This is a genomic window from Streptococcus sp. 1621, from assembly GCF_013276615.1.
GTDB lineage: Bacteria > Bacillota > Bacilli > Lactobacillales > Streptococcaceae > Streptococcus.
Map to the genome: position 1 here is coordinate 1 of NZ_VMLJ01000012.1, position 54660 is coordinate 54660.

The following is a 54660-nucleotide window of genomic DNA, read 5'->3' on the forward strand; positions in this document are numbered from 1 at the left end:
AAATCATGAAAAATTTGAAGATTAATCTTTGGATAACGGCGGATTCCTGACCCTCAAGTAGTAGAGATAGAGAATCTGCCTTTTCATTTTGGACAGCAAAAAGACTGCACGGTTGATGCAGCCTTTTCTTTTTATTTGATACTCTTCGAAAATCAAATTCAAACCACGTCAGCTTAACCTTGCCGTACTCAAGTACAGCCTGCGGCTAGCTTCCTAGTTTGCTCTTTGATTTTCATTGAGTATGAGATAGCGTTGAAGGAACTCTTTTGTACGGTCTTCTTTAGGATTGGTGAAGAGGTCTTCTGGTTTGCCTTCTTCAGCGATTACACCCTTATCCATGAAGATAACACGGTGAGAGACATCACGGGCGAATTCCATTTCGTGAGTTACAACAATCATGGTCAAGCCTTCTTGAGCCAGGTCCTGCATGATTTTGAGGACTTCTCCAACCATTTCTGGATCGAGAGCTGATGTTGGTTCATCAAAGAGAATAGCGTCAGGATTCATTGAAAGGGCGCGAGCGATGGCCACACGTTGTTTTTGACCACCTGAGAGTTGTTTTGGTTTGGCTTGCCAGTAGCGTTCTCCCATGCCGACTTTTTCTAGGTTTTCTTTGGCAATTTTTTCAGCTTCTGTGCGTTCGCGTTTAAGGACTGTTGTCTGAGCGACGATTGTGTTTTCGAGAACGTTAAGATTTTCAAAGAGGTTAAAGGATTGGAACACCATCCCTAGTTTTTCACGGTATTGCGTGAGGTCATAGCCTTTTTCGAGGACGTTTTGTCCATGATAAAGGATTTGTCCATCAGTTGGCGTTTCAAGTAGGTTAATGGAGCGTAGGAAGGTTGATTTTCCGCTTCCAGAGCTTCCGATGATAGAGATGACTTCTCCCTTGTGGACAGTCAGAGAAATGTCTTTTAGCACTTCGTTTTGTCCATAGGATTTTTTGAGGTGTTTAATTTCAAGGATTGCTTGTGTCATTATTTTAAATCCTCCGTTTGCATTTGGTTAGCACCTGTAGTATAGGTATCCATGTCCATTCGGCGCTCGATGAAGCGTAGGATACGTGTTACGGTGAAGGTGAGGACAAAGTAAATCACGGCGATGATTGTAAATGTCTGGAAGTATTGATAGGTTTGTGTTGCCACGGTATTTCCTGAGAAATAAAGTTCGACAACCGAGATAACGTTCAATACAGATGTATCTTTGATATTGATGACAAATTCATTACCAGTTGCTGGTAGGATGTTACGGACCACTTGAGGTAGGACAATCTTACGCATGGTTTGGTTATGAGTCATACCGAGTGCAGTTGCGGCTTCAAATTGTCCCTTGTCAACTGCCAGGATACCACCACGGACGATTTCAGTCATGTAGGCACCGGTATTGATTGAAACGATGAAGATAGCAGCTAGTGTACGGTCAAGGTTGATCCCGAAAGCTTGGGCAGTTCCATAGTAGATAACCATCGATTGAACGATCATTGGGGTACCACGGAAAATTTCAATGTAGACATTGAGGATCCAGCCGATTAGTTTTTGTAGGCCGTAAATGGCTTTATTTTCAGAGAGAGGAGCAGTACGGAAAACACCAATGGCAAGACCGATGATGAGACCGATGATGGTTCCGACGATAGAGATTAAAAGAGTGATACCAGCACCACGCAAGAGTTGTTGCCAGTTTTCAGAAAGAATTTTAGTGACTTGGCTAAAGAAACTACTGCTAGTCTCTTCAGTTGTTGTAGCTTCGGCAGGTTGTTCCTTGATCATACGATCCATCAAGGCAACTTGGTCGTCTTTTGAAATGGTTTCAATGCTGGCATTGATTTGGCTAATACGATTGTCATCTTTACGAAGTCCAATAGCGATAGCTGTATCTTCTTCCCCAGTTTTGAAACCAGGTTCTACTTGGACCATCTTAAACTTAGAGTTCGCAGCTTCAGCGGTCAGAGCTTCTGGGCGTTCAGAAACATAAGCATCGATAACACCAGCCTCAAGAGCTTGGCGCATTTGAGCGAAGTCTCCCATGGCTGTTTCTTTTTTAGCACCTGGGATTTGTGCAATCAAGTCATAAAGGTAGACACCTTGTTGAGAAGTGATTTTCGCACCATTAAAGTTATCTAAAGATTTAGCATTTGCGTAGGCAGAATCTTTTTTGACTAGTAGAACTGGTTCGCTAGTGTAGTAACTGCTTGAAAAGGCAATTTCTTGTTTACGCTCGGCAGTAGGACTCATACCTGCGATAATCATGTCAATCTTACCAGAAGTAAGGGCAGGAACTAGACCCTCCCACTTGGTTTTAACAACCAAAGGTTCTTTACCTAAGTCCTTAGCGATTTTCTTGGCGATTTGAACATCGTATCCGTTAGCATACTGGTTAGTCCCATCGATTTTGACAGCTCCATTGCTATCATCGTCCTGAGTCCAGTTAAAGGGAGCATATGCTGCTTCCATCCCGATGCGTAAATATTCATCGGCTTGGGCAACATTGACAAGTCCCAGCATCAGTAAGAGACTTGTGAAAATAGATAAGTATATTTTTCTCATGATTTCTCCTATTTCTAATCTATTAAAAAATAACTGTCTCCTATTTTATCGAAAAATGCGTAATTTTTCAACATAAGTAAGCCTTTACTTACGAAAAAATGCTATAATGATAAGAAAGATAAAAAGGGGGCTTAATTGATGAAAAAAACTTTTTTCTTATTTGTTTTAGGCTTGTTTTGCCTTCTGCCATTCTCTGTTTTTGCCATTGATTTCAAGATAAACTCTTATCAAGGTGATTTGTATATTCATGCAGATAATACGGCAGAATTTAGACAGAAGATAGTTTACCAGTTTGAGGAGGACTTTAAGGGCCAAATCGTGGGACTTGGACGTGCAGGCAAGATGCCTAGTGGATTTGACATTGATCCTCATCCAAAGGTTCAGGCTGCGAAAAATGGTGCTGAACTGACAGATGTTACGAGCGAAGTGATAGAAGGAGCAGATGGTTATACTGTTAAAGTTTATAATCCAGGTCAAGAAGGCGACACAGTTGAAGTTGACCTCGTTTGGAACTTGAAAAATTTGCTTTTTCTATATGATGACATTGCTGAATTAAATTGGCAACCTTTAACAGATAGTTCAGGGGCTATTGGCAAGTTTGAATTTCATGTAAGGGGAGAAAAGGGGGCTGAAAAACTCTTTTTCCATACAGGGAAACTTTTTAGAGAGGGAATGGTTGAAAAGAGTAGCCTTGATTATACTATTCGTTTAGACAATCTTCCGGCTAAGCGTGGGGTTGAATTGCATGCCTACTGGCCTCGAACTGATTTTGCTAGCGCTAGGGATCAGGGTTTGAAAGGGAATCGTTTAGAAGAGTTTAATAAAATAGAGGACTCGATTGTTAAAGAAAAAGAGCAAAGTAAACAACTCCTTACTTGGGTATTTCCTTCGATACTTTCTATCTCCTTGTTATTGAGTGTCTGCTTTTATTTTATCTATAGAAGAAAGACCACTCCTTCAGTCAAATATGCCAAAAATCATCGTCTCTATGAACCACCAATGGAATTAGAGCCTATGGTTTTATCAGAGGCTGTCTACTCGACCTCTTTGGAGGAAGTGAGTCCCTTGGTCAAGGGAGCTGGAAAATTCACCTTTGATCAACTTATTCAAGCTACCTTGCTAGATGTGATAGACCGTGGGAATGTCTCTATCATTTCAGAAGGAGATGCAGTTGGCTTGAGGCTGGTCAAAGAAGATGGTTTGTCAAGCTTTGAGAAAGACTGTCTAAATCTGGCTTTTTCAGGCAAAAAAGAAGAAACTCTTTCCAATTTGTTTGCGGATTACAAGGTATCTGATAGTCTTTATCGTAGAGCAAAAGTCTCTGATGAAAAACGGATTCAAGCAAAGGGACGTCAGCTCAAATCCTCTTTTGAAGAAGTATTGAAAGAGATGCAAGAAGGGGTGAGAAATCGGGTTATCTTCTGGGGACTTCCAGATTATTATCGTCCTTTAACTGGTGGGGAAAAGGCCTTGCAAGTAGGTATGGGTGCCTTGACTATCCTGCCCCTATTTATTGGATTTGGTTTGTTCTTGTACAGTTTGGATGTTTATGGCTATCTTTACCTCCTCTTGCCAATACTTGGTTTTCTAGGTTTGGTTTTGGCTGTTTTCTATTATTGGAAGCTTCGATTAGATAATCGTGATGGTGTCCTAAATGAAGCAGGAGCAGAAGTCTACTATCTCTGGACCAGTTTTGAAAATATGTTGCGTGAGATTGCACGATTGGATCAGGCTGAATTGGAAAGTATTGTAGTCTGGAATCGCCTCTTGGTCTATGCTACCTTATTTGGCTATGCAGACAAGGTCAGCCATTTGATGAAGGTTCATCAGATTAAAGTGGAAAATCCAGATATCAATCTCTATGTAGCCTATGGTTGGCATAGTATGTTTTATCATTCAAGCGCGCAAATGGGCCATTATGCCAGCATCGCAAATACAGCAAGTACCTACTCTGTATCTTCTGGAAGTGGAAGTTCTGGCGGTGGCTTCTCTGGAGGCGGCGGAGGAGGTAGTATCGGAGCCTTTTAAAGAGAACTGCCATAGACTGAAAAAGTATGCTATAATGGAAGATAGAAAAAAGGAGTAATCTATGTATCTTATTGAAATTTTAAAATCTATCTTCTTCGGTATTGTTGAAGGAATTACGGAATGGTTGCCGATTTCCAGTACAGGTCACTTGATTTTAGCAGAGGAGTTTATCCAATACCAAAATCAAAATGAAGCCTTTATGTCCATGTTTAATGTCGTGATTCAACTTGGTGCTATTTTAGCAGTCATGGTGATTTACTTTAACAAGCTTAATCCTTTCAAACCGACTAAGGACAAGCAGGAAATTCGTAAGACTTGGAGACTATGGTTGAAGGTCTTGATTGCGACCTTGCCTTTGCTTGGTGTCTTTAAGTTTGATGATTGGTTTGATACCCACTTCCATAATATGGTTTCTGTTGCTCTCATGTTGATTATCTATGGGATTGCCTTTATCTATTTGGAAAAGCGTAATAAAGCGCGTGCTATCGAGCCAAGTGTAACAGAGTTGGACAAGCTTCCTTATACGACCGCTTTCTATATCGGACTCTTCCAAGTTCTTGCCCTTTTACCAGGAACTAGCCGTTCAGGAGCAACGATTGTCGGTGGTTTGTTAAATGGAACGAGTCGTTCTGTTGTGACAGAATTTACCTTCTATCTTGGAATTCCAGTTATGTTTGGAGCTAGTGCCTTAAAGATTTTCAAATTTTTGAAAGCAGGACAGCTCTTGAGCTTTGGGCAATTGTTCTTGCTCTTGGTTGCGATGGGAGTCGCTTTTGCAGTCAGCATGGTCGCTATTCGCTTCTTGACGAGCTATGTAAAAAAACACGACTTTACCCTTTTCGGTAAATACCGCATCGTGCTTGGTAGTGTTTTGCTACTTTACAGTTTTGTCCGTTTATTTGTATAAGAAAAACCTTGAAGGGTCCAGGCTCTTCAAGGTTTTATATTTTTCGAAAATCTCTTCAGCTCTATCTGCAACCTCAAAACAGTGTTTTGAGCAGCCTGCGGCTAGCTTCCTAGTTTACTCTTTGATTTTCATTGAGTTTCAAAATCCAGTCAGGGTAATCCCCAGCAGGCGGACACCTCTTTCTTTCTCGCTTAACTCTTCATAGAGTTGCAGGGCGATTTGGCTTATCTGACTAGCATCCTGTGTTTTTTGAGCCAGACTTTTTCGTTTAGTAAGAGTTGAAAAGTCCTCGTAGCGAATTTTCAGAATGACAATTTTTCCAGCTTTTTCTTGTTGACTGAGATTGAGAGCGACTCTTTCTGATAGAAGAGTCAGCTCTTTTTTAATGTCTTCCTCGGCACGGAGAATCTTCCCGTAGGTTTTCTCCTTGCCGATTGATTTACGGATGCGATTTGATTTAACTGGAGAGTTGTGAATGCCACGAGCCTTTCGATAAAGGTCATAGCCCAGTCTGCCAAATCGGTCTATTAGGGTCACTTCAGGAACTTCAAGTAGATCAGCGCCAGTAAAAACACCCATGTGATGAAGACGTTCCACCGTCTTTTTTCCTACTCCATGAAATTTGGAAATATCCATTTGTTTGAGAAAATCCTCAGCCTGGTCAGGTAGAATCACTGTCAGACCATGTGGTTTTTGATAATCACTAGCCATTTTAGCTAAGAATTTGTTGTAGGAAACGCCAGCAGAAGCAGTTAGATGGAGTTCTTGCCAGATATCCTCTTGAATGAGACGAGCGATTTTGACCGCTGACTTGATACCGAGTTTATTTTCTGTCACATCCAAATAGGCTTCGTCAATGCTCATGGGTTCTATTAAATCTGTATAACGCTTAAAGATAGATCGAATCTGGAGTCCCACAGTCTTGTATTTCTCATAATTTCCTGAGATAAAAACGGCCTGGGGACAACGCTCATAGGCTTCCTTGGAACTCATGGCAGAATGGACACCAAAAGCTCGTGCCTCATAGCTACAGGTAGAAACGACTCCCCGCCCACCTGTTTGCCGAGGGTCGCTTCCGATAATGACAGGTTTTCCTCTGAGTTTAGGATTATCTCTGATTTCTACCGCAGCAAAAAAGGCATCCATGTCAATATGGATGATTTTTCTTGACAAATCATTTAACAAAGGAAAAATCAACATACCTATCCCCTTTTTACCGCTTATTCTCTTTTATTATACTCTTTTTTCTGAAAAAAGGAAAAGAGGCTTTATTTTTTTCAAAAATATAATACAGTTTGGGATAAAAAACAGACTGTTTTAGAAAAGAAAGTGTAAAAATAGGGAATTTTCACTTGTTGAAATCGGTTACTGTGTGGTATACTTGTCTCATAAATGTAACAGATGGTTGTTACTAGAAAGAAAAAAGAGGACATTAACATGGTTGTTAAAACAGTTGTTGAAGCACAAGATATTTTTGACAAAGCTTGGGAAGGCTTCAAAGGCGTAGATTGGAAAGAAAAAGCAAGTGTATCACGCTTCGTACAAGCTAACTACACACCTTACGATGGAGACGAAAGCTTCCTTGCAGGACCAACAGAACGTTCACTTCATATCAAAAAAATTGTAGAAGAAACTAAGGCTCACTATGAAGAAACTCGTTTCCCAATGGACACTCGTCCAACATCTATTGCTGATATTCCTGCTGGATTTATCGACAAAGAAAACGAAGTTATCTTCGGTATCCAAAACGATGAACTCTTCAAATTGAACTTCATGCCAAAAGGTGGTATCCGTATGGCTGAAACTACTTTGAAAGAAAATGGATACGAACCAGATCCAGCTGTTCACGAAATCTTCACTAAATACGTAACAACAGTTAACGACGGTATCTTCCGCGCTTACACTTCAAACATCCGTCGCGCTCGTCACGCTCACACTGTAACTGGTCTTCCAGATGCATACTCACGCGGACGTATCATCGGTGTTTACGCACGTCTTGCTCTTTACGGTGCAGACTACTTGATGCAAGAAAAAGTAAACGATTGGAATGCAATCGAAGAAATCGATGAAGAAACAATCCGTCTTCGTGAAGAAATCAACCTTCAATACCAAGCATTGCAACAAGTTGTTCGCTTGGGTGACCTTTACGGAGTTGATGTTCGCAAACCAGCGATGAACGTTAAAGAAGCAATCCAATGGGTTAACATCGCCTTCATGTCTGTTTGCCGTGTTATCAACGGTGCTGCTACATCCCTAGGACGTGTACCAATCGTATTGGACATCTTTGCAGAGCGTGACCTTGCTCGTGGTACATTTACTGAATCGGAAATCCAAGAATTCGTTGATGATTTCGTTATGAAACTTCGTACAGTTAAATTTGCTCGTACAAAAGCTTACGACCAATTGTACTCAGGTGACCCAACTTTCATCACAACTTCTATGGCTGGTATGGGTAACGACGGTCGTCACCGTGTTACTAAGATGGACTACCGTTTCTTGAACACACTTGACAACATCGGTAACTCTCCAGAACCAAACTTGACAGTTCTTTGGACTGATAAATTGCCATACAACTTCCGTCGCTACTGTATGCACATGAGCCACAAACACTCTTCAATCCAATATGAAGGTGTAACAACAATGGCTAAAGACGGATATGGTGAAATGAGCTGCATCTCATGCTGTGTGTCTCCACTTGACCCAGAAAATGAAGAACAACGCCACAACATCCAGTACTTTGGTGCGCGTGTAAACGTATTGAAAGCCCTTCTTACTGGTTTGAACGGTGGTTACGACGATGTACACAAAGACTACAAAGTATTTGACATCGAACCAATCCGTGACGAAGTTCTTGAATTTGAATCAGTTAAAGCTAACTTTGAAAAATCTCTTGACTGGTTGACTGACACTTACGTAGATGCTTTGAATATCATCCACTATATGACTGATAAGTACAACTATGAAGCTGTTCAAATGGCCTTCTTGCCAACTAAACAACGTGCCAACATGGGATTCGGTATCTGTGGATTTGCCAACACTGTTGATACATTGTCAGCTATCAAATACGCTACAGTTAAACCAATCCGTGACGAAAATGGTTATATCTACGATTACGAAACAATCGGTGAATACCCACGTTGGGGTGAAGATGACCCACGCTCAAACGAATTGGCAGAATGGTTGATCGAAGCTTACACTACTCGTCTACGTAGCCACAAACTTTACAAAGACGCAGAAGCTACAGTATCACTTTTGACAATCACATCTAACGTTGCTTACTCTAAACAAACTGGTAACTCACCAGTCCACAAAGGTGTATACCTCAACGAAGATGGTTCTGTGAACTTGTCTAAACTTGAATTCTTCTCACCAGGTGCTAACCCATCTAACAAAGCTAAAGGTGGTTGGTTGCAAAACTTGAACTCACTTTCTAGCCTTGACTTTAGTTATGCAGCTGATGGTATCTCATTGACTACACAAGTATCACCTCGCGCTCTTGGTAAGACTCGTGACGAACAAGTTGATAACTTGGTAACAATCCTTGATGGTTACTTCGAAAACGGTGGACAACACGTTAACTTGAACGTTATGGACTTGAACGATGTTTACGAAAAGATCATGTCAGGTGAAGACGTTATCGTACGTATCTCTGGATACTGTGTAAACACTAAATACCTCACTCCAGAACAAAAAACTGAATTGACACAACGTGTCTTCCACGAAGTTCTTTCAATGGATGACGCCTTGGATGCATTGAGCTAATCAAGTTCTTGAATAATGAAATAAGGAACCCTCGGTCAGTCGACCGAGGGTTTTGTGCTTGGGATAGTGTGAGCAATTCCTTCGGCGCAATATGCAATGTTTTTGGGAAGGAATAGTGGACCGAATCTGAAATATAATAGATTGAAACTAGAATAGTACACCTTTATTTCTAAAACATTGTTAGAAATCGATTTGACTGTCCTGATCGATTGGTCCTATTCTTATTTTATTTTACTATAGTCCGCTGAAACGGCTCAAACAGTGCTAGAAATTGACTGGAATTCTCTAAGCGATTTGTTCAGATTTTATTTCATTTCATCATAAAAACAAGACGACTGGCTAATTGACAATCATCTTGTTTTATACTGTTAATAAAATTCGCGAAGTTTATCTTGATTTTCTTTAAAAAATTTTTCTAACCAATCCATACCATAAGCATAACTAAAGCCTTCTAATAGAACAGAGAGGTCAATAGTATCAAATCCCATGTCTTTTAAATATTTAAAGGTATCGAATGGTGAATGAAAGTTTTTGTATTTAATAATTGCACCAATATCTTTCAAATCCTGCTCTCTGATACTCATCATCTTCATTCCTAACACATACTCAATAGGGACTACTAAAACAGTCAGATTCTCAAATGAGTACAAGGATTCACATAAACTTAAGGGAGGTTGTTTGTTCATATTTGCAACATGATTGTTGAGCCATAACTCTTCGTGGGTGTTAAGATTAAACTGTTTTCCTACACGAGCAATAATTTCATTGATTTTCTGATTTTGGTCATAAAAAGCATCAACATCTTGTGTGGCACGTAAACCATGATATTCTAAGACATAACCACCGACACAGATAATTGTTAAAGTCAGATTTTCCCGAATTAATTCCTTATTTAGGGCTTGGAAGACCGGTTTCATTTTATCCATGCTTGTATTTCTCCATCAATTTTTGAACATTGGTTAACTTAGCAGGTTTATTTAATGAAATCACATATTTATGAGTTGGAGTATGCTCTTGAAAGGCATACTTCAAGCTAATTTTTTGAAAATGAGTTAGTTCTTTGGAGTCTAGCAACTTTTCTACATCTTGGTTTGTTAAATAAGAATAGTCTTCAAAAATAACTTTTCGCAAATAGCGAAACCAATGGCTTGCGTTGAATTGTGATTGTTTGGATGCCTGTATCATATAATCGTACCAATCCATTGTCTTCCTCCTATGAAATTTAGTTTATCTTATTGTAGTTTATATTTAAAAATGTAGTTTTTCTTAATTAGCTCGTATTAGAAAAGAGTGTTTAGAATGCAAAATGAACCTTTTTTCTTATCCAAAAACCTTACTAAAGTATATAATTTAGGAAGTCAATTCTGTATGATAATGTTTGTACTATCGTCGAGTTTTTGCTTGATTGCCTAACGAGATAAATTTTAGAAGAATTTTCGGTGTGATTTGACAAGCTTCTGACTGGAAGGATAGTTACACTAGTATTGTTTATTAAAATGAGGAGATAGAGAAAATTTGGAATCCATTTGCTTATTATCAATCGTTTTTTTAGCTTATTTGTCTTAGAATGGTATAGAACTGATTTATGGATTGATCCTCTTGTATCTTATCCTGTTCCTAAATATGTTGGTAGAAAAATGAAGCAGTTGTTACGAGTGTCTGTATTGGGAAAAATTTTATCTATACAATTCTTTAAATGATATGAAGGCTAGGAATGCCAAAACACTGACATATTTCGTTTGAATCTCATCCGATCCCTTTACTTGTATTTGTAGAAATGCTATCAGTAATATATTCGCGAACACTATGATTTATAACAGTGTGGTCGTACATCTTTGTAACTTTATTATACAACAACCATTTACAGGTGTAAAGTTGAGCAGTGTCTTTAGTAAATTTAGGGACTTGTTTTGTCACAGTTTTGATACCTGTATTCGTTGTTTTATGAGCATTTAACGTTTCTTTTCATGTAGGCATTTCAATAATTAGAATGATATTTTTCCGAGGATGAACTTATATATTGTGACTTTTTAGAGTTACGATGTTTCTTGATCTGACTACCGCTATCAATTTCATCTATTTTTACAGTTTCATGCAACATAGCGAGAAGGCGGTTTCCTATATGGAAGTCGTCTTGTTTTCATATTGTCTAAAACGAGATATTTACTACAGGTTATAGTTGATTTAAACAGGTCTATAGATTTCTAATATATTAAGGTGAAATAATATCTTGTAATACATTGCTATGTTCTATGAAAAAAGCGACGATAGCTAATGCACAAGCTCCTATACTTCCACGATGTTTGTTGTAAGGTAAAATTTCAATTTCTATATTACGAGTAAAGGGAACAAAGTGGAGTTGATCTTGGATTTTATCCCTGACTTCATGAGTGAAAGGTTGATAATTAAGCAATTGACTGTTGATATAGATTTTATCAGCAGGATTGATGAGGAGAAGATTTGCAATAGAAGTGGCCAATAAATTGACTCCTTTATCAATTTGTTGACGTAAAGCGGAGTCGCCTAAGTTGTAAGCTGTTAAAAGGGTATCTAAATGAATGTCTTTTTCAGTCTTTACAAGGCTTTTTAGTACAGTTAGTTGAGAATTTTTAAATAATAATTGGGCATGTTTGATTAACCAAGCATCCGAAATATATGTTTGTAAACAACCTTTTTTTCCGCATTCACAATATTGCCCATTCAATTCGACAATGGTGTGTCCAATTTCTCCGATATAAGGATTTTTAGAGGCTCCTATTTTTTCTTTTGTGAAAAAGGAAGTGTAAATACCTAATCCAGCGTGTAGGAAAATAAAGTTATCGGGGGTATTGTGTGGATTAAAAAGGTATTGTCCTATAGCCATACAATCGATATTATTTTTTACAATAAAAGGAAAATTGAAATCTTTAATTACATTTAATAAATTAAAAGATTCCCATATGGGGTTGTTTGTAATGATGCTTCCGGAGTCTTTGTTATAATGTCCAGGTATTGATAAGCCAAATCCAAGTAATTTTGTTTCCAAAGGGACATACTTTGTAGCTGTTTTTATCATATTGGTAATGGTGGAATTGATTTCTGAAATAGGATAATCTTCATTCAAAATTTCTGTCTCGAAAAGATTTTTCCCTTGTAAGTCACATAGACTGAGAAAGATACCTAGGACGTTTATTTCAATACCTCCAACAACATATGGGATATTATCTGTAATAGAAATAGTTTTTCTCCGTCTTCCAGATCCGGAAAACTCGCTAAATTCATCACCAGTTTCGTATATGAGGGACTGTTCACTTAGCTCTTTGATGATGTTAGTCGTTGTTGCTGGAGTAAGTCCTGTTTCATTAACAATATCTGTACGAGATGTTGCTGGATTTCGATATAGAAACTCCAGTATAGTGGCTCTATTTTGTAAAAAGGCTGATTGTTTTGTAATCATTTGTTTCCTCCTTTGGTTTATTTTATATTAAACATAAGAAAAAATCAATTAAAATTATTATTCTATACAAAGAAAAAAATATTGTAAAAACAGCAAAAAAACATATTGACAACGCTTTCTGTTAGTGGTATATTTAATTTATAAAAAATAAAAAAAGGAGTTCTGGTGATGAACAATATTTTAACGTTTTTAGAAACGAAAGTCGCTCCGTTTGGTGAAAAAGTTGGCAACCAACGGCATTTGAAAGCTATTCGTGAAGGATTTATGATGGCAATGCCTTTGATTTTAGTCGGCTCTTTATTTCTTATTCTAATCAGTTGGCCTCAAGAGGCTTTTACAAATTGGCTGAATAGTGTTGGATTGCTAAGTATCTTGACAACTATGAATCAGTCAACAGTAGCGATTATTTCCTTGGTCGCTTGTTTCGGTATTGCCTACAGGTTGTCGGAAGGATATGGTACAGATGGTCCGTCTGCAGGGATTATAGCCTTATCTAGTTTTGTATTGATGGCACCTCGTTTTTCAAGTATGGTTTATGATAAAAATGGGGAGCAGGTCAAGCAGTTATTTGGCGGCGCAATACCATTTTCTAGCCTGAATGCATCTTCGTTGTTTATGGCGATTACTATTGGATTGGTTACAGCGGAGATTTATCGTATGTTTATCCAGCGCGGAATTACGATAAAAATGCCAAGTGGTGTCCCAGATGTAGTAAGTAAATCATTTTCAGCTCTTTTACCTGGTTTTACTACTTTTGTTTTGTGGGCTCTGGTCTTAAAAGGTCTTGAAGCGGCAGGAGTTGCAGGAGGTCTCAACGGACTTTTAGGTGCAATTGTTGGAACACCGCTTAAGTTAATTGCAGGAACGCTTCCAGGTATGATTCTATGTGTTATTGTAAACTCATTCTTTTGGTTCTGTGGAGTTAATGGGGGACAAGTTTTAAATGCTTTTGTAGACCCAGTTTGGTTACAATTTACTACAGAAAACCAAGAAGCTGTGGCTGCAGGACAAACCCTACAACACATTATTACATTACCGTTTAAAGATTTATTTGTATTTATTGGTGGCGGTGGAGCGACTATTGGTCTTGCAATTTGTCTCTTCCTATTTAGTAAGAGTCGTGCGAATAAAACATTAGGTAAGCTAGCTATTATACCGTCTATCTTTAATATCAATACAGCTATTCTATTTACGTTTCCAACGGTTTTAAATCCGATTATGCTGATTCCGTTTATTGCTACTCCTACAATCAATGCCTTAATTACCTATGTATCAATGGCTGTAGGATTAGTACCTTATACAACAGGTGTAATCCTTCCGTGGACAATGCCACCGATCATAGGAGGATTCCTTGCGACAGGGGCTAGTTGGCGAGGAGCTCTATTACAAGTTGTTTTGATTTTGGTTTCTGTGGCAATTTATTATCCATTCTTCAAAATTGCAGATAAACGCAATCTTGAAAAAGAAAAAGCTACTGTTGGAGGGAAATAAGATGGTTATCAGAGTATTTGATCAACAGAAAAATACTTATTCTAGCTTTGCCTTAGAGGAATTAAGTTACTATATGAATCGGGTCTTTAAGACTGACATAGAACTTGTCGAGGAGAAGGAAGCGGATATTTTTGTAGGATTAGTCAATAAAGAGGATGGAAAAGACCATATTTTCATCTCATTAAATAAGGGTAAGGGGAGAATTGAGTCCAATACAATTGTAGGTTTACTTATTGGAATTTACCGAATGTTTCATGAATTTGGGGTTGTGTATACTAGACCAGGGCGCGGACATGACTTTGTTCCAGAGCTACGATTTGAAGATTTTTTAGATAAAGAGCTATCTATAGATGAAACAGCCAGTTACTATCATAGGGGAGTATGTATAGAGGGAGCGGATTCATTTGAAAATATACTAGATTTCATTGATTGGCTACCTAAGATTGGGATGAACAGTTTTTTCATCCAGTTTGAAAATCCTTACTCTTTTTTGAAACGTTGGTATGAACATGAGTTTAATCCATATCTAAATAAAGAACAATTTTCAAATGAATTAGTACAAGAATTGAGTGATAGGTTGGATAAAGAATTGCAAAAAAGAGGTCTTATTCATCATCGTGTTGGTCATGGATGGACAGGTGAAGTTTTAGGTTACTCTTCAAAATTTGGCTGGGAATCAGGTCTTAGTATTTCAGAGGAGAAGAAACCCTATGTCGCTGAAATAAACGGGAAACGAGAATTGTTTAATACGGCTCCGATTTTAACCAGCCTGGATTTTTCAAATCCAGATGTAGCTGATAAGATGGTAGAAATTATCAAGGATTATGCCAAGAAAAGACCTGATGTGAACTACTTACATGTATGGTTGTCGGATGCTCGTAATAATATTTGTGAATGCGAAAACTGTAGACAAGAATTGGTTTCGGATCAGTATATTCGTATTCTCAATCAATTGGATAGGGCTTTAACGAGTGAGGGATTAGATACAAAGATTTGTTTTCTGCTTTACCATGAGTTGTTATGGGCACCTCAGAAAGAAAAATTAGATAATCCTGAACGCTTTACCATGATGTTTGCACCGATTACAAGAACATTTGAAATGAGTTATGCAGATGTATATTTTGACAATTCCATACCTACGCCTAAACCTTATCTGCGTAATAAAATTATACTTCCGAATTCTCTTGAGGAAAATTTATCTTATCTTTTTGAGTGGCAAAAAACATTTAAAGGAGATAGTTTCGTATATGACTATCCTTTAGGGCGTGCTCATTATGGCGATTTAGGCTATATGAAAATTAGTCAAACTATTTACAAAGATGTATCTTATCTTTCAAACCTACATTTGAACGGGTACATTTCGTGTCAAGAATTACGTGCCGGATTCCCTCATAATTTTCCTAATTATGTTATGGGGCAAATGCTCTGGAAGAAGACAAGAAGTTATGAAGAATTGATTGAAGAATACTTTTCTGCTTTGTATGGGTCAAATTGGCAGTCTGTTGTTGAATATTTAGAAAAATTATCTAGTTATTCCTCATGTGATTATTTTAATGCAATTGGCAGCCGTCAAAATGATGTTTTAGCGAATCATTATTATATAGCTTACAATCTAGCTGATAATTTTTTACCAATTATTGAGGAAAATATTTCTAAGTTATTAAATAGTCAAAAGGATGAATGGAAACAGCTCAGTTATCATCGTGAATATGTTGTTAAGATGGCGAAGGCTTTATATCTTCAAGCAACTGGAAAAACAAGGCAAGCTCAAGATGAATGGAGAAATGTGTTGAATTATATCCGTGGGCACGAATTACTATTCCAATCTAATTTGGATGTTTATCGTGTAATTGAAGTAGCAAAAAATTACGCTGGTTTCCACTTATAAATCATAAGTATAGAAAATGAACTAAGGTATTCAGAGAAGATTGATCCTAAATATTATGAAATTTAAGGATTTTTAAGATATTTAGGGTCAACTTTCTATTTGTATCGTAGCGAAGTCATTTTAATAATGATGTGTAAAAGATGGATCAAGATTGAGGAGGAAGAAAGATGAAATCAAAAGAAGAAATAAATATGCTTGGTTTTACAATTGTCGCTTACGCAGGAGATGCAAGGTCAGATTTGATGGATGCTTTGGCGTTTGCGAGAGATGGATATTTTGAACAGGCAAGAGAATTGGTTGAGTCTGCAAACGACTCAATAGTGTCTGCCCATCGAGAACAGACTAATTTATTAGCGGAGGAGGCATCTGGAGATAATTTTGAAGTGAGTTTTATCATGATTCATGGTCAAGATACCTTGATGACAACGATGCTATTGTATGATCAGGTCAAGTTTTTTATTGATGAATATGAACGAATTCGAAAGATTGAAGAACACATTGGCTTGCAATGAGGATCGGTTATGGAAAATTTACAGGTTAATGCCCTACCAAAAGAGTTTTTATTAGGAGCAGCCACCGCTGCTTACCAAGTAGAGGGTGCAACTAGGGTAGATGGCAAAGGAATAAATATGTGGGATGTTTATTTGCAAGAAAATAGTCCGTTCTTACCAGATCCAGCTAGTGATTTTTATCATCGTTACGAAGAAGATATAGCCTTGGCGGCAGAACATGGTTTACAGGCTTTGCGCTTATCTATTTCTTGGGTTCGCATATTTCCTGATATAGATGGGGAGCCTAATATATTGGCTGTTCAGTATTACCATAGAGTATTTCAGTCCTGCTTAAAACATAATGTGATTCCGTTTGTTTCTTTACATCATTTTGATTCGCCTCAGAAAATGTTAGAAACAGGGGATTGGTTGAATAGAGGGAATATTGATCGTTTCATACGATATGCTCGCTTTTGTTTTCAAGAATTTACAGAAATCAAACATTGGTTTACAATCAATGAACTGATGTCTCTTGCTGCAGGTCAATATATAGGAGGTCAGTTTCCTCCAAATCACCATTTTCAATTATCTGAAGCAATTCAAGCGAATCATAATATGTTGTTGGCGCATGCTCGTGCAGTCCTCGAATTTCATCAATTAGGAATTGAGGGAGAGATAGGTTGTATTCATGCTTTAAAACCAGGCTATTCTATTGATGGGAAAAAAGAAAATATTTTAGCAGCTAAACGGTATGATGTTTATAATAATAAGTTTCTATTAGATGGAACTTTTTTGGGGTACTACAGTGATGACACGCTTTTCCACTTGAATCAAATATTGGAAGCTAATAATTCTAGCTTTATTATTGAAGATGGTGATTTAGAAATTATGAAAAGAGCTGCACCTCTTAATACGATGTTTGGGATGAATTATTATCGTTCAGAATTTATTCGTGAATACGAAGGTAAAAATAGACAAGAATTTAATTCAACAGGAATAAAAGGACAGTCTTCTTTTAAATTAAATGCTCTAGGTGAATTTGTAAAAAAGCCTGGTATTCCGACAACAGATTGGGATTGGAATATTTATCCTCAAGGGTTATTTGATATGTTGCTTCGTATCAAAGAAGAATATCCTCAACATCCGGTCATTTATTTAACTGAAAATGGTACAGCCCTTAAAGAGGTTAAGCCAGAGGGCGAGAATGATATTATTGATGACAGTAAGAGAATCCGTTATATTGAGCAACATTTACACAAAGTTTTAGAGGCTCGAAATAGGGGAGTCAATATTCAAGGCTATTTTATATGGTCTTTGCAAGATCAATTTTCTTGGGCGAATGGCTACAATAAGCGATATGGTCTTTTCTTTGTTGATTATGAAACACAGAAGAGATATATTAAGAAAAGTGCTCTTTGGGTAAAAGGGCTAAAACGGAATTAAGGTTAGCGATTTGAATGATGTTTAATATGTTTTAAATATGAGGTTGAATTTTTTATAGGAGGAGTTTTATGGATAAGCTAGTCGCTGCCATTGAAAAACAACAAGGGAAATTTGAAAAAATTTCTACTAATAATTATATGATGGCTATTAAAGATGGATTCATTGCTACTATGCCTTTAATTATGTTTTCAAGCTTTTTGATGATTATTATTATGATTCCTAAAAATTTCGGAGTAGAGTTACCGAGTCCAGCTATTGCCTGGATGAGGAAAGTATATATGCTAACCATGGGAGTTTTGGGTGTTATTGTTTCAGGGACAGTTGCAAAGTCATTGGCTGGAAATGTTAATAGAAAAATGCCTCCTGGAAAGGTAATAAATGATACTTCTGCAATGTTGGCGGCCATATGTAGTTATCTGGTATTAACTGTAACGCTTGTAGTTGATGAGAAGACGGGATCTACAAGTTTGTCGACAAACTATTTAGGATCTCAAGGATTGATAACTTCGTTTGTCAGTGCCTTTATTACTGTAAATGTTTACCGATTCTGTATTAAGCGAGACATTACTATTTATTTACCTAAGGAAGTTCCTGGGGCTATATCACAAGCTTTTAGAGATATTTTTCCTTTTTCTTTTATTTTACTTATTAGTGGTTTGTTAGATATTGTATCTCGGTTTAGTTTAGATGTTCCTTTTGCCCAAGTATTTCAACAACTATTGACCCCTATTTTTAAGGGAGCAGAATCATATCCTGCTATGATGTTGATTTGGTTTATGTGTGCTTTGCTTTGGTTTGTTGGAATTCATGGACCATCTATTGTCTTACCTGCTGTTACAGCTTTACAACTAAGCAATATGGAAGAGAATGCTCAACTCCTTGCAAATGGGCAGTTCCCTTATCATTCTTTAACACCTAATTTCGGGAATTATATCGCTGCTATCGGAGGAACGGGGGCTACCTTTGTTGTACCATTTATTTTGATTTTCTTTATGCGGTCTAAACAATTAAAATCGGTAGGTAAAGCTACAATTACTCCTGTTTTATTTGCGGTAAATGAACCTCTTCTATTTGGTATGCCTGTTATTTTGAATCCCTATCTTTTTGTCCCTTTTTTGATGACTCCACCAGTGAATGTATTTCTAGGAAAGGTCTTTATTGATTTCTTTGGAATGAATGGATTTTATATCCAGTTACCTTGGGCCTTTCCTGGACCCTTGGGATTGTTAATTGGAACGAATTTTCAACCTATCTCCTTTGTATTTTTATTTTTGATTTTAGTTGTCGACATATTGATTTATTTGCCATTCTGTAGAGCGTATGATAGACAGTTACTGATGAAAGAAGATGTTGCAAGTTCAAATGATATTATTTTAGAGGAGGATACAAGTGAAATAATGCCTGGTGAGTTAGATGAAATAAAAAGTAAGGAGTTGAAAGTACTGGTTCTTTGTGCAGGATCTGGAACAAGTGCGCAATTAGCCAATGCAATTAACGAGGGCGCTCAATTAGCAGAAGTTAGAGTGATTGCGAATTCAGGAGCGTACGGAGCTCACTATGATATTATGGGTGTTTATGATTTGATCATTCTGGCTCCACAAGTTCGGAGTTATTATAGAGAGATGAAGGTGGATGCAGAAAGATTAGGTATTCAGATAGTTGCTACCAGAGGAATGGAATATATTCATTTAACAAAGAATCCAAGTAAAGCCTTACAATTTGTATTGGAGCATTACCAAGCTGTGTAGTAAGTTTTTCCATCTTTTATTTGAGTAAGGACTTTGCTTACAGACAGGCTTGGATTTAAAAACGTTCCCCCTTTTTAATATAAAAATCCCTCTTTCACAATTGTAAAAAGAGGGATTTTGTATTTTATCTCTTAGACCAAGTTCTCTTCATAAAGAGAAGTAAGATAGGATAAATCTCCAAGCGCCCTGCAATCATTGCAAAGGAGAGGAGGATTTTTGAGATAGGGCTAAAGATTGAGAAACTAGAAGTGGTTCCTAGGATAGGTCCGATATTATTGAAACAGCTAAAGACAGCGCTGGTCACAACCAGAAAATCATTGCTATCTAGGCTGACAATGAAGATAAGCGCTAGCAAAATCATAGAATAGATGACAAAGTACTTGAGAATCTTATGCTGGGTATCTTTGTCAATCACCGTTTTATTAACATGGAGGGTCAAAACACGGTGGGGCGATAGGATTGACAAAATTTGGTTTTTGGCAATTTTTGAAAGGATGAGGCCTCGAATAATCTTGAGTCCACCTGCAGTTGATCCAGCAGAGCCACCGATTACCATGAGGAAGAGGAGGATAAACTGGGAGAAGAGGGGCCAGTTGGTAATATCTCCGTATCCAAAACCAGTTGTTGTAATGATGTTGGAAACCTGGAAGAAGGCCATTTCAAAGCTTTTTGAAAATCCTGGGTAGAGATAGAGGGTATTGAGGCTAATCAATCCTGTAGAAAGCAGTACAATGACCAAGTAAGCACGAAGTTCCTCGTCACCAAAGAAGGCTTTGACGCGACGGAGCATGAGGTAGTAGTAGAGGTTGAAATTCACCCCAAACACCAGAACTCCGATACTAACCAGATAGGTAATCAATGAGCTGCCATAGTGAGCAATTCCGTCGTTATAGACGGTAAATCCTCCTGTACCTGCTGTTCCCATGGCAATGACAAAACTATCAAATAGGGGCATACCAGCTAGATAATAGATGATGACAAAGAGGGAGAAGAGAGCTAGATAAAGGAGATAGAGAATCTGGGCAGTATTTTTGAGTTTGGATACAACCTTACCGAAGACGGGACCAGGAACCTCAGCCTTCATCACTTCTAGGTGGCTATTTTTGGCATTGTCCATAATAGCAAGTGCAAAAACAAGCACTCCCATCCCTCCAATCAAGTGGGTAAAACTTCGCCAGAAGAGGAGGGAACGACTGAGGACCGAAACGTCGTTCAGAATAGTTGCTCCGGTAGTTGTAAAGCCAGAACTGATCTCAAAAAAGGCATCTATAACACTGGGAATTTGTCTAGCAAAGACAAAGGGGAGACCGCCAAAGAAAGACCAAAGGATCCAACAGAGGGCCACAATTAAGACTCCCTCCTTGGCATAAATCCGTTGATTTTTTGGCTTTTGTAAAATTCCTGAACCGCCTAGTAATACGAGAATCCCAATGGTCGAAAAGAGGGCTGTAAAGACTTGGCTCGATTCACGGTAATAGACAGCGACAGACACAGGAACCAAGAGGAGAACAGCTTCAATCAAAAGTAACTTTGAAAGGAGGTAACGAATCATACTTTTATTCATTTCTTACCTCGCGATCAAGTCATAAATCTTAGTGATGTTTGGCAACAAAGTTGTTACTAGGAGCTTGTCTCCAACTTCCAACATATCCTCCCCAGTTGGGAAAATAGTCTTGCCCTTTCGAATGATGGCCGCAATAAGAACCCCTTTTTTCAATTTCAGTTGAGAAAGAGGTTTGGCAGTCATTTTATTGGCTTCCTTGATATGGAATTGCAGGGTTTCGATTTGGCCATTGGCTAGATGGTGCATGGCTTGAAGGTCTGAATACTGGGCATTAACACGACCACGAATAAAGTGCATAATCGTATCTACAGCGATGCTTTTAGGTGTGATGATACTTGAAAAATCAGGCGCATTGATAATTTCGAGGAGACTGGTACGATTGACCTTGGTAATATTTTTCTGTACACCTACCCTGTCAAGGAACATCGAAGTAATCAGATTTTCCTCATCGACTCCTGTTAGAGTCGCAACGGCATCATAGTTTTGAGCACTTTCTTCTAGCAGAATATCTTTTGCGGTACCATCTCCTTGAACGATGTAGAGATTAGGGAATTTCTCACTAAAGAAACGTGCCCTTTCAGAGTTAATCTCGATGACTTTGGTATCGATACGACTGTCTTTGAGAATACCTAGTAGATAATAGGCAATTCTACCTGCTCCAACGATGAGAAGGCTCTTCACAGCACGAGATTTGAAATAATTATGGAAGAGCATCATATCAACACGGTTACCAGTGACAAAGATTCTATCTTTATCATGTATGGTCATATCACCACTTGGGATGATAATTTGATGATCCCTCTCTATGGCGCAGACAATGACGTTGCCAAATTTTTTCCGAAAATCAGAAATGGGCATTTGGCAAAGACCGCTAGTGGATTTGACGACAAATTCCATGAGGCTAACGCGTCCACCAGCAAAGCGTTCGACAGATAGAGCGTTGGGAAAGTCAATGATGTTGGCGATAGCGCGGGCAGCCAAGAGCTCAGGGTTAACGATAAGAGAAAAACCGAGAATATTCTTTTCCTTGAAATAAGAGTTAGAATATTCAGGGTTCCGCACCCGAACGATGGTCTCTTTAGCTCCCATTTTTTTGGCTAAAACGGCTGCAATCATGTTGACTTCATCGTATTCAGTCAGGGCGATAAAGATATCACAATCCTGGACACTGGCTTGCTCAAGGATGGTAAAATCGGCCCCGTTACCAAGGATACCCATGATATCAAAGCGATTGACAATATGATTGAGGACAGCTTCGTCTTGCTCAATCAGCAAAACATCATGCTTTTCTGCAACCAAGGAGCGACAGAGGGCAGAACCAACTTTTCCCCCTCCGACAAGGATAATTTTCATAATAAAACCTACTTCTTCATTATGTAACTATCATACCTTTTTTCAAGAAAAAATGCACCTACTAGCTAATAACCAGAGTTTTTAGTAGGAAATTTGCTATAAGGTAAAACTATACCCTAATCAATTGAAATAGCTATTAGCACCTTTCTCTGAAATGTGGTATGATAAAGGATATACAAGGAGATAAAATGAATAATAATTTACTGGTATTACAATCAGACTTTGGTCTGGTTGATGGTGCGGTATCGGCTATGATTGGAGTGGCTTTAGAAGAATCTTCAACCTTAAAAATTCATCATTTGACGCACGATATCACGCCTTATAATATTTTTGAGGGGAGTTACCGTCTCTTTCAGACGGTGGATTACTGGCCTGAGGGAACGACATTTGTATCGGTGGTCGATCCAGGTGTCGGTTCGAAACGTAAGAGTGTGGTTGCCAAGACTGCAAAAAATCAATACATTGTCACGCCAGACAATGGGACGCTTTCTTTTATTAAGAAACACGTTGGCATTGTAGCCATTCGTGAAATTTCTGAAGTGGCCAATAGACGTCAAAATACAGAGCATTCTTATACCTTCCACGGTCGTGATGTCTATGCCTATACTGGTGCTAAACTGGCCAGTGGTCACATTACTTTTGAGGAAGTGGGGCCAGAGCTCAGTGTGGATCAGATTGTAGAGCTTCCAGTCGTAGAGACCATCATAGAAGATCATCTGGTGAAGGGAGCTATTGATATTCTGGATGTGCGTTTTGGTTCGCTTTGGACCTCTATCACACGAGAAGAATTTTACAAGCTGGAACCAGCATTCGGTGACCGTTTTGAAGTGACTATCTATCATGCAGATATGCTGGTCTATCAAAATCAGGTTGTTTATGGCAAATCATTTGCAGATGTGAGAATTGGGCAACCCATCCTTTACATCAACTCTCTCTATCGTTTAGGTCTGGCAATTAACCAAGGTTCCTTTGCCAAGGCCTATAATGTGGGTGTCGGTTCATCTTGGACCATTGAAATAAAGAAAATAGAAGGATAAAATAGGAGAATAAATAGTATGGAAATCAAATTTACAATTAAACAAGTTGTTGCTGTCGGAATTGGCGCTGCCCTCTTTGTCGTCATCGGGATGATCAATATTCCGACCCCTGTTCCAAATACAAGCATCCAGCTTCAGTATGCGGTACAAGCGCTACTTTCTATTATTTTTGGACCGATTATCGGTTTGCTTGTCGGGTTGATTGGTCATGCAATCAAGGATTCTCTTGCTGGCTATGGTCTGTGGTGGACTTGGATTATTGCTAGCGGGCTCTTCGGTCTAGCTGTGGGGCTATTTAGAAAGTACGTTCGCGTGATCAATGGTGTCTTTGACTGGAAAGATATTCTTATTTTTAACCTTATTCAACTACTTGCAAATGCTCTTGTTTGGGGTGTCTTGGCACCACTTGGAGATGTTGTGATTTATCAAGAAGCGGCAGAAAAAGTATTTGCACAAGGAATTGTTGCGGGAATTGCTAATGGTGTATCTGTAGCTATTGCAGGAACTCTTCTCTTGCTTGCCTATGCAGGAACTCAAACTCGTGCAGGAAGTTTGAAAAAGGACTAAAATGATGGAGAAGGCTGGGCAACCAGTCTTTTTCGATGTTTATAGATTAGTTAGGCAAGTAAGCTAGGATAGGAATATTTTTGGCGCTAAGATTTTAAGAGAAGAGACTGCAAGAAGGGGTAAATTTATGATAAAATAGAAGTCTAAGAAGCGAATGAAGAGAGTAAGATGAAAGAAGCTATAATTGAGTGGAAGGATTTCTCTTTCCAGTATGAAACGCAACAAGAACCAACCTTGCAAGGGGTGGACTTGACCATTTATAAGGGAGAGAAAGTCTTAATTGTTGGGCCATCCGGGTCAGGTAAGTCTACCTTGGGTCAATGTTTGAATGGGATTATTCCCAATATTTACAAGGGTCAAACGTCTGGAGAATTTTTAATCAAGGGGCAAGCAGCCTTTGATATGAGCATCTATGATAAATCTCATCTGGTCAGCACGGTTTTACAGGATACAGATGGGCAGTTTATCGGCTTGTCCGTAGCAGAGGATTTGGCTTTTGCTCTGGAAAATGATGTGACAGCTCTAGATGAAATGAAAAGTCGTGTTCATAAATGGGCTGAAAAGCTGGACCTTATTTCTTTGCTGAATCAGCGTCCTCAGGATTTGTCTGGTGGACAAAAGCAGCGGGTCAGTCTAGCTGGTGTCTTGATTGATGAAAGTCCGATTCTCTTGTTTGATGAGCCACTAGCCAATCTGGATCCCAAGTCAGGTCAGGATATTATCGAATTGATTGATCAGATTCATAAGGAGGAGGGGACGACGACTCTTATTATCGAGCATCGTTTGGAGGATGTTCTGCATCGTCCTGTGGATCGGATTGTCTTGATAAACGATGGCCGTATCCTCTTTAATGGGAGTCCTGATCAGTTATTGGCGACTGATTTGTTGACCCAAAATGGGATTCGCGAACCCCTTTATCTAACCACTCTCCGTCAATTGGGTGTGGATTTAGTCAAGGAAGAACAGTTAGCAAATTTGGACAACTTGTCTATCTCAAAAGGCCAGGTTCAGTTGCGGACGGAACTGGTAAAAGAAACCCCAGAATTGCAGTCACTCTTTAGACTAGAGGACGTGTCGTTTTCTTATGATGATAGACCGATTTTAAAATCCCTACATTTAGATATTAAAAAGGGTGAAAAGATTGCCATTGTCGGGAAAAATGGGGCTGGGAAATCAACTTTAGCCAAGGCCTTAAGTAGCTTTATTCAGACGGAAGGCCGCTATCTTTGGGAAGGACAGGATATCAAAGGAGATTCTGTTGCAGAGCGGGCGGAACGAGTAGGCTATGTGCTGCAAAATCCTAATCAAATGATTTCAACCAATATGATTTTTGATGAGGTGGCTCTGGGACTACGTTTGCGAGGTGTGGACGAGCAGGAAATTGAAACGAGAGTCTATGAAACCTTGAAAATCTGTGGTCTTTATGAATTCCGTAATTGGCCTATTTCTGCCCTGTCATTTGGTCAGAAAAAACGTGTCACCATTGCTTCAATTTTGGTTTTAGGAGCTGAAATTATCCTCCTAGATGAACCGACAGCTGGTCAAGACCAGAAGAACTATACTGAGATTATGGAATTTCTCGAAGAACTGCATCAAAAAGGGCATACCATTGTCATGATTACGCATGATATGCAATTGATGCTGGATTATTCAGACCGGGCCCTCGTCATGGTTGATGGGGAATTGATTGCCGATACTGATCCAGCTAGTCTGTTGAGCAATCCTGAGCTGTTAGTAAAAGCCAATCTAAAAGAAACTTCAATCTTCAACTTGGCCAAGAAACTAGACGTGGATCCACTTGCTTTAACGGCATTTTATAAAGAAAGGAGAGAAGGATGCAAGCTAAATTAATCGGTTACCAGCATAGAGATACTGTTATTCATCGCTTGTCAGGAGCTGGGAAACTCCTCTTTTTCATTCTCGTGTCATTGGCTGCCATGATTAGCTATGATACCAGACTGCTTGTTCTGATTGCTATTTTTTCGGTCTTTCTCCTCTATTTGTCAGAAATCCGTTTTAAAGATGTTTCCTTTGTAGCAGTTTTTGCGACGGTATTTGCCGTTTTAAACGTTTTGATGGTCTATCTCTTTTCTCCTGAGTATGGGGTTGGACTTTACGGAGAGAGGAGTATGATTTGGCAGGGAATCGGTGCCTACACTCTAACCAGCCAGGAGCTCTTTTATCTGCTAAATTTGGCCATTAAGTACCTTTGCACCATTCCTCTGGCTATTATCTTTTTGATGACAACCCACCCTAGTCAGTTTGCTTCCAGTTTAAATCAAATTGGTGTGCCCTATAAGATTGCCTATTCTGTCAGCCTGACCTTGCGCTATATTCCAGATTTACAGGAAGAATTCTTTACCATCAAGATGTCTCAGGAAGCGCGTGGGATGGAATTATCCAAGAAAGCTTCTCTTATGCAACGAATCAAAGGCAATCTGCGCATTATTACTCCCTTGATTTTCAGTTCGCTAGAACGCATTGATACCATCGCGACTGCCATGGAGCTTCGACGCTTTGGGAAAGAGAAAAAACGCACTTGGTATAGTTATCAGGCCTTGAAAAAAGGAGACTATCTTACCTTGGTCTTGGCAACCTTGTTTTTAGTAGCTAGTTTACTACTTATCTTGCAGAATCAGGGACGATTTTACAACCCTTGGAAATAGCTTGAAAAAATTGAAAAAATCAAGTCGTTTCTATTGACAATGATTCTGAAAGTGTTATACTAAGAAAGTAGTTTCGCTGATTTACTTCAAACCTGTTGTGAGGTAAGTTAACGATGCCTTAACCACGCTGTTTGCTGAGCTTGACTCCGGGCAGTGTGGCTATTTTTTTGCAATGGTGAAAGGAAGCAAGTCATGACAAATCACATTGTATTATTTGAGCCTCAAATTCCACAAAATACAGGCAATATCGCGCGTACTTGCGCTGCGACCAATTCTCCCCTCCACATCATCAAGCCAATGGGCTTTCCTATCGAAGATCGCAAGATGAAGCGAGCTGGATTGGATTATTGGGATAAACTAGAGATTTATTTTTACGAGAGTTTAGAGGATTTCATGTCTCAGATGAAGGGAAAACTCTATCTGATTTCGAAATTCGCGGAAAAAGTCTATTCTGAGGTGGATTTATCGACTGACGAGGACTACTATTTTCTCTTTGGACGTGAAGATAAGGGCTTGCCTGAGGATTTTATGCGCGAACATCCTGAGAAAGCTCTTCGTATTCCTATGAATGATGAACACGTTCGCAGTCTCAATGTGTCTAATACCGTCTGCATGATTGTCTATGAGGCTCTTCGCCAGCAGAACTTTGCAGGTCTTGAGCTTGTTCATACCTATGAAGTGGATAAATTGAAATAAAAAATGAAAATGAAAATGAACAAAATGCTTGCGCTTGCAAGCGTTTTTTGTTATGATAAAAGAGTCTTCAGGGCAGGGTGTGATTCCCGACCGGCGGTGACTTTAACTAGGAAATGATCTTTTCCTTTTATACTTTGTTGACAAGCTTTGCCTAACCAGAAGTTATGCCTACAGCTTGTCGCCTAGTCTAAAAGAAAAATCTCTATTTCCTTCTCTTTAAAGAAGTCCGCGAGCGCAAGCTGATGTGGTGAGATTCCACAACCGACAGTATAGTCTGGATGGGAGAAGACGAAAGAATAGCTTTGTCTGTTCTGATAGATTTATAGCTAAACTGTAACCGCTTGCTTTTGTTTTCTTTGATAGAGTGAGAGGGAACTTTTGGGATATAAAAAGTGAGAATAGATAGAGGAATCCTTTCTAACTTCTTCTGATTTTATAGAAAATTGGAGGAACCTGTTATGACAAACACACGTCGACTTTCGACCATTGCGATTTTATCAGCCATCTCATTTGTGCTGATGTACTTTGACTTTCCGCTCTTGCCAGCGGCGTCCTTCCTCAAGATCGAATTTAGTATCTTGCCAGTCCTTGTGGGCTTGGTGGTCATGGATTTGCCTGCTGCTCTAGGAATTCTCTTGCTTCGCTCACTCTTGAAATTGCTTCTTAATAGTCAAGGAGTGAATACTTACATTGGTTTGCCGATGAATATCGTAGCTTTGGGAGTTTTTGTCATCGTATTTGCTTTGATTTGGAAAAAGGAACGGACAACCCTTCGTTTCCTACTAGGCTCTCTAGCTGGGACTATTGGTTTAACCGCGGCTATGTTGGTTCTCAACTATGTTTATGCTGTTCCTTTGTACGCTAAGTTTGCTAACTTTGATATTGGAAAAATTTTGGGACTTTCCAACTACCTAATGACTATGGTGTTGCCTTTTAACTTGATTGAGGGTGTAATCTTTTCTGTTTCATTCTGGTTGTTGTATGTTCTATTGAAACCAACCTTAAAAAATTATGAGAGATAAACAAACATTTTTAATGAAGGGCAGTTTTGCCCTTTTACTTTTCGTTATTCTTGGCTACATGGTCAAATTTTACCCTGAAACGCTGGTCGGTTTTGACCAACCGATACAGACGGCTGTTCGAGGAGACTTGCCAGATTACTTGACTATTCTTTTCCGAGCCATTACACGTCTGATTGATATCCCAGTAATTATCACTTGGGTTATGCTGGTAGCTTTTATCTTTTATCGTAAGCGATGGAAGATAGAAAGTTTCTTCATGCTGGGAAATCTGGCTTTGGCAGGTCTTTTAATCGTGACCTTTAAAAATATCTACCAGCGCCCACGACCAGCTATCTTACATCTGGTGGAAGAGAAGGGATTTTCCTTCCCAAGTGGGCATTCTCTGGCTGTAACTTTGATGGTAGGTACTCTGATTGTCATTCTCAGTCAACGAATTAAAAATCCAGTCTGGAGAAAAATCGTACAAATCGTCCTTGACCTCTACCTAGTCAGTGTGCTGGTATCAAGAGTCTATCTGGGAGTTCATTACCCATCAGACGTCCTTGGCAGTCTCTGTGTGGGCTTGGGAGTCCTGTTTATCGAGTTTCCCTTCTATGACAAGCTCCGCTTCCAATGGCGATTTAAAGGCAAACAGAAGTGAGTATCGAATTCCCTTGAGGAGAAAGAAATGAAAGTCAATATAGCAGATCTTCATCCGACTCAACTATACTTATTAGAGAAGAAGTTGCAAGATATTCAGATGCTTTACCAGTCAGCTGAAACAATCCAAGTCGATCCAATCAGTATTCTTGCCTTTGGAGATTGCTTGTTGATTACAGATGGGCATCACAGGGCTTATCAGGCTTTATTGGCAGGTAGGAATACGATTTCTGCTGAGTGGGATAGAGATGGTGGTGATGAACTATATCATCTCTATGCGCAAGCCTGCGAAGAAAGAAAAATTTACTCTGTTCTGGATTTAAAAAATCATATCTTAGCTCAAGATGAGTATGAAGCAAAATGATATAACTGGTGTGATGGTTTTAATCAAGCAGCAACTCTTTTGTTGAAAAGGAAAGCAGATGAAACGGATTTTACAAATAGATAATTCACTACGTCTTGTTCCTTATTGTAAGGTCAATCATTGTGAGGAAGCTTTTACTTGGTATCAGAATGTGGACTTGGTTTACCTCGTAGATGGGGTGAAGCTTCCTTACAGTCAAGAAACTTTGGAAGCCATGTATTCCTATTTGGATCAGCATGGTGAACTTTTTTGGATTGAAGTCAAGGAGAAGGGAGAATGGTTTCCAATTGGGGATGTTACACTAACTCAGGATAATCTCCCCATTGTGATTGGGAATTCCGCTTACCAACATCGAGGACTTGGAAAAAAGATTCTAAGTACTTTGATTGAATTGGCTCGAGTAAAAGGATGGAAAGAATTGAGAGTCAAGGAAATCTACACCTACAATCATGCTTCTAGGAGGTGTTTCAAGTCGCTTGGATTTGTGGAAAATGGAGCAACAGAAAAAGGAAGGAGTTTTGTACTGAAATTAGTCTAATCCTTTCACTTTCTCCCCCTTAACCTTTGACTATTCTGCAAAATTATCGTAAAATAAAGAGTAAATGATAAAATGAGGTCAGAGTCTGTTCGCTCTGGCGATAGTAGTATAAATGAGGAGAAACGCTTTGGAATTAGAAGTATTTGCTGGGCAAGAAAAAAGTGAACTATCTATGATTGAGGTAGCGCGTGCTATCTTGGAACTTCGTGGTCGCGATCATGAGATGCATTTTAGCGATCTTGTAAACGAAATTCAAAACTACCTTGGAACATCAAACAGCGATATCCGCGAAGCTTTGCCTTTGTTCTACACAGAGTTGAACTTTGACGGTAGCTTCATCTCACTTGGGGACAACAAATGGGGTCTTCGTTCATGGTATGGTGTGGACGAAATCGACGAAGAAATCATCGCTCTTGAAGAAAATGACGACGATGAAGTAGCACCAAAAGCTAAGAAAAAACGTGTCAATGCCTTCATGGATGGTGATTCAGATGCCATTGACTACAATGCAGATGATCCAGAAGATGAAGATGCATACGAAGCAGATCCAGCTCTTTCATACGATGATGAAAATCCAGATGATGAAAAAAATGAAGTGGAAGCTTATGATGCAGAAATCAACGAAATCGCTCCAGATGACTTGGGAGAAGATGTGGATCTCAACGAAGACGACGACGAGTTTTCAGATGACGACGCTGAAACCAGCGAGGAATAAGAGTTAGCTATTGACAATTATCCTATTTTTAGGTATCATATTGTTTGGGCACCTCTTTTAGAGGTCGGGGCTCCCTAGTTCTTAGGGAGCTATTTTTGTTTTTTCAAGAAGTTATCTTCTTGTATTTTATACTCAATGAAAATCAAAGAGCAAGCTAGGAAACTAGCCGTAGGCTGCTCAAAACACTGTTTTGAGGTTGTAGATAAGACTGACAAAGTCAGGAACACATATCTACGGCAAGGCGACGTTGACGCGGTTTGAAGAGATTTTCGAAGAGTATTAGTTGTGAATCTGGTGCAGTAGTCCCAGATTATTCTTATTAGTAGGGTCTTGTTTTCTATGTCCCCTCGTAGTCAGCAAGACCTTGAGCGTTTTAGAAAGAGGAATCTATGTCTACGAAATATATTTTTGTAACTGGTGGTGTGGTATCGTCTATTGGGAAAGGGATTGTTGCAGCGAGTCTGGGCCGTCTCTTGAAAAATCGTGGTCTCAAAGTAACCATTCAAAAGTTTGACCCTTATATCAATATCGATCCGGGAACTATGAGTCCTTACCAGCACGGGGAAGTTTTTGTGACAGATGACGGGGCTGAGACAGATTTGGACTTGGGTCACTATGAACGTTTCATCGATATCAATCTCAACAAATATTCCAACGTGACAACTGGTAAAATTTACAGTGAAGTTCTTCGTAAAGAACGCCGTGGAGAATACCTTGGGGCAACTGTTCAGGTCATTCCTCATATCACAGATGCTTTGAAAGAAAAAATCAAGCGTGCAGCTGTAACGACAGACTCTGATGTTATTATCACAGAGGTCGGTGGAACCGTTGGAGATATCGAGTCTTTGCCATTCCTAGAGGCCCTTCGTCAGATGAAGGCAGATGTGGGGGCGGATAATGTTATGTACATCCATACAACCCTACTTCCTTACCTCAAGGCCGCTGGTGAAATGAAGACCAAACCAACCCAACACTCTGTCAAGGAATTACGCGGTTTGGGAATCCAACCAAATATGTTGGTTATTCGTACAGAAGAGCCAGCTGGTCAAGGAATTAAAAACAAACTGGCCCAGTTCTGTGATGTGGCACCAGAAGCCGTTATCGAATCGTTGGATGTCGAACACCTTTACCAAATTCCATTGAACTTGCAGGCGCAAGGTATGGACCAAATTGTCTGTGACCATTTGAAATTAGACGCACCAGTAGCAGATATGACAGAATGGTCAGCCATGGTGGACAAGGTCATGAACCTCAAGAAACAAGTTAAAATTTCCCTTGTCGGTAAGTATGTTGAATTGCAAGATGCCTACATTTCTGTGGTTGAAGCCTTGAAACACTCTGGTTATGCCAACGACGCAGAAGTTAAAATCAATTGGATCAATGCCAATGATGTGACAGCAGAGAATGTGGCAGAGCTTTTGTCTGATGCGGACGGAATCATTGTACCAGGTGGTTTTGGTCAACGTGGTACGGAAGGGAAAATCCAAGCCATTCGCTATGCGCGTGAAAATGATGTTCCAATGTTAGGTGTCTGCTTGGGAATGCAGTTGACTTGTATCGAATTTGCTCGTCACGTTTTAGGTCTCGAAGGTGCCAATTCTGCAGAGCTTGCACCAGAAACAAAATACCCTATCATTGATATTATGCGTGATCAGATTGATGTTGAGGATATGGGGGGCACCCTTCGTTTGGGGCTTTATCCATCTAAGTTGAAACGTGGCTCTAAGGCAGCAGCTGCATATCACAATCAAGAAGTGGTGCAACGCCGTCACCGTCACCGCTATGAGTTTAACAATGCATTCCGTGAGCAGTTTGAGGCAGCAGGCTTTGTCTTTTCAGGAGTGTCTCCAGACAATCGTCTGGTAGAAATCGTGGAAATTCCTGAAAATAAATTCTTTGTAGCGTGTCAGTATCACCCTGAACTGTCAAGTCGTCCAAATCGTCCAGAAGAACTCTACACTGCCTTTATTACTGCAGCGGTTGAGAACAGCAATTAGCAAAATCAGAACCTTTGAGAAGAATCTCAGAGGTTTTTTGCATACAATGATATTGCAGTATATCTGAGTTAGGAGTCCTCTGTATGTACCTGCTACCGTTGAAATCAATAGCGACTCCCTCTTGCCCTGTGCTAGTGAATGGATTTATCAGTATATTGAAGTGAAATAAAATCTGAACAAATTAATTCGGAAAGCCAAATCAATTTCTAGAAATATTTTAGCAGTCAAGGTGTACTGTTATAGATTCAATACACTATACTTTTTTAATTTAATCCACTATATCTGCAGAATACTCTCTCAGTTTCATTCAGCCTAGTCTTGCTTAGGAAAAGCAAAAAGCCATCCCATTCAGGATAGCTTCTTGGTTTTTAGATTTGTTCTGCAAAAACCTTTTCAGCAAGGTTCATAGCGTGGTCTGATACACGAGTGTAGTGTGAGATGATATCGATAAAGTTTACCCCAGCTTGTGTTGAACATTCGCCTTTATTGAGGCGTTTGATGTGGGTTTTTCTGAGAACACGTTCTATCTTATTGATTGCTTCATGACGTTCTACAAGACTGCGTGCTTTTTCAATATCATTGTTTTCCACACTATCCAGAGCATCTTTGATAAAGTCACTAGTTTGGCGGTAAACTTCCTCTAATTCTTTCAAGGCGGCATCAGAAAATTCAACATTTTTCCGTTGAAGATAGTCAGTCAGATTGAGTAGAGCCTCCGCGTGGTCTCCAATCCGTTCCAAATCACGGGAGGAATCAAGGATATTGGTGAGTACTTCGCTTTCTTTTTGACTGAGAGCTTCGCTTGAAAGGGCAATGAGATAACGTGTTAATTGCTCATCGATGGTGTTAATTGCTTCTTCGGTTTTATGCCCTTTTTCAGCAACTTTTTCATCCAAGTCAATGATATACTTATAGGAAAGGTCAAAGGCTTTAGCAGCGTAGTTTCCTAAGTGCAAGAGCTCTTTCTTAGCATTTCCGAGAGCGATAGATGGGGCTTGTTTGATGAAATGTTCATCAAGATATAAGGGTTCGTATTTGACAATCTCGTCCTCTCCAGGAATAATCTTGGTTACAAAGTAAGCCAGAGCTCCGATAAATGGAAATTGGACAATGGTATTGGTAATATTAAAGGTTCCATGAGCAAAGGCGATGGTCATTTCCGGTGCTAGATTTAGCGTAGATTCAAACCAATGAATCAAGCCAGTGAAAGGTACAAGGAAGACAATACAGATAACCGTACCAATCACGTTAAAGGCGACATGGGCACCTGCTACCCGTTTAGCTGCAATATTAGCACCTAAAGAGGCAATGATGGCTGTAATGGTTGTCCCGATATTGTCACCAAATAGAACTGGCAAAGCTCCTTGCAGGTCAATGAGGTTGCTGGCGTAGAGGTTTTGTAAAATCCCGATGGTAGCCGAGGAAGCTTGAATCAGTAAGGTCAAGCCGGTACCGACAAAGACACCCAAAACAGGATTCTTACTTAGCTCAATCATATAGTCTTTAAAGACCTGTAAATCTTTGAGTGGAGCCATTGCGCCACTCATGAGATTGAGGGCAAAAAAGATACCACCGACACCAAAGAGGATGCGTCCGATATTATTGACTGTCCGATTTTTTGTAAAGAAGAGGCAGACAGCACCGATAAAGAGCATAGGCAGGGCATAGTCACCTAGTTTAAACCCAATAAGAAAGGATGTGACTGTTGTCCCAATATTAGCCCCCATGACAATCCCGATAGCCTGACGTAAGGTTAGGAGACCGGCACTGACCAGACCGACTGTGATAACTGTTACACCAGAACTAGACTGAATTAGAGCAGTCATCCCAATACCAACCAGAACTCCAAAGAAAGGATTACTAGTATACTTGTCAATGTAAAAACGAAGGCGATCTCCAGCAGCTTGCTGCAAACCGTCTCCCATGGTCTTGATACTATATAAGAATAGTCCCAGACCACCTAAAAAGTGAAATAAAATTTCCTGCCAATTAATGGACATTTCTTTTTCCTCCGAAAAATAATAACGGAATTTCTCCTATTCTATTTTAAAGGATAAAAGTAAATCTAACAAGTGTTAAGCTAAGATTTTAGAAAGAAAATTCGTGAGAAAAGGCCTTAATTATATTAATTTTACCAATTTCTAACCTAGATATAGATATTTCCTTTTATATATTGACATTTAAAAGAAATATTTTAAAATTAGGGAGAAATTATCTTAATCCCTGTGATTGGGATAAAAATTTTACGAAGAAAGTTAAGCGCTTTCTTTAAAATAATAAAATCAATCTTTTAGGAGGAGAAAATGAAGAATTCATTTTTTGAAAGACGTTGTCGGTACAGTATTCGTAAGTTATCAGTAGGAGCCTGCTCGCTGATGATTGGGGCTGTTTTATTTGCTGGTCCAGCCTTGGCAGAAGAAACTGCAGTTCCTGAAAATAGCGGAGTCAATACAGAGCTTGTTTCAGGGGAGAGTGAGCATTCGGCCAATGAAGTTGATCAGCAGAATGAAGGAGAACATGCTAGAGAAAATAAGCCAGAAAAGGCAGAAGGAGTAGCGACAGCATCTGACACTGCTTCGCCAGCAAGCAATGAAGCTGCAACTACTGAAACTGCAGAGGCAGTAAGCGTAGCTAAATCAGAGGAAAAACCAAGTGAGGTGGCTGCAGAAACACCATCTGCAGAAGCAAAACCAAAGTCTGACAAGGAAACGGAAGCAAAGCCTGAAGCAACTAGCCAAGGAGATGAGTCTAAGCCAGCAGCAGAAGCTAATAAGACTGAAAAAGAAGTCCAGCCAGATGTCCCTAAAAATACGGACAAAACATTAAAACCAAAGGAAATCAAATTTAATTCTTGGGAAGAATTGTTAAAATGGGAACCAGGTGCTCGTGAAGATGATGCTATTAACCGCGGGTCTGTCGCCCTCGCTTCACGTCGGACAGGTCATTTGGTTAATGAAAAAGCTAGCAAGGAAGCAAAAGTTCAAGCCCTATCAAACACCAATTCTAAAGCAAAAGACCATGCTTCTGTTGGTGGAGAAGAGTTCAAGGCCTATGCTTTTGACTATTGGCAATATCTAGATTCAATGGTCTTCTGGGAAGGTCTCGTACCAACGCCTGACGTTATTGATGCAGGTCACCGTAACGGGGTTCCTGTATATGGTACACTCTTCTTCAACTGGTCTAATAGTATTGCAGATCAAGAAAAATTCGCTGAAGCTTTGAAGCAAGACTCAGATGGTAGCTTCCCAATTGCCCGTAAATTGGTGGATATGGCCAAGTATTATGGCTATGATGGCTATTTCATCAACCAAGAAACAACTGGGGATTTGGTTGAACCTCTTGGAGAAAAGATGCGCCAGTTTATGCTCTATACCAAGGAGTATGCTGCTAAGGTAAACCATCCAATCAAGTATTCTTGGTACGATGCTATGACCTATAACTATGGACGTTACCACCAAGATGGTTTGGGAGAATACAACTACCAATTCATGCAACCTGAGGGAGATAAGGTTCCAGCAGATAACTTCTTTGCTAACTTTAACTGGGATAAGGCTAAAAATGATTACACTATTGCAACTGCCAACTGGATTGGTCGTAATCCTTATGATGTATTTGCAGGTTTGGAATTGCAACAGGGTGGTTCCTACAAGACCAAGGTTAAGTGGAATGACATTTTAGATGAAAATGGGAAATTACGCCTTTCTCTTGGTTTGTTCGCCCCAGATACCATTACAAGTTTAGGAAAAACTGGTGAAGATTATCATAAGAATGAAGATATCTTCTTTACAGGTTACCAAGGTGATCCTACTGGCCAAAAACCAGGTGATAAAGATTGGTATGGGATTGCTAACCTAGTTGCGGACCGTACGCCAGCAGTAGGTAATACTTTTACTACTTCTTTTAATACAGGTCATGGTAGAAAATGGTTCGTAGATGGTAAGGTTTCTAAGGATTCTGAGTGGAATTACCGTTCAGTTTCAGGTGTTCTTCCAACATGGCGCTGGTGGCAAAAATCAACTGGCGATAAGTTGAAAGCAAGCTATGATTTTGAAGATGCTTATAATGGTGGAACTTCTCTCAAATTTGCAGGGGATCTTTCAGGTGCGACCAAGCAAGATGTGAATTTGTACTCTACTCGCTTGAAGGTGACAGATACCACCAAATTGCATGTTGCCCACAAAGGAGGCAAAGGGACCAAGGTTTATGTAGAATTTGCAACCAAGAAAGATTATACCTACGGTGATGAAGCTGCCCGTAAAGAATTGACAGTTTCAGATAACTGGACTACCGATGATTTTGATTTGAGTGCCTTGGCAGGTAAAACAATTTACGGTATTAAACTCTATTTTGAAAATGATAAAGACTTAAAAGGTTATCAATTTAACTTGGGGCAATTGACCATCAGCAATAATCAAGATGCTCCTCAGGCACCAACCACAGTAGCTGTAGCCAAACAAGTCCTAAAAAATGCCCAAGAAGCAGAAGCAGTCGTGCAATTTAAAGGCAACAAGGATGCAGATTTCTATGAAGTTTACGAAAAAGATGGAGACAGCTGGAAATTACTAACTGGCTCATCTTCTACAACTATTTATCTACCAAAAGTTAGCCGTTCAGCAAGTGCTCAAGGTACAACTCAAGAACTGAAAGTTGTAGCAGTCGGTAAAAATGGAGTTCGTTCAGAAGCTGCAACCACAACCTTTGATTGAGGCATGACTGTAAAAGATACCAGCCTACCAAAACCATTAGCTGAAAATATCGTACCAGGTGCAACAGTTATTGATAGTACCTTCCCTAAAACAGAAGGTGGGGAAGGCATAGAAGGCATGTTGAATGGTACCATTACCAGTCTGTCAGACAAGTGGTCTTCTGGACAATTAAGTGGTAGTGTGGATATTCGTTTGACCCAGCCACGTACAGTTGTTAGATGGGTGATGGACCATGCTGGAGCTGGTGGAGAATCTGTAAACGACGGTTTGATGAACACCAAAGATTTTGACCTCTATTATAAAGATGCGGATGGTCAATGGAAGTTGGCTAAGGAAGTCCGTGGCAATAAAGCCCATGTTACAGATATTACCCTTGATAAACCAATCACAGCTCAAGATTGGCGCTTGAATGTTGTCACTTCTGACAATGGAACTCCATGGAAGGCTATTCGTATCTATAACTGGAAAATGTATGAAAAGCTTGATACAGAAAGTGTCAATATTCCGATGGCCAAGACTGCAGCTCGTACTTTAGGCAATAACAAGGTACAAGTTGGCTTTGCAGATGTACCAGCTGGAGCTACCATTACCGTTTATGATAATCCAAATTCTCAAACTCCGCTTGCAACCTTGAAGAGCGAAGTTGGAGGAGACCTAGCAAGTGCACCATTGGATTTGACAAATCAATCTGGTCTTCTTTACTATCGTACCCAGTTGCCAGGCAAGGAAATTAGTAATGTCCTAGCAGTTTCTGTTCCAAAAGATGACAGAAGAATCAAGTCAGTCAGCCTAGAAACAGAACCTAAGAAAACAAGCTACGCCGAAGGGGAGGATTTGGACCTTAGAGGTGGTGTTCTTCGAGTTCAGTATGAAGGAGGAGCTGAGGACGAGCTCATTCGCCTAACTCACGCAGGTGTATCAGTATCAGGCTTTGATACGCATCATAAGGGAGAACAAAATCTTACTTTACAATATTTGGGACAACCAGTAAATGCGAAGTTGTCAGTGACTGTCACTAGCCAAGATGAAGCAAGTCCGAAAACTATTTTGGGAATTGAAGTGAGTCAGGAACCGAAAAAAGATTACCTAGTTGGTGATAGCTTAGACTTGTCTGAAGGACGCTTTGCAGTGGCTTATAGCAATGACACCATGGAAGAACATTCCTTTACTGATGAGGGAGTTGAAATTACTGGTTACCATGCTCAAAAGACTGGTCGTCAAACCTTGACTCTTCGTTACCAAGGTCATAAAGTCAACTTTGATGTTTTGGTATCTCCAAAAGCAGCATTGAACGATGAGTACCTTAAACAAAAATTAGCAGAAGTTGAAGCGGCTAAGAACAAGGTGGTCTATAACTTTGCTTTACCAGAAGTAAAAGAAGCCTTCTTGAAAGCAATTGAAGCGGCTGAACAAGTGTTGAAAGACCATGAAACTAGCACCCAAGATCAGGTTAATGACCGACTTAATAAATTGACAGAAGCTCATAAAGCTCTGAATGGTCAAGAGAAATTTACGGAAGAAAAGACAGAACTCGATCGCTTAACAGGTGAGGCTCAAGAACTCTTAACTTCAAAACCAAACCATCCTTCAGGTTCCGCCCTAGCTCCTCTTCTTGAGAAAAACAAGGCCTTGGTTGAAAAAGTAGATTTGAGTCCAGAAGAGCTTGCAACAGCGAAACAGAGTTTGAAAGATCTGGTTGCCTTATTGAAAGAAGACAAACCAGCAGTCTTTTCTGATAGTAAAACAGATGTTGAAGTACACTTCTCAAATAAAGAAAAGACTGTCATCAAGGGCTTGAAAGTAGAGCGTGTTCAAGCAAGTGATGAAGAGAAGAAATACTTTGCTGGAGAAGATGCTCATGTCTTTGAAATAGAAGGTCTAGATGAAAAAGGTCAAGACGTTGATCTCTCTTACGCTTCTATTGTGAAAATTCCAATTGAAAAAGATAAGAAAGTGAAGAAAGTCTTCTTCTTACCTGAAGGCAAAGAAGCAGTAGAATTGGCTTTTGAACAAACGGATAGTCATGTCATCTTTACAGCACCACACTTTACTCATTATGCCTTTGTTTATGAATCTGCTGAAAAACCACGAGTAGAATCTAATGGTGCAAATGACCTTGTTACTATCTCAACTAAACCAGAACAACAAAACACAGTCCTTTCAAAACCTACTAATCAACCTCCTTCTGATAAACAAAAGGCTCCTAAATTGGAAGTTCAAGAGGAAAAGGTTGCTTTTGACCGTCAAGAGCATGAAAATGCTGATATGCTAGTTGGGGAACAACGAGTCATCATACAGGGACGAGATGGTCTGTTGAGACATGTCTTTGAAGTTGATGGGAACGGTCAGCGTCGCCTTCGTTCAACAGAAGTCATCCAAGAAGCGATTCCAGAAATTGTTGAAATTGGAACAAAAGTAAAAATAGAACCAGCAGTAGTAGCTACACAGGAAAAATCAGCTCAAAATACAGCAGTTAAATCAGAAGAAGCAAGCAAACAATTGCCAAATACAGGGACAGTTGCTACAAATGAAGTCTTAATAGCAGGATTGGCCAGCCTTGGCTTTGCTAGTTTAGCCTTGACATTGAAACAGAAAAAAAGAAGATGAAGATTAAATAAAAGATTTTTTTTTTGGTATAATAACTTTAAAATTATTTTTTTGAAAGGTTTTGTATTTATGAAAAATAAGATGTTTAGTGGGTATACTTTGCGCAAAAAATATGCTTTAAGAAAATTGACAGTTGGACTTTTTAGTGTAGCTGTTGGTTTGTTGAGTATTGGTCTTGTCGATGGTGTCAATTTTATTATGAATGACGATTATGGGACTGTTTATGCGGCTGAAAATTTTCATAGTATTGAAGTTGTCAATTATTATGATTATGATACTATTTATGAAGGTGATTCAAATTTGACAAAAGGTGACCATGAAGATGGTAGACAAGGTGAGAGTGGTAAACAAATCTTTGATATCGAACATGGTCTTAGTTCATCACCAATCTATAGTTTAGGTGATAATCTTAACGAAATCGTCTATCGACCTTATGAAGTGATCAAAGATAATAGGTCTAAACTTAAAGAACATTATGGTGATGGGAGTACGGGAGGGTGGGACTCTAATTATCCAGCCACTTATGATGAAATCCTAGCTGAGACTCGCACCCATAAGAAAATCTTGATTGACGATAATATTGAAGAGCCTATTTATAAGGATGACGGGACTGTTATTTTACCTCGAACTATCATTTCCAAAGTTGGTGTTAATTATCGAGGTTCTTCGTCTGAATATCTTTTTACTGAATCTGTCGAAAAAGAAGCTATTTCAAAAATCATTAAAGTTGGTAATGTGGAGAGGGTTCCTATTTCCAAAATAGCTGTAGAGACCGAATATGTTGCTAATAACACTTTGAATTACGGTGTTAGAAATATTAAATCTAATGGTAAAGAAGGTTTGCGTGAAAATGTAACGACTTATGAAGTCAATAAGTTCACTGGTGATTTGAGTAATCCAACTACTGTTGAAAATTATGTTCCGATGGAGAAGAAGGTTGTTGAAGTTGGGACTAAAGGTGATGTGGTTTTTACTAAAGTCGGAAACGATGTTGTGAAACGCACTACATCTTATACGGTAACCCCTGAGAACGGTGATGTTACACCGAATGTTAATGACGAAATCGTTAAACCAGGTGAAGTGAAAGACAAGGTTGAATACCTTAAAGTCGGAAACGATGTTGTGAAACGCACTACATCTTATACGGTGACCCCTGAGAATGGTGATGTCACACCGAATGTTAATGACGAAATCGTTAAACCAGGTGAAGTGAAAGACAAGGTTGAATACCTTAAAGTCGGAAACGATGTTGTGAAACGCACTACATCTTATACGGTGACCCCTGAGAACGGTGATGTCACACCGAATGTTAATGACGAAATCGTTAAACCAGGTGAAGTGAAAGACAAGGTTGAATACCTTAAAGTCGGAAACGATGTTGTGAAACGCACTACATCTTATACGGTAACCCCTGAGAACGGTGATGTCACACCAAGTACTTCAGAATATAAAAATTCGTCTAAATTGACTAATACAAATAACACAAATAAACCAAACGACGTTAATGTTGAAGGTGAGATTCAGACAGGTGATAATTCTCGAACTAACTTGACTGGCAAAAAAGTTTTACCAAACACAGGTGGATCTGACTCAGTTGCTATGAATTTGTTAGGTGCGTTAACACTCACTTCTGTTCTTGGTTTGGCTGCGACTAAACGCAAAACGGAAGATAATTAATCTTTAAAGAGATACCTTTGGGCTCTTTGTCAACTGTAGTGGGTTGAAGAAAAGCTATGATCGAGAAAGGACAAATTTCGTCCTTTCTTTTTTGATGTTCAGAGCGATAAAAATCCGTTTTTTGAAGTTTTCAAAGTTCCGAAAACCAAAGGCATTGCGCTTGATAAGTTTGATAAGATTATTGGTTGCTTCCAGTTTGGCGTTTGAATAGGAGAATTGAAGAGCGTTGACGATTTTCTCTTTGTTCTTTAGAAAGGTTTTAAAGACAGTCTGAAAAAGAGGATGGACCTTCTTTAGATTGTCTTCAATGAGACCGAAAAATTTGTCAGCTTCCTTATTCTGAAAGTGAAAAAGCAAGAGCTGATAGAGCTGATAGTGGTGTTTCAAGTCTTCTGAATAGCTCAAAAGCTTGTCTAGGATTTCTTTATTGGTTAAGTGCATACGAAAAGTAGGGCGATAAAAACGCTTATCACTGAGTTTACGACTATCCTGTTGAATGAGCTTCCAGTAGCGCTTGATAGCCTTGTATTCATGGGATTTTCGCTCAAATTGATTCATGTTTTGTATAAATCTTATGGGACTTTTTTCTACAACAAAATAGGCTCCATAATATCCATAGGGGATTTACCCACTACAAATATTATATAGCTGAAAAGCTAAGCTCTAGAAAGGACAAATTTCTTTCTTTTTATATAGTTTATTTTTTGTTATATAACTTTACTATTATTTCCAAGTTTTTAGTGAAATTTCTCCGCTATTTAGCCAGATTTCTTTTCCGTTATCACATTGAACTAAAAGTTTACCACTTTCAGAGATATCTTTAGCAAGTCTCTTGTAGTCTTTTTGCCCTAGTGTGAAAGTGACTTCTTTTCCAAGAACGAATGACTGTTTTTTGTATAGGTATAATAGCTCTTCTGCTGGTGTTTCGAAGAAAGCACGCCATATTTCGATAATTAATTCATTTCTTGTTATAGGTGCTGGTACTTTAAATAAACTATCAGCTTTTTCTTTTAATTCCTGAGGGAAGTCTTTAATAGTGAAATTGATACCTACTCCAATAATGATATCTGTGACTAAGCCAGTTTCTACAGAGGTCATTGCTTCAGTAAGGATTCCTCCAATTTTATGATTTTTGAGGTAGATATCGTTGACCCATTTTATGTCGACATCTATTAAAGTTAGGTTCTTAATAGCTTTGTAGATAGCTCCAGCTACAAGTAGTGTGTAGGATGCTATTTTGTCATAGTGGACCTCATTTCTAACTCAAACGTCTCATACTTAATTCCACCATAAAAATCCGTTTTAGACTAATTTCCACTTTGGTCATCCAAGTGGAAGTTACTTTGAGAAGTTACCATGGAGATTAAATATCGAAAAATATTGTGAAATCTTTCCTTATATTCCCAAAGTGTGATATAATAGTTTCGAATAAAATAAATAAAGGGGTTTTTGTAACATGGCAAAACTTACTGTTAAAGACGTTGACTTGAAAGGTAAAAAAGTCCTCGTTCGTGTTGACTTCAACGTACCATTGAAAGATGGCGTAATCACTAACGACAACCGTATCACAGCAGCTCTTCCAACTATTAAGTACATCATCGAACAAGGTGGACGTGCAATTCTTTTCTCTCACCTTGGACGTGTGAAAGAAGAAGCTGATAAAGCTGGTAAATCACTTGCTCCTGTAGCAGCTGACTTAGCAGCAAAACTTGGTCAAGATGTTGTGTTCCCAGGTGTCACTCGTGGTGCTGAATTGGAAGCAGCTATCAACGCTCTTGAAGATGGACAAGTTCTTTTGGTTGAAAACACTCGTTACGAAGATGTTGACGGCAAAAAAGAATCTAAAAACGATCCTGAACTTGGTAAATACTGGGCATCACTTGGAGATGGTATCTTCGTAAACGATGCATTCGGTACAGCTCACCGTGCACACGCATCTAACGTTGGTATCTCAGCAAACGTTGAAAAAGCAGTTGCTGGTTTCCTTCTTGAAAACGAAATTGCCTACATCCAAGAAGCAGTTGAAACTCCAGAACGTCCATTCGTGGCTATCCTTGGTGGTTCAAAAGTTTCAGACAAGATTGGTGTTATCGAAAACTTGCTTGAAAAAGCTGATAAAGTCCTTATCGGTGGTGGTATGACTTACACATTCTACAAAGCACAAGGTATCGAAATCGGTAACTCACTTGTAGAAGAAGATAAATTGGATGTTGCGAAAGCTCTTCTTGAAAAAGCAAACGGTAAATTGATCTTGCCAGTTGACTCAAAAGAAGCAAATGCATTTGCTGACTACACTGAAGTTCGTGATACTGAAGGTGAAGCAGTTTCTGAAGGCTTCCTTGGTCTTGACATCGGTCCAAAATCTATCGCTAAATTTGACGAGGCTTTGACTGGTGCTAAAACAGTTGTATGGAACGGACCAATGGGTGTGTTTGAAAACCCTGACTTCCAAGCGGGTACAATCGGTGTGATGGATGCTATCGTGAAACAACCAGGTGTTAAATCAATCATCGGTGGTGGTGACTCAGCTGCTGCAGCGATTAACCTTGGCCGTGCAGACAAGTTCTCATGGATTAGTACGGGCGGAGGTGCTTCAATGGAACTTCTCGAAGGTAAAGTATTGCCAGGTTTGGCTGCACTTACAGAAAAATAAGATTAACTAAATGAATCAAATAAGAGAGGGATGAAAGTTCCTCTTTTCTTTTGCTTAAAATAAAAACGCTTCCTCTCAACTATTGCTCATAAAATCAGCCAATTTATGATAAAATGGAAATAGAAAGTTGAGATTATGAGTTATTTTAAAAAATATAAATTCGATAAATCCCAGTTCAAACTTGGTATGCGAACCTTTAAAACAGGTATTGCTGTTTTTCTAGTTCTCTTGATTTTTGGCTTTTTTGGTTGGAAAGGTCTTCAAATCGGTGCTTTGACAGCCGTTTTTAGCTTGAGGGAGAGTTTTGATAAGAGTGTTCATTTTGGGACTTCGCGTATTTTAGGAAATAGTATCGGTGGCCTCTATGCCTTGGTTTTCTTCCTAATAAATAGTTTTTTCCACGAAGCCTTTTGGGTGACCTTGGTAGTTGTTCCAATCTGCACCATGTTAACCATTATGACAAATGTAGCCATGAATAACAAAGCAGGGGTTATTGGTGGTGTAGCGGCTATGTTAATCATTACCCTATCGATCCCGAGCGGAGAGACAATTTTGTACGTATTTGCGCGTGTATCAGAAACTTTCATGGGAGTTTTTGTCGCAATTCTCGTAAATTACGATATTGATCGTATTCGGCTCTTTTTAGAGAAAAAAGAAAAATAATGTTACATTTTATAACATTATCAATTGACGTTTGTCTTTTTTTAGACTATAATAGACAGAAAGAAGGAAATTGTAAATGAAGGAAAAAGAATTTCGCCGAAATATGGCTGTTTTTCCTATCGGCAGTGTTATGAAGTTGACCGATCTATCGGCGCGTCAGATTCGTTATTATGAAGATCAAGAGTTGATTAAGCCTGATCGAAACGAAGGGAACCGTCGCATGTATTCCTTGAATGACATGGATCGTCTACTTGAAATCAAAGATTATATCTCTGAAGGTTATAATATCGCTGCCATTAAGAAAAAATATGCTGAACGTGAAGCGAAATCCAAGAAAGCGGTGAGTCAGACTGAGGTGCGTCGTGCACTTCACAATGAACTCCTCCAACAGGGTCGCTTTGCTTCACTACAGTCACCTTTTGGTCGCGGTTAGGCAACCGCAAGTAGTCATACATTAAGGAGAAAACTCATGCCAATCACAGCTGCAGATATTCGTCGTGAAGTCAAGGAAAAAAATGTTACCTTTATCCGTCTCATGTTCTCAGATATTTTGGGAACCATGAAAAACGTCGAAATTCCTGCTACAGATGAACAATTAGATAAGGTCTTGTCAAATAAGGCTATGTTTGATGGATCTTCTATTGAAGGGTTTGTACGTATCAATGAGTCAGATATGTACTTGTACCCAGACTTGGATACATGGACAGTCTTCCCTTGGGGAGATGAAAATGGAAGTGTTGCAGGTTTGATCTGTGATGTCTATACAACAGAAGGTGAACCATTTGCGGGGGACCCTCGTGGTAATTTGAAACGAGCTCTTCGTCACATGGAAGAAGTAGGATTCAAATCTTTCAACCTTGGTCCAGAGCCAGAATTCTTCCTATTTAAGTTGGATGAAAATGGAGATCCAACACTTGAAGTGAATGACAAGGGTGGCTACTTTGATTTGGCGCCTACTGACCTTGCGGACAATACACGTCGTGAGATTGTAAATGTCTTGACCAAAATGGGATTTGAAGTAGAAGCCAGTCACCACGAGGTTGCTGTTGGACAGCATGAGATTGACTTTAAGTATGATGAAGTCCTCCGTGCTTGTGATAAGATTCAAATCTTTAAGCTCGTTGTTAAAACCATTGCTCGCAAACACGGACTTTACGCAACCTTTATGGCAAAACCAAAATTTGGTATTGCCGGATCAGGTATGCACTGTAATATGTCCTTGTTTGATGCAGAAGGAAACAATGCCTTCTTTGATCCAAATGATCCAAAAGGAATGCAGTTGTCAGAAACGGCCTACCATTTCCTTGGTGGTTTGATCAAACATGCCTACAACTATACTGCCATCATGAACCCAACGGTTAACTCATACAAACGTTTGGTTCCAGGTTATGAAGCGCCGGTTTACATTGCTTGGGCTGGTCGTAACCGTTCGCCACTTGTGCGCGTGCCTGCTTCACGTGGTATGGGAACTCGTCTTGAGTTGCGTTCAGTGGATCCGATGGCAAACCCATATATCGCGATGGCTGTGCTGTTGGAAGTTGGTTTGCATGGTATTGAAAATAAAATTGAAGCACCAGCTCCTATCGAAGAAAATATCTACATCATGACAGCAGAAGAGCGTAAGGAAGCTGGTATTACAGACCTTCCATCAACTCTTCACAACGCTTTGAAAGCTCTGACTGAAGATGAAGTTGTCAGAGCAGCTCTTGGAGAACATATCTATACTAGTTTCCTTGAAGCTAAACGAATTGAATGGGCAAGTTATGCAACCTTCGTTTCACAATGGGAAATTGATAACTATTTAGATCTTTACTAATATAGAAGAAAGATTGCCTGAGGGCGGTCTTTTTTTCTTGTATTTTATATCGAGGTGTGATATATTTTATATAACGAAGTGCGATATATCGAATTTAATAGGAGGTGAATGCAAATGGAATTAACGGATAAGATTCGTCGAGTTTATCTTCCGATGACGGAAACGGGTTTTTATATCTTGTTCTGTCTGCAAAAGGAAGGTCATGGTTATAGTATTACGCAAAAGGTCAAGGAGATGACAGATTCTCAAGTTTCGATTAGTCCTGGGACTATGTATGGAACCTTGTCAAAAATGGAAAAGGATGGTTTGATTTCCTTTGTCCGCGAAGAGGAAAAGCGTAAAATCTATCAGATTACAGACTTGGGACGCAAAGTCTTAGAGATTGAATTGAAACGTATTGAACGACTCTACAGAAATAGTCGGGAGGAAAGATGATGGAAAAGAAAGTTGTTTATCGAATTTTTACAATTGCGGATTATGAGAGGGAGGCTTTATATCTTAGAAAAATGCATGCTAAGGGCTGGAAACTTAGAAAAGTAAGTTATTCTATCTTATTGTTTGCAGTTAAGTATACCTTTGAAAAATGTCAGCCTGAGCAAGTATCTTATCAGTTGGACTTTTATCCCATGAAAAAATCAGATAGAGCCTCCTATTTACAATTATTTAAAGACTGTGGCTGGGAGCATATTACAGACTTTAATGGGTTTTCCTACTTTAGAAAGCTTCATTCTGAAATTGAATCGAATGCAGAATTTGAAATCTATAATGACGCTGCTGGGAAGTTAGCTATGGTCAAACGGATTTTAACGAGGCGGATGCTTCCTATTTTGCTTCTCTTTTTAGCTCTACTACCGGTTTTCTCAAAGTTTGTCAGTGGAGGTAGTTCTTTCAGTTGGGTAGTGTTTTTGATTTTCATAATAGATTGGGTTTTATTGATAGTTTTTGCGATTCAGATTTCTTATATTTTTTGGAGCTTGTTTCAAAAATGGAAAGAATTATCTGACAAATAAAACCATGTATGTTTTCTGATTTGGAGGTAAGGTAATGAATAGCAAAGTACAATTTCGGTTTTTCACCATTGTTGATTTGGACAAGGAAGAAGAATATTTACATGAGATGCATTTGAAAGGTTGGAGGTATAGAACGAGTCGTTTTGGTTTGTTCTATTTTGACCAATGTCAACCAGACGATGTCATCTACTGTATCTATGATTCTAGATTTCTTAAAAAATATAAGCATGAACTGCAAGATTTTAGAAATAGCGGTTGGGAATTGATAGAAGCAGGTTCTTGTTCGGTTCTTCGTAAATCATCTTTTGATTTACTTCCGGAGGATATGAGCAAGGGTCTTAGATGGGAAGTTATGCGATCTAGACTTCGTTCCTGTACAGCTACTTTCTTAGGCGGTCTTGTTGTTTGTATGAGTTTGTTTCGAGAAGAACTGTCGCAACCTTTCTCTGTCATTTTTGTTCTATATGCCTTTATGATTTCTTATCTAATCTATGGTTATTTCAGACTAAAAAGGAAATATCAAGTAGATGGAAGGTGAGTTTCTCGGTCTTCAGACCGATTTTTAGCACTCTTGGCAAAAGAGTGCTAATTTTTTGAGTTTTTATCTTGACATTCTCTTTTAAGGGTGTATAATAGAATCATGAGTTAGCACTTGAGTATGTTGAGTGCTAATCGATCAGACAGAGAGGAGTGATGAGGTGGTTACAGAGCGTCAGCAGGATATTTTAAATCTGATTATTGACATCTTTACCAAAACGCACGAACCTGTCGGATCCAAAGCCTTGCAAGAGTCTATTAACTCTAGCAGTGCAACCATTCGTAATGACATGGCGGCTTTAGAAAAGCAAGGTTTGCTTGAGAAGGCTCATACTTCAAGCGGTCGCATGCCAAGTGTTGCTGGTTTTCAGTACTATGTGAAACACTCACTGGATTTTGACCGACTGGCTGAAAATGAGGTTTACGAGATTGTCAAAGCCTTTGATCAGGAATTCTTCAAATTGGAGGATATTCTGCAAGAGGCTGCTAATCTACTGACAGACTTGAGTGGCTGTACGGTAGTAGCACTGGATGTTGAGCCCAGCAAGCAACGGTTGACAGCCTTTGATATCGTTGTTTTGGGGCAACATACAGCCTTGGCAGTATTCACCCTAGACGAGTCGCGAACGGTTACCAGTCAGTTTCTGATTCCAAGGAACTTTTTGCAGGAGGACTTGCTGAAGCTGAAGAGCATCATTCAGGAACGTTTCCTCGGCCACACCGTTTTAGATATTCACTACAAGATTCGGACGGAGATTCCGCAGATTATCCAGCGTTACTTTACAACAACGGACAATGTTATCGATCTCTTTGAACACATTTTTAAGGAAATGTTCAACGAAAACATTGTAGTGGCGGGCAAGGTAAATCTCTTGAATTTTGCTAATCTGGCAGCTTATCAGTTCTTTGATCAACCGCAAAAGGTGGCTCTGGAGATTCGTGAGGGGATGCATGAGGATCAGATGCAAAATGTCCGAGTTGCGGACAGTCAAGAGTCCTGTCTAGCTGACCTAGCGGTGATTAGTAGCAAGTTCCTCATTCCTTATCGCGGAGTTGGAATTCTAGCCATTATCGGTCCGGTTAATCTGGATTACCAACAGCTAATCAACCAAGTCAATGTGGTCAATCGTGTTTTGACCATGAAGTTGACAGATTTTTACCGCTACCTCAGCAGTAATCATTACGAAGTACATTAAGATTGAAATCATTAAAGGAGGCGAAAATGGCCCAAGATATAAAAAATGAAGAAGTAGAAGAAGTTCAAGAAGAGGAAGTTGTGGAAACGGTAGAAGAAACAACTCCTGAGAAGTCTGAATTGGACTTGGCAAATGAACGTGCAGATGAATTTGAAAACAAATACCTTCGCGCTCATGCAGAAATGCAAAACATTCAACGCCGTGCCAATGAAGAGCGTCAAAACTTGCAACGTTATCGTAGCCAGGATTTGGCAAAAGCGATTCTCCCTTCTTTGGACAACCTTGAGCGTGCACTCGCAGTTGAAGGTTTGACAGATGATGTGAAGAAGGGCTTGGAAATGGTGCAAGAAAGTTTGATTCATGCTTTGAAAGAAGAAGGAATCGAAGAAATCGCAGCTGACGGTGAATTTGACCATAACTACCATATGGCCATCCAAACTCTTCCAGCAGACGATGAACACCCAGCAGATACCATCGCCCAAGTCTTCCAAAAAGGCTACAAACTCCATGACCGCATCCTACGCCCAGCCATGGTAGTGGTGTATAACTAAGATACAAAGCCCGTAAAAAGCTCACAGTAAAAATAGGAGATTGACGAAGTGTTCGATGAACACAAGAAAATCTATCTTTTTTACTCAGAGCTTAGGGCGTGTTCGATTAGGCAATTCTGACGGTAGCTGAAGCAACTTGTCAGAAAACGGCAATCGCTATGGCGTTTGCCTAGCCTCCTTACTAACTCGTCGTCGAAATAAAATCGATTTCGACTCCTCGTGTCGCAATTTACATAATAGAAAACTTGTCCGAAACGACACTAAACTATGAAAGAAAGATAAGAGGCAAGCCGGAGGCTTGCAAGGAAGATATTTCCCACCGTGGTGAAAGTTTCAGTAGCAAAAGCTACTGAAACAGGGGATTTTTGAGACAATAGGCTCAAAAATAAGTGATGAAATCCCGAAGGGAGTTGCTCACGTCCCCACCACTTAAGGGAAATATCAAAAAATCAAAATTCGAATTAAAATTTAAGGAGAAAAACACATGTCTAAAATTATCGGTATTGACTTAGGTACAACAAACTCAGCAGTTGCAGTTCTTGAAGGAACTGAAAGCAAAATCATCGCAAACCCAGAAGGAAACCGCACAACTCCATCTGTAGTCTCATTCAAAAACGGCGAAATCATCGTTGGTGACGCTGCGAAACGTCAAGCAGTCACAAACCCAGATACAGTTATCTCTATTAAATCTAAAATGGGAACTTCTGAAAAAGTTTCTGCTAACGGAAAAGAATACACTCCACAAGAAATCTCAGCTATGATTCTTCAATATTTGAAAGGCTACGCTGAAGACTACCTTGGTGAAAAAGTAACCAAGGCAGTTATCACAGTTCCAGCTTACTTCAACGATGCTCAACGTCAAGCAACAAAAGACGCTGGTAAAATCGCTGGTCTTGAAGTAGAACGTATCGTCAACGAACCAACTGCAGCAGCTCTTGCTTACGGTTTGGATAAGACTGACAAAGAAGAAAAAATCTTGGTATTTGACCTTGGTGGTGGTACATTCGACGTCTCTATCCTTGAATTGGGTGACGGTGTCTTCGACGTATTGTCAACTGCAGGGGACAACAAACTTGGTGGTGATGACTTTGACCAAAAAATCATCGATCACTTGGTAGCAGAATTCAAGAAAGAAAACGGTATTGACTTGTCTACTGACAAGATGGCGATGCAACGTTTGAAAGATGCGGCTGAAAAAGCGAAGAAAGATCTTTCTGGTGTAACTTCAACACAAATCAGCTTGCCATTCATCACTGCAGGTGAGGCTGGACCTCTTCACTTGGAAATGACTTTGACTCGTGCGAAATTTGACGATTTGACTCGTGACCTTGTTGAACGTACAAAAGTTCCAGTTCGTCAAGCCCTTTCAGATGCAGGTTTGAGCTTGTCAGAAATCGACGAAGTTATCCTTGTTGGTGGTTCAACTCGTATCCCAGCCGTTGTCGAAGCTGTTAAGGCTGAAACTGGTAAAGAACCAAACAAATCAGTAAACCCTGATGAAGTAGTTGCTATGGGTGCGGCAATCCAAGGTGGTGTCATCACTGGTGATGTCAAAGACGTTGTCCTTCTTGACGTAACACCATTGTCACTTGGTATTGAAACAATGGGTGGTGTCTTCACAAAACTCATCGACCGCAACACAACAATTCCAACATCTAAATCACAAGTCTTCTCAACTGCGGCAGACAACCAACCAGCCGTTGATATCCACGTTCTTCAAGGTGAACGCCCAATGGCAGCAGATAACAAGACTCTTGGACGTTTCCAATTGACTGATATCCCAGCTGCACCTCGTGGAATTCCTCAAATCGAAGTAACATTTGACATCGATAAGAATGGTATCGTGTCTGTTAAAGCTAAAGACCTTGGAACTCAAAAAGAACAAACAATTGTGATCCAATCGAACTCAGGTTTGACTGACGAAGAAATTGACCGCATGATGAAAGATGCAGAAGCTAACGCTGAAGCAGATAAGAAACGTAAAGAAGAAGTTGACCTTCGTAACGAAGTAGACCAAGCTATCTTCGCAACTGAAAAGACTATCAAGGAAACTGAAGGCAAAGGATTCGACACAGAACGTGAAGCTGCCCAAGCTGCCCTTGATGACCTTAAGAAAGCGCAAGAAGATAACAACTTGGACGACATGAAAGCAAAACTTGAAGCATTGAACGAAAAAGCTCAAGGCCTTGCTGTTAAACTCTACGAACAAGCCGCAGCAGCGCAACAAGCTCAAGCAGGAGCAGAAGGCGCACAAGCAACAGGAAACGCAGGCGATGACGTCGTAGACGGAGAGTTTACGGAAAAATAAGATGCAAAGCCCGTTAAAACCTCACAGTGAAAATAGGAAATCTGACGCAGAAACTTTAGTTTCTAGAAAGATTTGTCTTTTTCACCAAGAGGTTAGGGCGTGCTCGATTCGGTAAGATGTTGAGGCGTTAAGAAAACGAAAGAAAAATAGGAAGCCATCGCCTTGTGCGATGCACAAAAGATGGCTTATCTTTTTTCCGAAGTTTTTAGCCGAAACTCAGTTAAGCCTAACTCGTTAAGAATGACAAATGGCTAAAGAGTTTGTCATTCGACTGCAATCGCTATGGCGACTTGCCTAAACGCCTTACTAGTTCAAAAACAAAGTATAATCGACTTTGTTTTTGAACGTCGTAATGATAGGAAGAAATCCAGAGGTTGCAACCCAGCCTCTGTTTTTCGATAAAAAGGATCTGAACCTGATTTATTTGGGGTTTGTCTTGTCAATATATAAAGAAAGGAATTGAACCCGACCTAAATGGTGGTTCGATTCAGAACATCAATAGAAAGGAACAAGGGTGTTCGTAACTGAACACGGGCTACGGACTGTGCCAAAAAGATAGTTTTTTCTAGGACGCAAGCGTCCGTCGTCAAAACTCCTATTTTGGCTGTGTCCGTTTGACGCCCTTTGTATCTTGAATTATGAACAATACTGAATTTTATGATCGTCTGGGGGTGTCAAAAAACGCTTCGGCAGACGAAATCAAAAAAGCTTATCGTAAGCTTTCGAAAAAATATCACCCAGATATCAATAAGGAGCCTGGTGCTGAGGAAAAGTACAAGGAAGTTCAGGAAGCCTATGAGACTTTGAGTGACGACCAAAAACGTGCTGCCTATGACCAATACGGTGCTGCTGGAGCCAACGGTGGTTTTGGTGGAGCTGGCGGTTTCGATGGGGCAGGAGGCTTCGGTGGGGCAGGAGGCTTCGGTGGTTTTGAGGATATTTTTTCAAGTTTCTTTGGAGGAGGCGGAGCTTCGCGCAATCCAAACGCTCCTCGTCAGGGGGATGACCTCCAGTATCGTGTGAACTTGACCTTTGAAGAAGCTATTTTTGGAGCTGAAAAAGAAGTTAAGTACAACCGTGAAGCTAGCTGTCGTACATGTAATGGTTCTGGTGCTAAGCCAGGAACAAGTCCAGTCACTTGTGGACGCTGTCATGGCGCTGGTGTCATTAACGTTGATACGCAGACTCCGCTTGGTATGATGCGTCGCCAAGTAACCTGTGATGTCTGTCATGGTCGCGGAAAAGAAATCAAAGATCCATGTACAACTTGTCACGGAACAGGTCATGAAAAACAAGCGCATAGCGTACATGTCAAAATCCCTGCTGGTGTGGAAACAGGTCAACAAATTCGCCTAGCAGGTCAAGGTGAAGCAGGATTTAACGGTGGACCTTATGGTGACTTGTATGTAGTAGTTTCTGTGGAAGCTAGCGACAAGTTTGAACGTGAAGGAACGACTATCTTCTACAATCTCAACCTCAACTTTGTCCAAGCAGCTCTTGGTGATACAGTTGATATCCCAACGGTTCACGGTGATGTTGAATTGGTTATCCCAGAGGGAACTCAGACTGGTAAGAAATTCCGTTTACGTGGTAAGGGAGCTCCGAGCCTTCGTGGTGGTGTAGTTGGTGACCAATACGTTACTGTCAATGTCGTAACACCGACAGGCTTGAACGACCGCCAAAAAGCAGCCTTGAAAGAATTCGCAGCTGCGGGTGATTTAAAAGTCAATCCAAAGAAAAAAGGCTTCTTTGACCATATTAAAGATGCTTTTGAAGGAGAATAAAGCAAAAAGAGCTGTCGGGCTCTTTTTACTTTATAGATTTTTTAAGACTTTCCTAAGTAATGACGGACGGTAGCGACCTCCTTCGAAGTTCCATACCTAAACTTTGAACCTAAGTCTTAAAGTTTCCAAACAGCTGAAACCAAGCTGTTTCAGCTGTTTTCATTACGGCAGAAAGTCTTCGATTTAGTTGTGAAATGGTGAATGATACTCTTCAAACCACGTCAGCGTCGGCTTGTCATGGGTATGGTTACTGACTT

39 protein-coding genes, 4 pseudogenes and 1 riboswitch are annotated in these 54660 nt (G+C 39.6%); of the genes and pseudogenes, 32 read left to right on the top strand and 11 right to left on the bottom strand.

Annotation, left to right across the window (positions count from 1 at the left end; genetic code table 11):
• Positions 1–213: 213 nt before the first annotated feature.
• A complete protein-coding gene (locus HT697_RS02860) occupies positions 214–978 on the bottom strand; it encodes an amino acid ABC transporter ATP-binding protein (protein ID WP_000189476.1) in 765 nt (254 codons plus the stop codon).
• Positions 978–2543, bottom strand: a complete 1566-nt coding sequence (locus HT697_RS02865; protein WP_173253079.1) for an ABC transporter substrate-binding protein/permease — start codon at positions 2541–2543, stop codon at positions 978–980. Before HT697_RS02865 ends, HT697_RS02860 begins: the two co-directional genes overlap by 1 nt.
• A gap of 138 nt (positions 2544–2681) precedes the next feature.
• Between HT697_RS02865 and HT697_RS02870 the strand changes: the two genes are divergently transcribed.
• Both HT697_RS02870 and HT697_RS02875 read left to right on the top strand, forming a co-directional pair.
• Positions 2682–4571 carry a DUF2207 domain-containing protein gene (locus tag HT697_RS02870; protein ID WP_173262038.1) on the top strand — a complete coding sequence of 630 codons (1890 nt, stop codon included), beginning with the start codon at positions 2682–2684 and terminating at the stop codon, positions 4569–4571.
• Positions 4572–4632: 61 nt separating this feature from the next.
• Positions 4633–5478: an undecaprenyl-diphosphate phosphatase gene (locus tag HT697_RS02875; RefSeq protein WP_173262041.1), complete on the top strand. Its 846-nt coding sequence runs from the start codon at positions 4633–4635 to the stop codon at positions 5476–5478.
• A 138-nt stretch (positions 5479–5616) separates the two neighbouring features.
• On the opposite strand, the gene dinB is transcribed toward HT697_RS02875, so the two are convergent.
• Positions 5617–6678 (bottom strand): DNA polymerase IV, encoded by a 1062-nt coding sequence (gene dinB, locus HT697_RS02880; RefSeq protein WP_173262044.1) that lies wholly within the window; start codon positions 6676–6678, stop codon positions 5617–5619.
• Positions 6679–6915: 237 nt separating this feature from the next.
• Here dinB and pflB point away from each other — a divergent pair, with 237 nt between their 5' ends.
• Positions 6916–9240, top strand: coding sequence for a formate C-acetyltransferase (gene pflB / locus HT697_RS02885; protein WP_000260631.1), 2325 nt, complete (start codon positions 6916–6918; stop codon positions 9238–9240).
• 368 nt (positions 9241–9608) lie between these two features.
• On the opposite strand, the gene HT697_RS02890 is transcribed toward pflB, so the two are convergent.
• From HT697_RS02890 to HT697_RS02900, 3 genes are all read right to left on the bottom strand, one after another.
• Positions 9609–10166 carry a DUF6036 family nucleotidyltransferase gene (locus HT697_RS02890; protein ID WP_173217915.1) on the bottom strand — a complete coding sequence of 186 codons (558 nt, stop codon included), beginning with the start codon at positions 10164–10166 and terminating at the stop codon, positions 9609–9611.
• Entirely contained in the window at positions 10159–10443 is a 285-nt protein-coding gene (locus HT697_RS02895; RefSeq protein WP_050259685.1) for a hypothetical protein, read from the bottom strand. The genes HT697_RS02890 and HT697_RS02895 overlap by 8 nt, the downstream gene beginning before the upstream one ends.
• Positions 10444–11452: 1009 nt before the next feature.
• Positions 11453–12676: an ROK family transcriptional regulator gene (locus HT697_RS02900; RefSeq protein WP_173217913.1), complete on the bottom strand. Its 1224-nt coding sequence runs from the start codon at positions 12674–12676 to the stop codon at positions 11453–11455.
• Positions 12677–12844: 168 nt separating this feature from the next.
• Between HT697_RS02900 and HT697_RS02905 the strand changes: the two genes are divergently transcribed.
• The 5 genes from HT697_RS02905 (at position 12845) to HT697_RS02925 (ending at position 19737) form a co-directional block, all read left to right on the top strand.
• Entirely contained in the window at positions 12845–14167 is a 1323-nt protein-coding gene (locus HT697_RS02905) for a PTS sugar transporter subunit IIC (protein WP_050090535.1), read from the top strand.
• A gap of 1 nt (position 14168) precedes the next feature.
• Entirely contained in the window at positions 14169–16055 is a 1887-nt protein-coding gene (locus tag HT697_RS02910) for a DUF4838 domain-containing protein (RefSeq protein WP_173217911.1), read from the top strand.
• Positions 16056–16222: 167 nt separating this feature from the next.
• Positions 16223–16567: a PTS lactose/cellobiose transporter subunit IIA gene (locus HT697_RS02915; protein WP_000836780.1), complete on the top strand. Its 345-nt coding sequence runs from the start codon at positions 16223–16225 to the stop codon at positions 16565–16567.
• Between the two features lie 9 nt (positions 16568–16576).
• Complete coding sequence (gene lacG, locus HT697_RS02920) at positions 16577–17989, top strand: 6-phospho-beta-galactosidase (RefSeq protein WP_173217909.1); 1413 nt, start codon at positions 16577–16579, stop codon at positions 17987–17989.
• 68 nt (positions 17990–18057) lie between these two features.
• Positions 18058–19737, top strand: a complete 1680-nt coding sequence (locus tag HT697_RS02925; RefSeq protein WP_173217907.1) for a PTS transporter subunit EIIC — start codon at positions 18058–18060, stop codon at positions 19735–19737.
• Between the two features lie 124 nt (positions 19738–19861).
• Here HT697_RS02925 and HT697_RS02930 read toward each other — a convergent pair whose 3' ends face one another.
• Together HT697_RS02930 and trkA are read right to left on the bottom strand one after the other, a co-directional pair.
• Positions 19862–21301, bottom strand: coding sequence for a TrkH family potassium uptake protein (locus HT697_RS02930; protein WP_173217906.1), 1440 nt, complete (start codon positions 21299–21301; stop codon positions 19862–19864).
• A gap of 3 nt (positions 21302–21304) precedes the next feature.
• Positions 21305–22654 (bottom strand): Trk system potassium transporter TrkA, encoded by a 1350-nt coding sequence (trkA, locus tag HT697_RS02935; RefSeq protein WP_173217904.1) that lies wholly within the window; start codon positions 22652–22654, stop codon positions 21305–21307.
• A gap of 188 nt (positions 22655–22842) precedes the next feature.
• On the opposite strand from trkA, the gene HT697_RS02940 reads away from it, so the two are divergent.
• The 11 genes and pseudogenes from HT697_RS02940 (at position 22843) to HT697_RS02990 (ending at position 32895) form a co-directional block, all read left to right on the top strand.
• Positions 22843–23691 carry an S-adenosyl-l-methionine hydroxide adenosyltransferase family protein gene (locus HT697_RS02940; protein WP_084930406.1) on the top strand — a complete coding sequence of 283 codons (849 nt, stop codon included), beginning with the start codon at positions 22843–22845 and terminating at the stop codon, positions 23689–23691.
• An 18-nt stretch (positions 23692–23709) separates the two neighbouring features.
• Entirely contained in the window at positions 23710–24258 is a 549-nt protein-coding gene (locus tag HT697_RS02945; protein WP_000403160.1) for an ECF-type riboflavin transporter substrate-binding protein, read from the top strand.
• A gap of 168 nt (positions 24259–24426) precedes the next feature.
• Positions 24427–26109, top strand: a complete 1683-nt coding sequence (locus HT697_RS02950; RefSeq protein WP_173262047.1) for an ABC transporter ATP-binding protein — start codon at positions 24427–24429, stop codon at positions 26107–26109.
• Positions 26094–26924 (top strand): energy-coupling factor transporter transmembrane component T, encoded by an 831-nt coding sequence (locus tag HT697_RS02955; RefSeq protein ID WP_173262050.1) that lies wholly within the window; start codon positions 26094–26096, stop codon positions 26922–26924. Before HT697_RS02950 ends, HT697_RS02955 begins: the two co-directional genes overlap by 16 nt.
• 192 nt (positions 26925–27116) lie before the next feature.
• Positions 27117–27620: a tRNA (cytidine(34)-2'-O)-methyltransferase gene (locus tag HT697_RS02960; RefSeq protein WP_173262053.1), complete on the top strand. Its 504-nt coding sequence runs from the start codon at positions 27117–27119 to the stop codon at positions 27618–27620.
• A 59-nt stretch (positions 27621–27679) separates the two neighbouring features.
• A riboswitch (FMN riboswitch) is annotated at positions 27680–27914 on the top strand.
• A gap of 164 nt (positions 27915–28078) precedes the next feature.
• Positions 28079–28642, top strand: a complete 564-nt coding sequence (locus HT697_RS02965; protein ID WP_173262056.1) for an ECF transporter S component — start codon at positions 28079–28081, stop codon at positions 28640–28642.
• Positions 28632–29282: a phosphatase PAP2 family protein gene (locus tag HT697_RS02970; protein ID WP_173262058.1), complete on the top strand. Its 651-nt coding sequence runs from the start codon at positions 28632–28634 to the stop codon at positions 29280–29282. The genes HT697_RS02965 and HT697_RS02970 overlap by 11 nt, the downstream gene beginning before the upstream one ends.
• A 27-nt stretch (positions 29283–29309) precedes the next feature.
• Positions 29310–29642, top strand: a pseudogene (locus tag HT697_RS02975) (chromosome partitioning protein ParB); the annotation flags it as partial.
• A gap of 61 nt (positions 29643–29703) precedes the next feature.
• Positions 29704–30183, top strand: a complete 480-nt coding sequence (locus HT697_RS02980) for a GNAT family N-acetyltransferase (RefSeq protein ID WP_173262064.1) — start codon at positions 29704–29706, stop codon at positions 30181–30183.
• 127 nt (positions 30184–30310) lie between these two features.
• A complete protein-coding gene (gene rpoE / locus HT697_RS02985; RefSeq protein ID WP_000418402.1) occupies positions 30311–30898 on the top strand; it encodes a DNA-directed RNA polymerase subunit delta in 588 nt (195 codons plus the stop codon).
• 389 nt (positions 30899–31287) lie between these two features.
• Complete coding sequence (locus HT697_RS02990; RefSeq protein WP_173262067.1) at positions 31288–32895, top strand: CTP synthase; 1608 nt, start codon at positions 31288–31290, stop codon at positions 32893–32895.
• A 368-nt stretch (positions 32896–33263) separates the two neighbouring features.
• Here the strand turns inward: HT697_RS02990 and HT697_RS02995 are convergent, their stop codons facing one another.
• Positions 33264–34895, bottom strand: coding sequence for a Na/Pi cotransporter family protein (locus HT697_RS02995; RefSeq protein WP_112444448.1), 1632 nt, complete (start codon positions 34893–34895; stop codon positions 33264–33266).
• A 303-nt stretch (positions 34896–35198) separates the two neighbouring features.
• Here HT697_RS02995 and HT697_RS03000 point away from each other — a divergent pair.
• Positions 35199–40208 (top strand): annotated as a pseudogene (locus HT697_RS03000) (bacterial Ig-like domain-containing protein).
• 69 nt (positions 40209–40277) lie between these two features.
• Positions 40278–41885: a YSIRK-type signal peptide-containing protein gene (locus HT697_RS03005; protein WP_173262070.1), complete on the top strand. Its 1608-nt coding sequence runs from the start codon at positions 40278–40280 to the stop codon at positions 41883–41885.
• Positions 41886–41939: 54 nt separating this feature from the next.
• Here HT697_RS03005 and HT697_RS03010 read toward each other — a convergent pair.
• Both HT697_RS03010 and HT697_RS03015 read right to left on the bottom strand, forming a co-directional pair.
• Positions 41940–42458: pseudogene (locus HT697_RS03010) on the bottom strand (transposase); the annotation flags it as partial.
• Between the two features lie 150 nt (positions 42459–42608).
• Positions 42609–43130 (bottom strand): annotated as a pseudogene (locus tag HT697_RS03015) (biotin--[acetyl-CoA-carboxylase] ligase); the annotation flags it as partial.
• 211 nt (positions 43131–43341) lie between these two features.
• On the opposite strand from HT697_RS03015, the gene HT697_RS03020 reads away from it, so the two are divergent.
• From HT697_RS03020 to dnaJ, 11 genes are all read left to right on the top strand, one after another.
• Positions 43342–44538: a phosphoglycerate kinase gene (locus HT697_RS03020; RefSeq protein WP_049496377.1), complete on the top strand. Its 1197-nt coding sequence runs from the start codon at positions 43342–43344 to the stop codon at positions 44536–44538.
• Positions 44539–44673: 135 nt separating this feature from the next.
• Entirely contained in the window at positions 44674–45201 is a 528-nt protein-coding gene (locus tag HT697_RS03025) for an aromatic acid exporter family protein (protein ID WP_000119914.1), read from the top strand.
• A gap of 76 nt (positions 45202–45277) precedes the next feature.
• The gene (gene glnR, locus HT697_RS03030; RefSeq protein WP_173262073.1) at positions 45278–45634 is read left to right on the top strand and encodes a transcriptional repressor GlnR; all 357 of its coding nucleotides are present in this window, start codon (positions 45278–45280) and stop codon (positions 45632–45634) included.
• Between the two features lie 36 nt (positions 45635–45670).
• The gene (gene glnA, locus HT697_RS03035; protein WP_001122886.1) at positions 45671–47017 is read left to right on the top strand and encodes a type I glutamate--ammonia ligase; all 1347 of its coding nucleotides are present in this window, start codon (positions 45671–45673) and stop codon (positions 47015–47017) included.
• A gap of 114 nt (positions 47018–47131) precedes the next feature.
• Positions 47132–47452 (top strand): PadR family transcriptional regulator, encoded by a 321-nt coding sequence (locus tag HT697_RS03040; RefSeq protein WP_173253096.1) that lies wholly within the window; start codon positions 47132–47134, stop codon positions 47450–47452.
• Positions 47452–48027, top strand: coding sequence for a DUF2812 domain-containing protein (locus tag HT697_RS10500; protein ID WP_173219846.1), 576 nt, complete (start codon positions 47452–47454; stop codon positions 48025–48027). Before HT697_RS03040 ends, HT697_RS10500 begins: the two co-directional genes overlap by 1 nt.
• Positions 48028–48061: 34 nt before the next feature.
• A complete protein-coding gene (locus HT697_RS03050) occupies positions 48062–48565 on the top strand; it encodes a DUF2812 domain-containing protein (protein ID WP_112444458.1) in 504 nt (167 codons plus the stop codon).
• Between the two features lie 160 nt (positions 48566–48725).
• On the top strand, positions 48726–49760 hold the full coding sequence (gene hrcA / locus HT697_RS03055) for a heat-inducible transcriptional repressor HrcA (protein WP_173219761.1): 1035 nt from the start codon (positions 48726–48728) through the stop codon (positions 49758–49760).
• Between the two features lie 26 nt (positions 49761–49786).
• Positions 49787–50311, top strand: coding sequence for a nucleotide exchange factor GrpE (grpE, locus tag HT697_RS03060; protein ID WP_000046038.1), 525 nt, complete (start codon positions 49787–49789; stop codon positions 50309–50311).
• A gap of 484 nt (positions 50312–50795) precedes the next feature.
• Positions 50796–52619, top strand: a complete 1824-nt coding sequence (gene dnaK, locus HT697_RS03065; protein ID WP_173219764.1) for a molecular chaperone DnaK — start codon at positions 50796–50798, stop codon at positions 52617–52619.
• Between the two features lie 638 nt (positions 52620–53257).
• Positions 53258–54403 (top strand): molecular chaperone DnaJ, encoded by a 1146-nt coding sequence (dnaJ, locus tag HT697_RS03070; protein WP_173219767.1) that lies wholly within the window; start codon positions 53258–53260, stop codon positions 54401–54403.
• Positions 54404–54660 lie beyond the last annotated feature (257 nt).

Excerpts from the sequence above, each read along its gene's own strand:
- lacG (WP_173217909.1), top strand. The coding sequence starts at position 16,577 with ATGGAAAATTTACAGGTTAATGCCCTACCAAAAGAGTTTTTATTAGGA.
- HT697_RS02895 (WP_050259685.1), bottom strand. The coding sequence starts at position 10,443 with ATGGATTGGTACGATTATATGATACAGGCATCCAAACAATCACAATTC.
- HT697_RS02960 (WP_173262053.1), top strand. The coding sequence starts at position 27,117 with ATGACAAATCACATTGTATTATTTGAGCCTCAAATTCCACAAAATACA.
- HT697_RS02915 (WP_000836780.1), top strand. The coding sequence starts at position 16,223 with ATGAAATCAAAAGAAGAAATAAATATGCTTGGTTTTACAATTGTCGCT.
- HT697_RS02925 (WP_173217907.1), top strand. The coding sequence starts at position 18,058 with ATGGATAAGCTAGTCGCTGCCATTGAAAAACAACAAGGGAAATTTGAA.
- HT697_RS02930 (WP_173217906.1), bottom strand. The coding sequence starts at position 21,301 with ATGAATAAAAGTATGATTCGTTACCTCCTTTCAAAGTTACTTTTGATT.
- HT697_RS10500 (WP_173219846.1), top strand. The coding sequence starts at position 47,452 with ATGGAAAAGAAAGTTGTTTATCGAATTTTTACAATTGCGGATTATGAG.
- HT697_RS02970 (WP_173262058.1), top strand. The coding sequence starts at position 28,632 with ATGAGAGATAAACAAACATTTTTAATGAAGGGCAGTTTTGCCCTTTTA.
- HT697_RS02865 (WP_173253079.1), bottom strand. The coding sequence starts at position 2,543 with ATGAGAAAAATATACTTATCTATTTTCACAAGTCTCTTACTGATGCTG.
- dinB (WP_173262044.1), bottom strand. The coding sequence starts at position 6,678 with ATGTTGATTTTTCCTTTGTTAAATGATTTGTCAAGAAAAATCATCCAT.
- trkA (WP_173217904.1), bottom strand. The coding sequence starts at position 22,654 with ATGAAAATTATCCTTGTCGGAGGGGGAAAAGTTGGTTCTGCCCTCTGT.
- HT697_RS03025 (WP_000119914.1), top strand. The coding sequence starts at position 44,674 with ATGAGTTATTTTAAAAAATATAAATTCGATAAATCCCAGTTCAAACTT.
- HT697_RS02900 (WP_173217913.1), bottom strand. The coding sequence starts at position 12,676 with ATGATTACAAAACAATCAGCCTTTTTACAAAATAGAGCCACTATACTG.
- HT697_RS02875 (WP_173262041.1), top strand. The coding sequence starts at position 4,633 with ATGTATCTTATTGAAATTTTAAAATCTATCTTCTTCGGTATTGTTGAA.
- dnaJ (WP_173219767.1), top strand. The coding sequence starts at position 53,258 with ATGAACAATACTGAATTTTATGATCGTCTGGGGGTGTCAAAAAACGCT.
- HT697_RS02965 (WP_173262056.1), top strand. The coding sequence starts at position 28,079 with ATGACAAACACACGTCGACTTTCGACCATTGCGATTTTATCAGCCATC.
- HT697_RS02940 (WP_084930406.1), top strand. The coding sequence starts at position 22,843 with ATGAATAATAATTTACTGGTATTACAATCAGACTTTGGTCTGGTTGAT.
- HT697_RS02945 (WP_000403160.1), top strand. The coding sequence starts at position 23,710 with ATGGAAATCAAATTTACAATTAAACAAGTTGTTGCTGTCGGAATTGGC.
- HT697_RS02905 (WP_050090535.1), top strand. The coding sequence starts at position 12,845 with ATGAACAATATTTTAACGTTTTTAGAAACGAAAGTCGCTCCGTTTGGT.
- pflB (WP_000260631.1), top strand. The coding sequence starts at position 6,916 with ATGGTTGTTAAAACAGTTGTTGAAGCACAAGATATTTTTGACAAAGCT.
- glnR (WP_173262073.1), top strand. The coding sequence starts at position 45,278 with ATGAAGGAAAAAGAATTTCGCCGAAATATGGCTGTTTTTCCTATCGGC.
- HT697_RS03050 (WP_112444458.1), top strand. The coding sequence starts at position 48,062 with ATGAATAGCAAAGTACAATTTCGGTTTTTCACCATTGTTGATTTGGAC.
- HT697_RS02980 (WP_173262064.1), top strand. The coding sequence starts at position 29,704 with ATGAAACGGATTTTACAAATAGATAATTCACTACGTCTTGTTCCTTAT.
- glnA (WP_001122886.1), top strand. The coding sequence starts at position 45,671 with ATGCCAATCACAGCTGCAGATATTCGTCGTGAAGTCAAGGAAAAAAAT.
- dnaK (WP_173219764.1), top strand. The coding sequence starts at position 50,796 with ATGTCTAAAATTATCGGTATTGACTTAGGTACAACAAACTCAGCAGTT.
- HT697_RS02870 (WP_173262038.1), top strand. The coding sequence starts at position 2,682 with ATGAAAAAAACTTTTTTCTTATTTGTTTTAGGCTTGTTTTGCCTTCTG.
- HT697_RS02890 (WP_173217915.1), bottom strand. The coding sequence starts at position 10,166 with ATGGATAAAATGAAACCGGTCTTCCAAGCCCTAAATAAGGAATTAATT.
- HT697_RS03020 (WP_049496377.1), top strand. The coding sequence starts at position 43,342 with ATGGCAAAACTTACTGTTAAAGACGTTGACTTGAAAGGTAAAAAAGTC.
- HT697_RS03040 (WP_173253096.1), top strand. The coding sequence starts at position 47,132 with ATGGAATTAACGGATAAGATTCGTCGAGTTTATCTTCCGATGACGGAA.
- HT697_RS02860 (WP_000189476.1), bottom strand. The coding sequence starts at position 978 with ATGACACAAGCAATCCTTGAAATTAAACACCTCAAAAAATCCTATGGA.
- HT697_RS02910 (WP_173217911.1), top strand. The coding sequence starts at position 14,169 with ATGGTTATCAGAGTATTTGATCAACAGAAAAATACTTATTCTAGCTTT.
- HT697_RS02995 (WP_112444448.1), bottom strand. The coding sequence starts at position 34,895 with ATGTCCATTAATTGGCAGGAAATTTTATTTCACTTTTTAGGTGGTCTG.
- grpE (WP_000046038.1), top strand. The coding sequence starts at position 49,787 with ATGGCCCAAGATATAAAAAATGAAGAAGTAGAAGAAGTTCAAGAAGAG.
- HT697_RS02950 (WP_173262047.1), top strand. The coding sequence starts at position 24,427 with ATGAAAGAAGCTATAATTGAGTGGAAGGATTTCTCTTTCCAGTATGAA.
- HT697_RS02990 (WP_173262067.1), top strand. The coding sequence starts at position 31,288 with ATGTCTACGAAATATATTTTTGTAACTGGTGGTGTGGTATCGTCTATT.
- HT697_RS03005 (WP_173262070.1), top strand. The coding sequence starts at position 40,278 with ATGAAAAATAAGATGTTTAGTGGGTATACTTTGCGCAAAAAATATGCT.
- HT697_RS02955 (WP_173262050.1), top strand. The coding sequence starts at position 26,094 with ATGCAAGCTAAATTAATCGGTTACCAGCATAGAGATACTGTTATTCAT.